The 57671-nt window shown below is 64.4% G+C and carries 48 protein-coding genes (1 of these 48 running past the window's edge); 31 read left to right on the top strand and 17 right to left on the bottom strand.

Going from position 1 to position 57671, the window contains the following annotated elements; all coding sequences use genetic code 11:
* Positions 1-164: 164 nt before the first annotated feature.
* On the bottom strand, positions 165-1697 hold the full coding sequence (locus AC0L18_RS24870; protein ID WP_023801437.1) for a YifB family Mg chelatase-like AAA ATPase: 1533 nt from the start codon (positions 1695-1697) through the stop codon (positions 165-167).
* Positions 1698-1878: 181 nt separating this feature from the next.
* Positions 1879-2820 (bottom strand): glutathione synthase, encoded by a 942-nt coding sequence (gene gshB, locus AC0L18_RS24875; protein WP_473494594.1) that lies wholly within the window; start codon positions 2818-2820, stop codon positions 1879-1881.
* 268 nt (positions 2821-3088) lie between these two features.
* On the opposite strand from gshB, the gene AC0L18_RS24880 reads away from it, so the two are divergent.
* The 12 genes from AC0L18_RS24880 to AC0L18_RS24935 all read left to right on the top strand — a co-directional run bounded on the left by AC0L18_RS24880 (position 3089) and on the right by AC0L18_RS24935 (position 13947).
* Positions 3089-3853, top strand: coding sequence for an SDR family NAD(P)-dependent oxidoreductase (locus AC0L18_RS24880; protein ID WP_473494595.1), 765 nt, complete (start codon positions 3089-3091; stop codon positions 3851-3853).
* A complete protein-coding gene (locus AC0L18_RS24885; RefSeq protein WP_473494596.1) occupies positions 3850-4803 on the top strand; it encodes a 2-dehydro-3-deoxygalactonokinase in 954 nt (317 codons plus the stop codon). Before AC0L18_RS24880 ends, AC0L18_RS24885 begins: the two co-directional genes overlap by 4 nt.
* Positions 4800-5441 carry a 2-dehydro-3-deoxy-6-phosphogalactonate aldolase gene (locus tag AC0L18_RS24890; protein WP_473494597.1) on the top strand — a complete coding sequence of 214 codons (642 nt, stop codon included), beginning with the start codon at positions 4800-4802 and terminating at the stop codon, positions 5439-5441. Before AC0L18_RS24885 ends, AC0L18_RS24890 begins: the two co-directional genes overlap by 4 nt.
* Complete coding sequence (locus tag AC0L18_RS24895) at positions 5438-6319, top strand: SMP-30/gluconolactonase/LRE family protein (RefSeq protein WP_473494598.1); 882 nt, start codon at positions 5438-5440, stop codon at positions 6317-6319. The genes AC0L18_RS24890 and AC0L18_RS24895 overlap by 4 nt, the downstream gene beginning before the upstream one ends.
* Positions 6320-6414: 95 nt before the next feature.
* Entirely contained in the window at positions 6415-7485 is a 1071-nt protein-coding gene (locus AC0L18_RS24900) for a D-alanine--D-alanine ligase family protein (RefSeq protein ID WP_473494600.1), read from the top strand.
* 107 nt (positions 7486-7592) lie between these two features.
* Entirely contained in the window at positions 7593-8261 is a 669-nt protein-coding gene (locus tag AC0L18_RS24905; RefSeq protein WP_473494601.1) for a helix-turn-helix domain-containing protein, read from the top strand.
* Between the two features lie 29 nt (positions 8262-8290).
* Positions 8291-9361 (top strand): extracellular solute-binding protein, encoded by a 1071-nt coding sequence (locus tag AC0L18_RS24910; protein WP_473494602.1) that lies wholly within the window; start codon positions 8291-8293, stop codon positions 9359-9361.
* Between the two features lie 10 nt (positions 9362-9371).
* The gene (locus AC0L18_RS24915) at positions 9372-10262 is read left to right on the top strand and encodes an ABC transporter permease (protein WP_473494604.1); all 891 of its coding nucleotides are present in this window, start codon (positions 9372-9374) and stop codon (positions 10260-10262) included.
* On the top strand, positions 10262-11047 hold the full coding sequence (locus tag AC0L18_RS24920; protein WP_027154694.1) for an ABC transporter permease: 786 nt from the start codon (positions 10262-10264) through the stop codon (positions 11045-11047). The genes AC0L18_RS24915 and AC0L18_RS24920 overlap by 1 nt, the downstream gene beginning before the upstream one ends.
* Position 11048: 1 nt before the next feature.
* Positions 11049-12158, top strand: coding sequence for an ABC transporter ATP-binding protein (locus tag AC0L18_RS24925; RefSeq protein ID WP_473494605.1), 1110 nt, complete (start codon positions 11049-11051; stop codon positions 12156-12158).
* Between the two features lie 24 nt (positions 12159-12182).
* Positions 12183-13568, top strand: a complete 1386-nt coding sequence (locus AC0L18_RS24930; RefSeq protein ID WP_473494606.1) for an NAD(P)/FAD-dependent oxidoreductase — start codon at positions 12183-12185, stop codon at positions 13566-13568.
* Positions 13569-13593: 25 nt separating this feature from the next.
* Positions 13594-13947 carry a cupin domain-containing protein gene (locus AC0L18_RS24935; protein WP_473494607.1) on the top strand — a complete coding sequence of 118 codons (354 nt, stop codon included), beginning with the start codon at positions 13594-13596 and terminating at the stop codon, positions 13945-13947.
* 63 nt (positions 13948-14010) lie between these two features.
* On the opposite strand, the gene AC0L18_RS24940 is transcribed toward AC0L18_RS24935, so the two are convergent.
* From AC0L18_RS24940 to dnaK, 6 genes are all read right to left on the bottom strand, one after another.
* Complete coding sequence (locus AC0L18_RS24940) at positions 14011-14298, bottom strand: DUF1330 domain-containing protein (RefSeq protein ID WP_091591899.1); 288 nt, start codon at positions 14296-14298, stop codon at positions 14011-14013.
* Between the two features lie 17 nt (positions 14299-14315).
* Positions 14316-14999 carry an orotidine-5'-phosphate decarboxylase gene (gene pyrF / locus AC0L18_RS24945; protein WP_091592414.1) on the bottom strand — a complete coding sequence of 228 codons (684 nt, stop codon included), beginning with the start codon at positions 14997-14999 and terminating at the stop codon, positions 14316-14318.
* A gap of 20 nt (positions 15000-15019) precedes the next feature.
* Entirely contained in the window at positions 15020-15616 is a 597-nt protein-coding gene (locus AC0L18_RS24950; protein WP_287328641.1) for an NADPH-dependent FMN reductase, read from the bottom strand.
* 267 nt (positions 15617-15883) lie between these two features.
* Positions 15884-16489: a phospholipid N-methyltransferase PmtA gene (gene pmtA / locus AC0L18_RS24955; RefSeq protein WP_027154687.1), complete on the bottom strand. Its 606-nt coding sequence runs from the start codon at positions 16487-16489 to the stop codon at positions 15884-15886.
* A 142-nt stretch (positions 16490-16631) separates the two neighbouring features.
* Positions 16632-17762, bottom strand: a complete 1131-nt coding sequence (gene dnaJ, locus AC0L18_RS24960) for a molecular chaperone DnaJ (protein ID WP_287175751.1) — start codon at positions 17760-17762, stop codon at positions 16632-16634.
* A 311-nt stretch (positions 17763-18073) separates the two neighbouring features.
* On the bottom strand, positions 18074-19990 hold the full coding sequence (gene dnaK / locus AC0L18_RS24965; protein WP_091591896.1) for a molecular chaperone DnaK: 1917 nt from the start codon (positions 19988-19990) through the stop codon (positions 18074-18076).
* A 559-nt stretch (positions 19991-20549) separates the two neighbouring features.
* Here dnaK and AC0L18_RS24970 point away from each other — a divergent pair.
* From AC0L18_RS24970 to AC0L18_RS24985, 4 genes are all read left to right on the top strand, one after another.
* A complete protein-coding gene (locus tag AC0L18_RS24970; protein ID WP_473494609.1) occupies positions 20550-24077 on the top strand; it encodes a hypothetical protein in 3528 nt (1175 codons plus the stop codon).
* A 167-nt stretch (positions 24078-24244) separates the two neighbouring features.
* Positions 24245-26203, top strand: coding sequence for an EB domain-containing protein (locus AC0L18_RS24975; RefSeq protein ID WP_473494610.1), 1959 nt, complete (start codon positions 24245-24247; stop codon positions 26201-26203).
* Positions 26204-26334: 131 nt separating this feature from the next.
* On the top strand, positions 26335-27012 hold the full coding sequence (rpe, locus tag AC0L18_RS24980) for a ribulose-phosphate 3-epimerase (RefSeq protein ID WP_473494611.1): 678 nt from the start codon (positions 26335-26337) through the stop codon (positions 27010-27012).
* Between the two features lie 232 nt (positions 27013-27244).
* Complete coding sequence (locus tag AC0L18_RS24985) at positions 27245-28624, top strand: malonyl-CoA decarboxylase (RefSeq protein ID WP_473494613.1); 1380 nt, start codon at positions 27245-27247, stop codon at positions 28622-28624.
* Between the two features lie 41 nt (positions 28625-28665).
* Here AC0L18_RS24985 and nagA read toward each other — a convergent pair whose 3' ends face one another.
* Genes nagA through AC0L18_RS25005 form a run of 4 tightly spaced genes read right to left on the bottom strand, consistent with a single transcriptional unit; the run spans position 28666 to position 32544 of the window.
* Positions 28666-29844 (bottom strand): N-acetylglucosamine-6-phosphate deacetylase, encoded by a 1179-nt coding sequence (nagA, locus tag AC0L18_RS24990; RefSeq protein ID WP_473494614.1) that lies wholly within the window; start codon positions 29842-29844, stop codon positions 28666-28668.
* The gene (locus AC0L18_RS24995) at positions 29841-30851 is read right to left on the bottom strand and encodes an SIS domain-containing protein (protein ID WP_473494650.1); all 1011 of its coding nucleotides are present in this window, start codon (positions 30849-30851) and stop codon (positions 29841-29843) included. The genes nagA and AC0L18_RS24995 overlap by 4 nt, the downstream gene beginning before the upstream one ends.
* A gap of 32 nt (positions 30852-30883) precedes the next feature.
* Positions 30884-31666 carry a GntR family transcriptional regulator gene (locus AC0L18_RS25000; protein ID WP_473494615.1) on the bottom strand — a complete coding sequence of 261 codons (783 nt, stop codon included), beginning with the start codon at positions 31664-31666 and terminating at the stop codon, positions 30884-30886.
* On the bottom strand, positions 31666-32544 hold the full coding sequence (locus tag AC0L18_RS25005) for a glucosamine kinase nucleotide-binding domain-containing protein (protein ID WP_473494616.1): 879 nt from the start codon (positions 32542-32544) through the stop codon (positions 31666-31668). The genes AC0L18_RS25000 and AC0L18_RS25005 overlap by 1 nt, the downstream gene beginning before the upstream one ends.
* Positions 32545-32744: 200 nt before the next feature.
* On the opposite strand from AC0L18_RS25005, the gene AC0L18_RS25010 reads away from it, so the two are divergent.
* The 6 genes from AC0L18_RS25010 (at position 32745) to AC0L18_RS25035 (ending at position 39104) form a co-directional block, all read left to right on the top strand.
* Positions 32745-33701 carry an N-acetylmuramic acid 6-phosphate etherase gene (locus AC0L18_RS25010; protein ID WP_473494617.1) on the top strand — a complete coding sequence of 319 codons (957 nt, stop codon included), beginning with the start codon at positions 32745-32747 and terminating at the stop codon, positions 33699-33701.
* 2 nt (positions 33702-33703) lie between these two features.
* On the top strand, positions 33704-34963 hold the full coding sequence (locus AC0L18_RS25015) for an ABC transporter substrate-binding protein (protein WP_473494618.1): 1260 nt from the start codon (positions 33704-33706) through the stop codon (positions 34961-34963).
* A 246-nt stretch (positions 34964-35209) separates the two neighbouring features.
* Positions 35210-36133, top strand: coding sequence for a carbohydrate ABC transporter permease (locus AC0L18_RS25020; protein WP_473481993.1), 924 nt, complete (start codon positions 35210-35212; stop codon positions 36131-36133).
* Between the two features lie 10 nt (positions 36134-36143).
* A complete protein-coding gene (locus AC0L18_RS25025; RefSeq protein WP_023801468.1) occupies positions 36144-36983 on the top strand; it encodes a carbohydrate ABC transporter permease in 840 nt (279 codons plus the stop codon).
* Positions 36980-38041, top strand: coding sequence for a Gfo/Idh/MocA family protein (locus AC0L18_RS25030; protein ID WP_473494619.1), 1062 nt, complete (start codon positions 36980-36982; stop codon positions 38039-38041). Before AC0L18_RS25025 ends, AC0L18_RS25030 begins: the two co-directional genes overlap by 4 nt.
* Positions 38042-38105: 64 nt before the next feature.
* Positions 38106-39104: an ABC transporter ATP-binding protein gene (locus AC0L18_RS25035; protein WP_473494620.1), complete on the top strand. Its 999-nt coding sequence runs from the start codon at positions 38106-38108 to the stop codon at positions 39102-39104.
* 165 nt (positions 39105-39269) lie between these two features.
* Here AC0L18_RS25035 and AC0L18_RS25040 read toward each other — a convergent pair whose 3' ends face one another.
* Together AC0L18_RS25040 and AC0L18_RS25045 are read right to left on the bottom strand one after the other, a co-directional pair.
* A complete protein-coding gene (locus AC0L18_RS25040; protein ID WP_473494621.1) occupies positions 39270-40115 on the bottom strand; it encodes a fumarylacetoacetate hydrolase family protein in 846 nt (281 codons plus the stop codon).
* Between the two features lie 62 nt (positions 40116-40177).
* Entirely contained in the window at positions 40178-40909 is a 732-nt protein-coding gene (locus tag AC0L18_RS25045) for an SDR family oxidoreductase (protein WP_473494622.1), read from the bottom strand.
* Positions 40910-41254: 345 nt separating this feature from the next.
* Between AC0L18_RS25045 and AC0L18_RS25050 the strand changes: the two genes are divergently transcribed.
* Positions 41255-42478, top strand: coding sequence for an IS4 family transposase (locus AC0L18_RS25050; RefSeq protein WP_473494623.1), 1224 nt, complete (start codon positions 41255-41257; stop codon positions 42476-42478).
* 76 nt (positions 42479-42554) lie between these two features.
* Here the strand turns inward: AC0L18_RS25050 and AC0L18_RS25055 are convergent, their stop codons facing one another.
* From AC0L18_RS25055 to AC0L18_RS25065, 3 genes are all read right to left on the bottom strand, one after another.
* Positions 42555-44927: an aldehyde dehydrogenase family protein gene (locus AC0L18_RS25055; RefSeq protein WP_473494624.1), complete on the bottom strand. Its 2373-nt coding sequence runs from the start codon at positions 44925-44927 to the stop codon at positions 42555-42557.
* A 16-nt stretch (positions 44928-44943) separates the two neighbouring features.
* Entirely contained in the window at positions 44944-45993 is a 1050-nt protein-coding gene (gene deoC, locus AC0L18_RS25060) for a deoxyribose-phosphate aldolase (protein WP_473494626.1), read from the bottom strand.
* 424 nt (positions 45994-46417) lie between these two features.
* A complete protein-coding gene (locus tag AC0L18_RS25065) occupies positions 46418-47245 on the bottom strand; it encodes a ferredoxin--NADP reductase (RefSeq protein ID WP_473494628.1) in 828 nt (275 codons plus the stop codon).
* A 233-nt stretch (positions 47246-47478) separates the two neighbouring features.
* Here AC0L18_RS25065 and AC0L18_RS25070 point away from each other — a divergent pair, with 233 nt between their 5' ends.
* From AC0L18_RS25070 to AC0L18_RS25105, 8 genes are all read left to right on the top strand, one after another.
* A complete protein-coding gene (locus tag AC0L18_RS25070; protein ID WP_473494629.1) occupies positions 47479-49563 on the top strand; it encodes a hydantoinase/oxoprolinase family protein in 2085 nt (694 codons plus the stop codon).
* Positions 49564-49735: 172 nt separating this feature from the next.
* Entirely contained in the window at positions 49736-51481 is a 1746-nt protein-coding gene (locus tag AC0L18_RS25075) for a hydantoinase B/oxoprolinase family protein (RefSeq protein ID WP_473494630.1), read from the top strand.
* A 116-nt stretch (positions 51482-51597) separates the two neighbouring features.
* On the top strand, positions 51598-52374 hold the full coding sequence (locus AC0L18_RS25080; RefSeq protein WP_473494631.1) for an ABC transporter substrate-binding protein: 777 nt from the start codon (positions 51598-51600) through the stop codon (positions 52372-52374).
* Between the two features lie 397 nt (positions 52375-52771).
* Complete coding sequence (locus AC0L18_RS25085) at positions 52772-53899, top strand: transporter substrate-binding protein (RefSeq protein ID WP_473494632.1); 1128 nt, start codon at positions 52772-52774, stop codon at positions 53897-53899.
* Positions 53896-54498, top strand: a complete 603-nt coding sequence (locus tag AC0L18_RS25090) for an ANTAR domain-containing response regulator (protein WP_473494633.1) — start codon at positions 53896-53898, stop codon at positions 54496-54498. Before AC0L18_RS25085 ends, AC0L18_RS25090 begins: the two co-directional genes overlap by 4 nt.
* On the top strand, positions 54476-55384 hold the full coding sequence (locus AC0L18_RS25095; RefSeq protein ID WP_473475878.1) for an ABC transporter permease: 909 nt from the start codon (positions 54476-54478) through the stop codon (positions 55382-55384). The genes AC0L18_RS25090 and AC0L18_RS25095 overlap by 23 nt, the downstream gene beginning before the upstream one ends.
* Complete coding sequence (locus tag AC0L18_RS25100; RefSeq protein WP_091596221.1) at positions 55381-56301, top strand: ABC transporter permease; 921 nt, start codon at positions 55381-55383, stop codon at positions 56299-56301. Before AC0L18_RS25095 ends, AC0L18_RS25100 begins: the two co-directional genes overlap by 4 nt.
* A gap of 92 nt (positions 56302-56393) precedes the next feature.
* Positions 56394-57671, top strand: partial view of an ABC transporter substrate-binding protein gene (locus AC0L18_RS25105; protein WP_473494652.1) — the 5' portion only. The gene runs 318 nt beyond the window's last position; only the first 1278 of its 1596 coding nucleotides appear in the window; its start codon is at positions 56394-56396; its stop codon lies beyond the right edge, outside the window.

Raw genomic sequence — 57671 nt, forward strand, 5'->3', positions numbered from 1 at the left:
CCCGCGATCAACTCTTCACCACCGAGAAGCTCAATCGTCTCGGCCCAGCCGTCATCTACAAGCGATTCGTGAGTCATTGCAGCGTAGAATCACAGCCGATTCCCCACTGCAACACCTATCTTAGCGCATATGCCCTCAAGGGACCCTCAAGGGGGAGGGGAACGTCACGCCGCCTGCGCCATTCGCTCCGAGCTCATGCGGTACGAAATCGCCTCGGCCAGATGGATGCGGCCGACAGTCTCGCTGGCCTCGAGATCGGCCAATGTCCGCGCCACCTTCAGCACCCGGTGATAGGCCCGCGCCGAAAAGCCGAGCTTTTCACTGGCATCCCTGAGCAGCGACAGGCCTGATGCATCCGGCATCGCGATCTCCTCGATGACAGAGGGGGAGCAGTGCGCGTTGGTGGTGACGGAGGTCGCGCCGAGCCGCTCGAAACGTTCGCGCTGGGTTGTCCGCGCGCGGGCCACGCGCAGCGCCACATCGGCACTTTTCTCCGCCCGGTCCGGCCGGATCAGATCGCTGGCCGAGACCGCCGGCACCTCGATCCGGAGATCGATGCGGTCGAGCAGCGGGCCTGATATGCGCGCCTGGTAGTCGGTGCGGCAGCGGTCGCCGCGCAGGCAGCGATAGCCCGGCTCGCCGGCCATGCCGCAGCGGCACGGGTTCATCGCCGCGACCAGCTGGATGCGCGCCGGATAGGTGACGCGATGATTGGCGCGGGCGATCATGCAGTCGCCGGTCTCCAGCGGCTGGCGCAGCGCGTCGAGCGCCTGCGGCGAGAATTCGGGGAACTCGTCGAGGAACAGCACGCCGTGGTGGGCTAGCGAGGCCTCGCCCGGCCGCACGCGCAGGCCGCCGCCGACCAGCGCCGCCATTGAGGCCGAATGGTGCGGCGCGCGGAACGGCCGCCGGTCGGTCAGCTTGCCTTCACCAAGCTCGCCGGCCACCGAGGCGATCATCGACACTTCGAGCAATTCCCTCGGCGCCAGCGGCGGCAGGATCGACGGCAGCCGCTGCGCCAGCATCGATTTTCCCGATCCTGGCGGACCGATCATCAACATGTTATGGCCGCCGGCCGCCGCCACTTCGAGTGCCCGCTTGGCGGTCTCCTGGCCCTTGATGTCGGCAAGATCCGGCAGGTCGCGCGCCGAGGCATGGATGCCGGCCTCCGGCCGCGACAGCACTTGCGTGCCGCGAAAATGATTGGCGATGGCGATCAGGCTGCGCGGCGCCAGAATGTCGAAATCCTTGCCGGCCCACGCCGCTTCCGGGCCGCAGGCGAAAGGGCAGATCAGGCCCTTGCCTTCGGCATTGGCGCCGATCGCCGCCGGCAGCGCGCCGGCCACCGCGGCGATGGTGCCGTCGAGCGACAGTTCGCCAAGCACGACATAGCCGGCCAGCATGTCGCCTGGAATGGCGCCAAGCGCCGCCATCAGGCCAAGCGCGATCGGCAAATCGTAATGGCTGCCTTCCTTGGGCAGATCGGCGGGCGCCAGATTGACGGTGACCTTCTTCGACGGCATCGACAGGCCCGATGCGTGCAGCGCCGCCTGCACCCGCTCCCGGCTTTCGGCCACCGCCTTGTCGCCGAGGCCGACGATGTGCATGTTGACCTTGCCCGGCGCGATCATCACCTGCACGTCGACCGGCACGGCCTCGATGCCCTGGAAAGCGACCGTGCGGACCCGCGCAACCATTTTTCTGCCCCCGGACATGGGCTCGCCCAAGCCCATGCGATCATGCCGCGAACGGCGTCATCCGAGACAACCACAGATTTTGCGCAAAGGCAAGAACATTACGGGAACAATCGAACGTTGTGCCTTGATGGCGTCGCATCGGCTACGGGCCGGAACACCGCCGTCCCGGCATGCAGGGACGTTACTTGCGCTTGTCCTCAACCGCATCCCAGAACAGGCTGGCGATGTCGGCGCCGCCGAAGCGTTTTACCTCGCGCACGCCGGTCGGCGACGTCACGTTGATCTCGGTCATGTAGTCGCCGATCACGTCGATGCCGACGAGGATAAAACCGCGCTCCTTCAGCGACGGGCCGATGCGGGCACAGATCTCGCGTTCGCGCTCCGTTAGTTCCGTTTTTTCGGCGCGGCCGCCGACATGCATGTTGGAGCGGGAATCATGCTCGGCCGGCACCCGGTTGATGGCGCCGACCGGCTCGCCGTCGATCAGGATGATGCGCTTGTCGCCGGCTCGCACCTCCTTCAGATAACGCTGGACGATATAGGGCTCGCGGAACATCTGGCCGAACATTTCGAGCAGCGAGGCGAGGTTGCGATCGGCCTCGTGCAGGTGGAAGATGCCGGCGCCGCCATTGCCGTAGAGCGGCTTGACGATGATGTCGCCGAACTCCCTGCGGAAGGCGGCAACCTCCTGGCTGTCCTTGGTGATCAGCGTTTCCGGCATCAGGTCGGGAAACTCGGTGACGAAGATCTTTTCCGGGCTGTTGCGCACCCAGGCCGGGTCATTGACCACAAGCGTCCTGGGATGGATGCACTCGAGCATATGCGTCGTGGTGATGTAGTTCATGTCGAACGGCGGGTCCTGCCTGAGCAGGACGACGTCCATCTTCGACAGGTCGGTCCGCACTTTCTCGCCGAGCGAATAGTGATTGCCCTTCTCGTCGCGGACCTGCATTTCCTCGACGCCGGCAAACACCTTGCCGTCGCGCAGCGACAGCCGGTCGGGCGTATAATGGAACAGCTGGTGGCCGCGTCGCTGCGCTTCCAGCGACAGCGCAAACGACGTGTCGCCGGCAATCGAGACGGTGGAGATGTGGTCCATCTGGACAGCGATTTTCAGAGGCATGGCGGATCTCCGGCGGATCGGATGGGCTGCTTGCCTGTACAGCTTCGCCCGTCATCTGCCAATCGCGACATTTGAGGATTGCCTTCGACGGCGCCTTGCGCGCCAAGGCAATCGGATCGCATTTCCCTGCCGGACATAGCCGGCCCGCGGCATAGCGGGGGCGTGATCGTCTTTTTGTCTGACATAAGCCTCGGGATTCGGTTTTTCGCACTTGCTCCCCCGACCGGGCTGGCTAGGATGCGCGCCGACTGAGCATGGGAGAAAAAAGATGCCATCGGCGCGCTTTGCCGACCTTGAGGGCGCTTCGGTGCTGATTACCGGCGGCGGCTCCGGAATTGGCGCGGCGCTGACCGAGGGTTTTGCCCGCCAGGGGGCAAAGGTCGCCTTCATCGACATCGCCGACGGCCCGAGCCTGGCGCTGGCCGATCGCATCGAAAAGGATCTCGGCCGCCGCCCCCTCTATCTCAAGACCGACATACGCGACGTCGAGGCGCTGCGGGCTTCGGCCGCCAGGGCGGCAGAGGCGCATGGCGACGTCACCGTGCTGGTCAACAATGCAGCACTTGACGATCGCCACGCGGTGGAAGACGTCACCGTGGAGTTCTGGGACAACAACCAGGCGGTCAACCTGCGTCCGCATTTCTTCTCCGCACAGGCGGTGGCGCCGGGCATGAAGCGCGCCGGCGGCGGCTCGATCATCAACTTCACGTCGACGTCGTTCCTGATCAACCACCCCGACATGCCGGCCTATACCGCCGCCAAGGCGGGGATCGTCGGCCTGACCAAGGGGCTTGCCGGCAAGCTCGGCGCCGACGGCATTCGCGTCAATGCGATCGCACCCGGCTGGGTGATCACCGAGCGGCAGAAACAGCTCTGGGTCACCGAACAGGCGCTCGCCGCCCACGTGGCCAAGCAATGCATCAAGCAGGTGATGCAGCCGGAAGACGTCGTCGGCACGGTGCTGTTCCTGGCGTCGGACGCTTCGCGCATGCTGACCGCACAGATGCTGATCGTCGACGGGGGCTTCCTGTGAATTCAGCGAGCAACGTGCCTTCTGTGGCCGCCGTCGACTGGGGCACCACCCGTCTCAGGGTCTGGCTGGTCGATGAGGCCGGAAATGTCCTCGCCGAGCGTCGCGGCGACGACGGGCTGATCACCGCGCAGGCGGCCGGGTTTTCGACCATCCTCGAAGGACATCTGGCGGCGATGGGCGCGCCGAAAACGATGCCCGTGATCATCTGCGGCATGGCCGGCTCGCGCCAGGGCTGGCTGGAGGCGCCCTATGTCAGCGTGCCGGCGCCGATCGGCGCCATCCTTGCCGGTGCTGCGCGCGTTCCCGGGCAGCGCCGCGACATCCGCATCGTGCCGGGCCTTGCCCAGCGCCAGGCCGACGCGCCTGACGTCATGCGCGGCGAGGAAACGCAGCTTGCCGGCGCCGGTTTGCCGGCAACAAGCCGCCATCTCGTCTGCATGCCCGGCACCCACTCCAAATGGGTGCTGGTCGAGGACGGCGCCGTTGCCGGTTTTGGCACCTGGCCGACCGGCGAGCTGTTTTCGGTGCTGGCGGCGCATTCGATCCTGCGCCATTCGCTGGGCGAGCAGCCCAAGCCGGTTGCACCAGGCAATCCGTTTTTCCAGCGCTGGTGCGAGATCGCGCTGGCCGAGGGCGGCGATGTCACATCGAGGCTGTTCTCGATCCGCGCTGCGGGCCTATTGCAGGACCTGAAACCCGACGATGCCGCTGCGTGCCTGTCCGGCCTGCTGATCGGCGGCGAGATCGCCTCGGCCAGCCGCCGCTATCGAAAAGGCGCGGCGTCGATCGTGCTGGTCGCATCCGGCGCGCTCGGCACCCTCTACACTGAGGCGCTCGGTCTTGCCGGGCTTGCGGTGAGAGCCGTCGATGCCGACGAGGCGGTGCGTGCCGGCCTCATCGAGGCGGCGCGCAAAAATGGCATGATTGCTGGAAGCGGAGTTGCCGCATGACCGAGACCGCATCGTTTCCGAAGCTCGAGCGCGGGCTTGTCGCCATCCTGCGCGGCCTCAAGCCGGACGAGGCGGTGGCCGTCGGCCGGGCGATCTTCGAGGCCGGCATCGAAGCGATCGAAGTGCCGCTCAATTCGCCGGATCCGTTTGTCTCCATCGCGAGAATTGTTGAGGCGCTGCCGGCGACGGCATTGGTCGGCGCGGGGACTGTGTTGACCGCAGCCGATGTCGACGGACTGAACAAGGCCGGCGGGCGGCTGCTGGTCAGCCCCAACATCGATGCCGAGGTCATGGGTCGCGCCATGAATTACGGCATGGTGACGATGCCGGGCGTATTCACGCCGACCGAAGCCTTCCAGGCCATCGGGCTCGGCGCTTCGGCGCTGAAATTCTTCCCAGCCAGCGTGCTCGGCGCGGCCGGGATCGCGGCGATGCGCGCCGTTTTGCCGGCTGAGACGCTGGTCGGCGCGGTCGGCGGCGTGTCGGAGAAGGACTTTGCCGACTACAAGGCGGCCGGTGTCAGCGTCTTCGGCCTTGGCTCCAGCCTGTTCAAGCCTGGTATGAGCGTCGACGAGGTGGCAACGCGGGCGCAGGCCGCAGTCGCGGCCTGGGACGCAGCGTTTGGAGCAGCGTCATGAGCGAAGCCATCGTTTCGGTTTTTTCCGACCATGTCTGTCAACTCGGCGAAGGCCCGAGCTATGACCCCGCCACCGAAACACTCTACTGGTTCGACATCGTCAACGGCCAGCTTCTGGAAAAGCCCCTGTCCGGCGGTGCCGTCAAAATCCACGAGCTTGGCCAAATGGCCAGCGCGATCGCCGTCGTCGACGACAAAAGACAGTTGATCGCCACCGAAACCGGCCTGCATGTCCGCGACGTGGCGACCGGCAAAATGACGCTGCATACGGTCATCGAGGCCGACAATCCGGCGACGCGCTCGAACGATTCGCGCGTCCATCCCTGCGGCGCCTTTTGGGTCGGCACGATGGGCAAGGGCGAGGCAAAGGCCGCTGGTTCGATCTACTGGTTCTTCAGGGGTGAATTGCGCCGGCTCTATTCAGACATCACGGTGTCGAACTCGATCTGTTTTTCCGAAGATGGAACCGTTGCCCATTACACCGATACCAGCACCGGCCTGTTGATGCGCGTCGGCTGCGATCCGGCGACCGGCCTGCCGGCTGGCGAGCCAAAAATCTTCGTCGATCACCGCAAGGCCAAGGGCTATATCGACGGTTCGGTGCTCGATCGCGACGGTGTCCTGTGGAACGCCTGCTGGGGCGGCAGCGTCGTCGAAGGCTACGGGCCTGACGGCAAGCTCATCCGTTCGGTCGCGATGCCGGTGACGCAGCCGTCCTGCCCGGCCTTTGTCGGCAGGAATGCCGACCGGCTGGCGGTCACCTCCGCCTGGTCGGGCAAGGATAAGAAACAGCGCCTGCTGGACCCGCAAGCCGGCATGACGTTTCTGCTCGACATTCCGGTCAACGGCCGCTTCGAGCCGCGCGTGCTGATTGGCTAGGCTGACGTCGATTTCGCGAAAGCCTGATACATTTGCCATGCGATGGTAGGCAGTCGCGCTGCCAGGCCCGTTCATCGCCAGGAATCGTTGATGCCATGACAAGCCGCAGGCCGAAGCTGATCCTAGTCTACGAGCCGGAAAACGCCTGCTTCCAGCGGCTGGTTGCCGATGGCCACGTGCCGGCGCACGCAGCCGAAATCGCCTCCTATCTGGCGCAATCGACCGACATCGCCCCCGAGTTCGACGCGCTGGCCGCAGCCTGCCAGACGCGCGGCCTGTCCTTCGCGCCGGTGACGCTCGACGATGCCGCAAACGTGCTAGCCGGTGAGGATCCGAAGACGACGCTGGTGTGGACGCTGACCGACGGTATCGCCTATTTCCGCGGCGGTGCGGCGCCGGCGCTGGCAAGGCTGAACGGCCTGAAGCTGCTCGGCGCCGATGATGCGCTGTTTGCACTCTGCCAGGACAAATTCCGCTCCGGCGCCGTGCTCAGCGCACTCGGCCTGCCGGTGCCGCAATCCGGTTTGGCCCGCGACGGACGCTGGCTGGTCGAGCCACCGGCCTCGCCAGCCGGCTGGTTCGTCAAGCCGAGCCGGCTTGGCGCCAAGATTGGCATCTGGCCGGATTCGCGCAGCAGAGATCTCGGCCACGCGCTTGAGCTTAGCCGGCGCGTCTTCGCTGCCTATCGCGATGATGTCGTCGTGCAGCCCTACGTCACCGGGCGCAATGCGCGCGCCAGTTTTCTCGGTCTGAAGCCGGACACCGGCGTCGAAGCGCTCGGCATCGTCTTTGTCGAGTCGGGAAGTGATTTCCAGACAATGGAAGACAGCCTGGCGCTCTACGGCGACACCGGCGAGGCTGCCAGGGCGGCGGGAACATATGCCGAGCCGGTGCTGCTGCCGGTTGCCGCCAGCCAGCCGCGAGCCGATGCAAGGATCCGACGGATCGCGCAAAGCCTGATCGCCGGGCTTGGCCTGCGGGATGTGTTTTCCGTCGATTTCCGGATCGGAGCCGACGATAGCATCCACCTCATCGAGTTCGAGGTCTGCCCGGGCCTGCCCTGCTTCGATTTCCGCGCCTATTGCCGCACGCAATGGGGGATGGGCCTCGCCGATGCGATGGCCGCGACCGCCACGAGCCGTTTTTTCGCCTCGCCCATGAAATGAGCAGCGCCCGCGTACGCAGCCGCGCCGACGGGCCAGGACCGTGCCTCGACAAACGGCTTGCGCTTCGACACTCCACTTAATAAGGTGTTAAGTGAAGGAGGCACTCGGTGAAAGTCGACCCTGCGACATTCCCGGAGGTAGCCGCGCTGGCGGCGACGGAAGCCGGCAAGGCCAAGCATGTCGGCGGCCGGATCAAGGCCATTCGCACGGCCCGACGCATTTCGCTTCGCCAGCTGGCTGACATGGTCGGCACGACGGCGAGCTTCATCAGCCAGCTCGAGCGAAATCTGAGCGGCGCCAGTGCCAGCACCCTGATGCGGATCGCGGCAGCCTTGGATCTCGGCATCAACGACCTGTTCGAGCAGACTGAAGGCGGGTTCCACAAGGTGCTTACCAGAGCCGACCGCCCCCTGCTGCCGATCAGCCACGGTTGCCGAAAGACGTTGCTGTCGCGGCGGCCGATCCATGAATTCGAAGTTTATTCGGGGGAGTTCGACGTCGGCGGCTCGACCGGCGACGAAGCTTACACGCATGGCGGCAAGCACGAGATGTTCGTCGTCCTGAAGGGAACAGTCGAGCTGACGCTGGCAGACGAGCGCTTCGTCATGAACGAAGGCGACAGCATCGAATACGCCACCTCGACGCCGCATCGTACAGAGAATGTCGGCAAGAAGCCGGCGCAGGTGCTCTGGATCATCGCGCCCCCGACCAGTGGCGCGGCGGAACTCAATCGATACACGCCCGGACAAGGCTCGCAGCCGGACGGACCGAACTAATGCGGGCGCACATAAATGGGAGATAAAACATGAAGACCAAGATCGGACAGGTGGCCGCGCTCGGGCTGCTGATGATCACCACATCAGCGCTTGCGCAGAGCAAGCCGGTGGCGGGCGAGGTAGCAGAGGGCTCGCTGAAGGGCAAGACGCTCACCTTCGTCTCGTATGGGGGCATTTATCAGGATGGTCAGATCGCTGCGCTGAAAGAGTTCGTCGACAAATCAGGCGTGACGCTGCTCAGCGACGGGCCAACCGAGATCTCGAAATTGCAGGCGCAGGTCGAGTCCGGCAATGTCACCTGGGACGTTGTCGATACCGGCGATTTCCCGCCCTACGTCTATTGCGGCAAGCTGTTCCAGAAGCTGGACTTCTCAAAGATCGATACGTCCAACATTCCGGAGGGCCAGATCAGCGAATGCAGCGTGCCGGCCATGAACTATGGCGTGGTGCTGATGTACAACACCGAAAAGTACAAGGATAACCCGCCCAAGAACTGGAAGGATTTCTTCGACATCGAGAAATTCCCGGGCTCGCGCGCCCTGGACGGCAGCGGCGATCTGTCCGGCGGCATGATTGAGCAGGCACTGCTCGCCGCCGGCGGGTCGGTCGAAAACATGACCGTTGCCGATATCGACAAGGCTATCGAGAAGGTGAAATCGCTCGGCCCGGACACGATCTTCTGGAAGACCGGCGCCGATTCCCAGCAGCTCGCCGAATCCGGCGAAGCCGACATGATCGCGATGTGGACCGGACGTGCCATGACCGCGGTGAAGAACGGCGCGAAGTACACGCCGGCGTGGCAGGACTGGCTGGTGGTGATGGATCAGATGACCATTCCGATGGGCGTCAAGGACCCCGACGCCGCGCATGCGCTGATCAACGCCTACCTCGGCAAGAGCGCGCAGGAGACGCTTGCAAAAACCACCTCGTATACCCCGATCCACAAGGACGCGAAGCCCGAAGTGGACGAGATCACCGCGGCGTTCATGACCAACACGCCGGACAAGCTGAAGCTTGGCTATCAGCAGAACATCAAGTTCTGGGTGGAGAACTTCGAGGTGGCGAACGAAAAGTGGAACGGGTTGATGGCCGGCAATTAGGTCCGCCGCCGTGGCAACGAGAGCAATCGACAGCCGGGACACTGTTCCGGCTGTCGCGGCAGACGGCCGGCGGCGCTGGTTTCGTGGACAGGCTTTCTGGCTCGTCGCGCCGTCGCTGCTGCTGCTCGTCATCTGCCTGGGCCTGCCGCTCGCCATCGTCACCTTGCGCAGCTTTTCCGAGCCGCAATGGGGATGGCAGAACTATGCGTGGTTCTTCGGCACACCGGTCAATCTGACGGTGCTTCAGCGGACCTTCGCGATCTCCGCCTGGGCTACGCTGGTATGTCTCATCGCCGGCTATCCCTATGCCTATGTGATGACCGCGGTCGGACCCAGGATGCGGCTCGTCCTCATCCTGTGCGTGCTGGTGCCGTTCTGGGTGAGCGGCGTGGTGCGCACTCTGGCATGGGTCATCCTGCTGCAGGATTCCGGCGTGATCAACTCCGTCATCAGGGCAGTCGGCCTCAGCCCGGTCAAGCTGATCCGCACGCAGACAGGCGTGGTGATCGGCATGGCGCAGGTGCTGTTGCCGTTCATGATCCTGCCGCTCTATTCGGTGATGAAGACGATCGACCTGCGGCTCATGCAGGCGGCACGGAGCCTCGGCGCGAGCCCGGCGCGCGCCTTTGCCCAGGTCTATCTGCCGCTCTCGCTTCCGGGCGTCTACGCGGGCGCCATCATCGTCTTCATTCTTGCACTCGGCTTCTACATCACCCCGGCGCTGCTCGGTGGTCCGCGATCGACCATGCTCTCGACCCTGATCCAGAACCAGGTGCTCAGCCTGCTCAACTGGGGCCGCGGCGGTGCGATGGGTGTGGTGCTGTTGATCGCGACCTTCGTCCTGCTCGCGCTCGCAGCGCCGCTGTCGCGTCAACCGTACAAGACGGGCTCGAGGCGCTGATGAAACAGCCCGGTCGAATCCTGCTCGGTCTGTACTGCCTGCTGGTAGCGGTCTGGCTGGTCGCACCGACAATCGTTGTCGTGCCGATGTCGTTCAACGACAAGAAGTCGCTGGCCTTTCCGCCATCCGGCTTTTCCTGGCAGTGGTACCAGAACTTTTTCACCAACCCCGAATGGTCGGCGAGCCTGGTCGGCTCGCTCAAGGTCGCCGTCGTCACGGCGCTGTTCGCCACCGTCATCGGCACGCTGGCGGCATTCGGCCTCGACCGCATGAAAAGTCGCGTCAGCGGCGTGCTGCGCGCGCTGCTGATCACGCCAATGGTCGTGCCGGGGGTGGTGCTCGCCGTCGGAATCTACGCGGTCTATCTCGATACGCGGTTGGTCGGCACCATGACCGGCTTCGTGCTGGCCCACACGATGCTCGCCGTTCCTTTCGTCATCATCGCCGTCTCCGCCAGCCTGGAAGTCTTCGACAAACGGCTTGAGACTGCTGCGGCCAGCCTCGGCGCGACCCGGCTGACGGCGTTCAGGACGGTGACCTTGCCGCTGATCGCGCCGGGCATCCTGTCGGGACTGCTGTTTGCGTTCGTGACCTCATTCGACGAGATCATCGTCGCGCTGTTCATCACCAGCCCGTATCTGAAGACACTGCCGGTCCAGATATTCTCGAGCATCACCCGGGACGCCGACCCCACCGTTGCGGCAGTGGGCACGCTGCTCTTCATCGTGACGTCGCTAGTGATCGGGGCGGGGCTGCTGATCGGTTCGAGACAGGGAAAACGTTGACATGGACTCACCATCGACCCGCGGCGCAGCCATAGATCTCAAATCCGTCAGCAAACACTATGGCAGCTTCATCGCCCTCGACAAGGTCTCGCTGCGCATCGAGCCGGGGGAGTTCATGACGCTGCTCGGACCCAGCGGTTCGGGCAAGACGACCACACTCAACGTCATCGCCGGCTTCACCGAAGTCAGCTCGGGTTCACTTGACGTCGGCGGCAAAAGCGTCATCGGCGTACCGGCGCACAAACGCAATATCGGCGTCGTCTTCCAGCACTACGCGCTGTTCCCGCATATGACGGTGAGCAGGAACGTCGCATATCCGCTGACCCTGCGCGGCATCGCCAATCCCGATCGCGCGGCCCGGGTGCGCAAGGCGCTGGACATGGTGAGGATGGCCGATTTCGGCCACCGCTTCCCCAGCGAGCTCTCCGGCGGACAGCAGCAGCGCGTCGCGCTGGCGCGTGCCATCGTATTCGACCCGCCGCTGCTCTTGATGGACGAGCCGCTCGGCGCACTCGACAAGAAGCTGCGTGAATGGCTGCAGCTCGAGATCAAACGGATCCACAGGGAATTGGGCACCACCTTCGTCTACGTCACACACGATCAGGAGGAGGCCCTGGTCCTCTCGGACCGCATCGCCGTGTTCAACCAGGGACGCATCGAGCAGATCGGCACCGGTCGCCAACTCTACGACGAGCCCGAGACGTTGTTCGTCGGAAAGTTCGTCGGCGACTCGACGATACTGCGTGGTGCAGCCTCCACCTCCGGCAACGAGACCGCCATCGACGTAGCCGGACGGAACGTGGCCGCCGCCAAACGCCTTGCCGACGGCGCCAAGCCGGTGATGCTGCTGCGGCCGGAGAAGCTGAGCCTCGCCAGGCGGGGAAAGGGCGGACAAGATCGAAACACCCTGCCCGGGCGCATCGGCGAGGCCATCTATCTCGGATCTGGCTCTAAATACGAGGTCGTGCTGGCCGACACCTCGAAGGCGATCGTGCGCTCGACGCTGGAGGCCGAGACCTTCGCCATCGGCGACGAGGTCGACCTCGTATTCGCGGGCAGCGACGTGAAGCTGCTGGCCGACGACGAAAACGCCGATTTCACGCTGACCTAAAATCCTGTCTGGGAAATCGCGACAATGGACGTGAAGAAGAACGGCGACGTTTCATTCTGGTATGCCGACATCGGCGGGGTGCCCGGCTATCGGCCGCCGCTGCAGGGCGATATCGTGGCCGACGTCTGCATCGTCGGGGCCGGCTACACCGGCCTTTGGACCGCCTATTATCTGAAGCAGGCAGCCCCGCATCTCAATATTGTCGTCATCGAGAAGGAGTTCGCCGGCTTCGGTGCTTCGGGGCGCAATGGCGGCTGGCTGTCCGGCGGGTTCTCTTGGTCGCGCGAAAAATATGAGGAGGCAACCTCGCGCGCTGCAGTCATCGCCATGCAGGCGGCAATGACGGGCACGGTGAACGAGATCATATCGGTTGCGGAAGCTGAAGGCATCGACGCCGACATTCGTCGCACCGACGAACTGCTGGTCGCAACCAACGAGGCGCAGGAGCAGCGCGCCAAGGCGATGTATGCCCATGCCAGATCCTGGGCGCTGACCGACGAGCGCGTCGGGTATATCGATGCAGCCGAGATGCGTCGGCGCATAGCGGTACACAACGCCCGCGGCGCCTTCGTCATCAAGAAGGTTGCGCGGATTCAGCCCGCAAAGCTGGTGCAGGGGCTCGCCAGGGCAGTGGAGCGGCTCGGCGTCCCGATCTACGAACAGACGACCGTGCTGTCGATCGAGAAGGGCACGGTCGCAACCAACCGGGGCGTGGTGCGAGCCGAAAAGATCGTGCGGGCGACCGAGGGTTTTACCGCGGGAATCGCCGGCCACGAAAGACTGTGGTTGGCGCTCAACAGCGCCATCGTGGTCACCGAGCCGCTTTCCGACAAGCTGTGGGGCGAAATCGGCTGGGATGGCTACGAGGTGCTCGGCGACGCCGCGCACACTTACTGCTACGCCCAGCGCACCCGGGAAGGACGCATTGCCATGGGCGGGCGCGGGGTGCCCTATCGGTTAGGCTCGAAGACCGACGTTCGAGGCGTCACCCAGCAGGCGACGATCGACAAGCTGCATAAAATCCTGACGACGCTTCTGCCGCAGACCAAGGGGCTCAAGCTCGACCACGCGTGGTGTGGAACGCTGGGCGTGCCGCGCGACTGGTGCACGACGGTGGGCTTTGACAGGCACACCGGAATAGCCTGGGCCGGCGGTTATGTCGGCCTCGGCGTTTCCACCTCGAACCTCTCAGGGCGCACTCTGCGCGATCTGCTGCTGGGCAACGACACCGAGTTGACGCGGCTTCCCTGGGTCAATCGAACCGTGCGCAAGTGGGAGCCAGAGCCGCTGCGCTGGCTTGGCGTCCATTCGATGTATCAGCTCTATCGAATTGCCGACGAGCGGGAAGCAAAGGGGCTGCCGCGCACGTCGCGGCTGGCCGCCCTGGCCGATCGCATCACCGGGCACTGACCCGCATCACTTCGAGGATTTAGCAATGATGGACTTCAAGACCTTCGCCCACCTGGCGCATATCGACCTCGGTGAGCCCCAGCCGAAACCCACCTCGCTGGAAGGCGATCAGCTGGAAGCAGCCAACACGCTTTGGACGTCGGAGGATGGCAAGATCGAAGTCGGTGTCTGGGAATGTTCGCAAGGCCGGTTCACCGCGCGCCGCGAGACGAATTCCGAGATCTGCCACATCGTGTCCGGCCGCGTGACGCTGCACGGTCCTGGTGGCGCAGCCAAAGATGTCGGACCCGGCGAATTGCTCGTCCTGCCGCTTGGCTGGGAGGGCGAATGGACCATCCATGAGAAAACGCGCAAGCTTTACATCCTGCATTCGATCTGAACGCCGCGGGCACGTTCGCGACGGTTCCAAATGACTATGCACGCCACGGCGGTGGCCGCTGAACTAAACCCCTTCGACCAGCACGATCTCGCCGTCGGCCACCTTCTGCCGGATCGCGACGGCGCGCTGGTATTCGGGCGAGTGATAGCAATCGTGCGCCGCAGCCAATGACGGAAACTCGATGATCACGTTGCGGTCGCGGCCCGGCCCTTCTGCTTTTTCATGCGCACCGCCTCGTGCCAGGAAAACGGCGCCGAAACGATCGAAAGCCGGTTTGGCGGCAGTGACATAGTCCTTGTAGCCTTCCGCATCGCGCACATCGACGCGGGCGATCCAGTATCCCTTCGGCATGCTTGTTCTCCGAATTGTTAGGCCGAGCGCATTTCGTCAAGAATTGCTTCCGCGACCGCTCGCCTGTCGGCGGCGCTGACGATCGGCCGGCCGACGACGAGATGGCTGGAGCCGTTGCGGATCGCCTGCGCCGGCGTGACGACGCGTTTCTGGTCGCCATGGTCGCTGCCCTTGGGCCGTATCCCCGGCGTGACGACGGCCATGTTGGGGCCGACGATCCGGCGCACTGCCTCCGCTTCCTCGGCCGAGCAGACGATGCCGCCCATGCCGGCATGCAGCGCCTGCTCGGAGCGCCTCAGCACCAGCGTATGCGGGTCATGCTCATAACCGGCGTCGATCACGTCCTGCTCGTCCATCGAGGTCAGCACGGTGACGCCAAGCAGGCAGAGATCGCTGCCCCTGGCGGCCGCGACCGCTGCCTTCATCGTCTTCGGATAGGCGTGCAGCGTCAGCATGGTCATGCCCATCCTGGCAATGGCCTCGACGCCCTTGGCTACCGTGTTGTCGATGTCGAGCAGCTTCATGTCGAGGAAGATCCTGGTGCCGCCGCTGGCGAGCTCGCGGGCGAAGTCGAGGCCGCCGGCGAAGGCGAGCTGATAGCCGATCTTGTAGAAGGAGACGACCCCGTCGAGCTCGCGCACCACCGTCTCGGCGTCCTTCAGCGTCGGCACGTCGAGGCCGACGATCAGCCTGTCTTGCATGGTGCTGGCGCGCTCCTGGATCACGCCTCGATCCGCGTCGACAGCAGGCGCGAGGTTTCGATCAGCGTGCGGCATAGGTGCTCCATCGATCTGTGCAGTCGCTCGTCCCTGAAATTCCCGTCCTCGTCGAAGGCGTTGCCGCCCTCCGGGACAGAGCACTCCGGCGTCACCACCTCCATCTGGCAGCGCACCAGCACGGCGCGCAGATGGTTGATGCAGCGTACCCCGGCGAAATGTCCTTTGGAAGACGAACAAAGGCCGGCGGGCTTGCCGGTGAACGGCCGGAACGACCGCCCGTCATCCGTGCGCACCCGGCTCACCCAATCGATGGTATTCTTGAGCAGCGGCGGGATCGAGCCGTTATATTCGGGCGTCGCGATCAGCAGCCCGTCATGGGCCGCGATTTGCCGGGCAAGCTTGATGGCGTTCTCGGGAATGCCTTTCTCCTTTTCCAGGTCCTCGTCGAGGATCGGCAGCGGATAGTCGGCAAGCGAGATGCGGGTCACCTCGGCGCCCTGCAGGGCGAGTTCCTTCTGCGCCACATCGGCGGTCCTGCCGCTGTAGGCGCCAGAGCGAATCGAACCGGCGAAGACGAGAATTTTCGCGATCACTGCCATCGGGCCCCCTTGTTCCCGGACAGGTACAGCCAGGGATCTGTCAAATCAACGCCAACTTCGTCATCCCTGGGCGAAGCTCCGTCGCGGAGACCCTGGGATCCATTCCGCGACCTTGGCCGCGGAGTGCCGCGGAGCAGACTTCTGTACCGTTGCGGTGCTCAGATGTCCCGGCATGGATTCTCGGGTCTGGGCTGCGTCGCTACGCTCCCTTGGATGACGAAGTGACGCGCGTTTCCACTAATCGCCGAACGGCTTTGCGCGGAGAAGCTAATGCGCCCCACGCCGGTAGATCCAAAGCTGCGTTGGCGGGATGTTGCGGATGACGAAATGGAAATGCTCGACCGTGTAGTCGCCGCGGCCGGGCGGGATCGGCGACAGCGGGCCGTAGGTCAGCTGCACGACCGGGCGGCCTGTCGGGATGCGGTCGAGAAGGCTTTCGACGTAGGCGACGCGCTGTTCGACCGGGAAATTGAGCAATGGCACGCCGGAGATGACCGAATCGAAGGTCAGGCCGCTCTTGTCGCCGAGTGTCGCATCGAGATTGAAGGCATCGCCCTCGATGACGTTGACGCCGGGATAGAGCTGGCGCAGATGGCGCACGAAATCGGGGGAGTATTCGACTGCGTAGAGATTTTCAGGCTTTACGCCGTGGGCGAGGATGGCTCGGGTGATGACACCGGTGCCGGGCCCGACTTCGAGCACCGGCAGGCCCGACATCGGGTTGACGACGGAGGCCATCTTGCGGGCCGTGATGGAACTGGTCGGCACGATCGAACCGACCGCCTTCGGCTTGTCGATCCAGCCCTTGAAGAACTTCAGTTCGTCGTCGAACTTCTCTGCCAGCGTCTTTCGCAGTCCGGGACCATGTGCCATGCAAGTTCTCCTGAACGGTCCCCCGAGTGGCTACTTAGCAGCTACGGGCTTCAAGGCAAGGCGGACGCCGGTATAAGGTGTTGATGACGCTAGGGGAGCTTCCGCTCGGCTGTATTCTACATCCGAATGGCGAGAGTCGCCATCAGCGCTCGCTGAAGGTCTCGAAAAAGTCCTTCATGCGGGCGAAAAAGCCGCTCGACTGCGGCGAATTATCCTTCGAGGAAAGCTGCTCGAACTCCTCCAGCAGCTCGCGCTGGCGGCGGGATAGGTTCTGCGGCGTCTCGACCGCGGTCTGGATGTAGAGATCGCCGACATTGTGCTGGCGCAGCACCGGCATGCCCTTGCCCTTGAGGCGGAACTGACGGCCGTTCTGGGTGCCTTCCGGCACCTTGACCTTCGTCTGGGTGCCGTCCAGCGTCGTCACCTCGAAGGAACCGCCAAGGGCAGCCGTCGTCATTGAGATCGGCACCTTGCAGTAGAGATCGGCGCCGTCGCGCTGGAAGAATTCGTGCGGCTTGACCGCCAGGAAAATATATAGATCGCCCGACGGGCCGCCGCGCAGGCCGGCCTCGCCCTCATTGGCGAGGCGGATGCGGGTGCCGTCCTCAATGCCGGCCGGGATGTTGACCGACAGCGAGCGCTCCTCGGTGACGCGGCCCTGGCCGGCGCATTTCGCGCACGGCTCCTTGATGGTCTGGCCACGTCCCTGGCATTGCGGGCAGGTGCGCTCGATCGAGAAGAAGCCTTGCGTGGCGCGCACCTTGCCGTGGCCGTTGCACATCGAGCAGGTGACGGGCTGGGTGCCGGGCTTGGCGCCGCTGCCGGAGCATTCCATGCAGGAGATCGATGCCGGCACGTGGATCTGCGCCGTCTTGCCGGCAAACGCCTCCTCCAGCGTGATTTCCATATTGTAGCGCAGGTCTGCACCGCGCTCGCGTCCGCCTGACGAACGGCGCTGACGCCCGCCCATCATGTCGCCGAAAATATCCTCGAAGATGTCGGCGAAACCGCCGGCGCCGAAGCCGTGTGCGCCGCCGTTCATGCCGCCCTGTTCGAAGGCGGCGTGGCCGAAACGGTCGTAGGCCGCCCGCTTCTGCGGATCCTTCAACGTCTCGTAGGCTTCGTTGATTTCCTTGAACTTGTGCTCGCAGGCATGATCGCCGGGATTGCGATCGGGGTGGAACTGCATGGCCAGCTTGCGGAAAGCGCTCTTGAGCTCCTTCTCGTCGGCCCCCTTTTGCACGCCCAGCGTTTCGTAGAAATCAGGTTTCATCTTTTCCCGCAGTCCGGATATTCAACGTCTTGAAGCACTTTGCGTCGTTCGCCGGCACGCTGTTCCGATTTAGGTGCGATGGAGCCGGGATGCCAGTGTTGACACGGGCTTGCCCGCACTTTTTCGATCAGGCACGCACTTTTTCGGCCAGAGTGGCAAAAAAGCCCGGCTTTACGCCGGGCTTTACTACAGCGCCGCGCGTCCTGTTGGACACGCAAAGGACGCTATAGCACTTTGATTTTTGCGCATGATCCTTTCCGGAAATCGATTCCGATTTCGGGGTCATGCGCCTAAACCTGCCGGCAGGCCGCTTAGGCCGACTTCTTCTTGTCGTCGTCCTCGTTGATTTCCTCGAAGTCGGCGTCGACCACGTCGCTGTCCTTGGCGGCGTCCGCCTTGGCGTCAGCTTCCGCAGCTTCCTTCTGCGAAGCCTCATACATGGCCTGGCCGAGCTTCATCGAGGTTTCGGCGAGCGCCTGCGTCTTGGCTTCGATCTCGGCGGCGTCGTCGCCTTCGGCAGCGGTCTTCAGCGCCGCGATCGCATCGGCGATCGCCGTGCGGTCGGCCTCGGAAACCTTCTCGCCATATTCCTTCAGCGACTTTTCCGAGGAATGCACCAGCGCCTCGGCCTGGTTGCGGGCCTCGACCAACGCGCGCCGCTTCTTGTCGGCCTCGGCATTGGCTTCGGCGTCCTTCACCATCTTCTCGATGTCGGCGTCCGAAAGGCCGCCAGACGCCTGGATGCGGATCTGGTGCTCCTTGCCGGTGCCCTTGTCCTTGGCGGAGACGTTGACGATACCGTTGGCGTCGATGTCGAAAGTGACCTCGATCTGCGGCACGCCGCGCGGCGCCGGCGGAATGCCGACCAGGTCGAACTGGCCGAGCGCCTTGTTGTCGGCGGCCATTTCACGCTCGCCCTGGAAGACGCGGATGGTCACGGCCGATTGTGAATCCTCGGCAGTCGAGAACACCTGGCTCTTCTTGGTCGGGATCGTCGTGTTGCGCTCGATCAGCCGCGTGAACACACCACCCAGCGTCTCGATGCCGAGCGACAGCGGCGTCACGTCAAGCAACAGCACGTCCTTGACGTCGCCCTGCAGCACGCCGGCCTGGATGGCGGCGCCCAATGCGACGACCTCATCCGGATTGACGCCCTTGTGCGGCTCCTTGCCGAAGAACTGCTTCACGATCTCCTGGATCTTGGGCATGCGGGTCATGCCGCCGACCAGGACGACCTCGTCGATTTCGCCGGCCTTCAGGCCGGCATCCTTGAGCGCCGCCTTGCAGGGTTCGATCGTGCGCTGGACGAGATCCTCGACCAGGCTCTCGAACTTCGCCCGCGTCAGCTTCAGCGTCAGGTGCTTGGGGCCGGTGGCATCGGCGGTGATGAAGGGCAGGTTGATCTCGGTCTGCGTCGTCGACGACAGCTCTATCTTGGCCTTTTCGGCCGCTTCCTTGAGGCGCTGAAGCGCGAGCTTGTCGCTGCGCAGGTCGATGCCCTGTTCCTTCTTGAACTCGGCCGCCAGATATTCGACCAGACGCATGTCGAAATCCTCGCCGCCGAGGAAGGTGTCGCCATTGGTCGACTTCACCTCGAACACGCCGTCGCCGATTTCGAGCACCGAAATGTCGAACGTGCCGCCGCCAAGGTCATAGACGGCAATGGTCTTGCCTTCCTTCTTGTCGAGGCCGTAGGCAAGTGCGGCCGCGGTCGGCTCGTTGATGATGCGCAGCACTTCCAGGCCGGCGATCTTGCCGGCATCCTTGGTGGCCTGGCGCTGGGCGTCGTTGAAATAGGCCGGAACGGTGATCACCGCCTTCTCGACCTTCTCGCCGAGATAGGCTTCCGCCGTTTCCTTCATCTTCTGCAGGATCATTGCCGAGATCTGGCTGGGCGACTGCTTCTTGCCGCCGGCCTCGACCCAGGCGTCGCCATTGTCGCCCTTGACGATCTGGTAGGGGACAAGCTTCTTGTCCTTTTCCGTAACCGGATCGTCATAGCGGCGGCCGATCAGGCGCTTGACCGCGAAGATGGTGTTTTCAGGATTGGTGACCGCCTGGCGCTTGGCCGGCTGGCCGACGAGGCGCTCGCCGTCGCTGTTGATGGCGACGATGGATGGGGTCGTTCGCGCGCCTTCCGCATTCTCGATGACCTTCGATTCCTTGCCGTCCATGATGGCGACGCAGGAGTTGGTGGTCCCCAGATCGATACCGATTACTTTTGCCATTTTTCTAATCTCTCCGCTAAGCAGGCTCTCAGGACCCGTACAGGCGTTCCGACGAAAGCCCCTGTTCACAAGAAATTCCGCTTCGGCAACCGGCATTCCGGCGCCGAACGGCTTGGCGCGTATATAAGAACAGGCTGCGCGGCGCGCAAGCATTCTGCGCAAGGCATCCAACACATCCTTTTCTCGGCCCCGGCCAGGGTTCTCCGGCCCATGAACCTTTCCGCGTCGGTTCGCGACTGACACCCAGATGCGCTGCGTGGTGCGGCCCTGGAAAGGAAAGGCCATGACTGGAAATCCAGGCTCAGCGCGACCACCGCTTTCGGGGTGGGGTCGCTATGCCAGGCGTTCCGCTGGTTGCGTTGACCATGCGTAAGAGCCGGCATATCGTGATTACGAGGAAAGCAGACAAATTCGATCAGGGAAAACGTGCCGGAACGTCGCGCCTTGCCCTGATTTGCGCGGAAACACCGGATGTTTCTCCCGTCGCCCGCGGGGGGAATCCATGTCTTGCGACCACGGCGCGTTCGTACGCTCTCGTGCTGGCCGTTTGCGCCGTGCGATGCAGCCGGCCAGCGGCTTTCCGGCGTTGGCGCTCGCCACCATCCTGTGGCTTGGCGGTGCCGTCCAGGCGCAGGAAACGCAGATCATCTATCCAGGCTCGATGGCGGTGACCGGATTTTCCGGTACCGTCATTCGTGATCTTGAGGAGGGCCTGCCGCCCAGCGTCGACCCGGTCGACGAAACCTTTATCGACACGACGCGCGCAACCTTGCGCGTCTTTGACGTTTCAAGGCTGGGCGGGCGGGCCTCCGGTCAACTCGTCTTCACGCCGCCGCCCTTCGAAGTGACGGCCGGGCAGATCGGCCAGGTGTTCGGCATCACCTATGACGACGGCGTACGCGACGGTTCTCCCTCGGGCATTGCGAACCTCTATGCCGGCGCCACCTCGCTGCATGGCGTCCGCATCGTCACGTCAGACGAAGATGCGGACGGTCGTCCCGAGCGGCAGCGTCGCGGTGCTGCCGGCGCCACCTTCATGGACGGCCAGTTCGGCACCGAGAACGGTGGCGGACCGGGCACGATCTGGAAGATCGACGGCATCACCGGCCAGGTCAGCAAATTCGCCGACCTCGACACCAACAGCGGCCCTGGCATCGGCGACGTCACCTTCGACACTATCCGCCGCCAGTTCTTCGCCAGCGACCTCGACACCGGTCTCATCCACCGCATCGACGCCAACGGCACGCTGGTCGACAGGTTCGACCATGGCGTTGCCGGACGCCCGGCGCACGGGCTGGTCCCGCTTGCCGACGATGGCCTGGTGATGGACATCGAGGATGCTGCCTTCGACAGCGAGGACCCCGACAGCTGGGGTTATACGCAGGATGAGCGTCGAGTCTGGTCCGTCGCCTATCACGGCGGCCGCCTCTATTATTCCGTCGGTGAAAAGGCCGAGCTCTGGTCGGTGGGCGTTGCCCGCGACGGCAGCTTTGCTGGCGACCCGCGCTGGGAATTGACGGTCAAGGCCGACAACGCCGTCACCGACATCGCTTTCGACATCAGCGGCTTCATGTACCTGGCCCAGCGCGGCCCGGTGGAAAACCGCTACGACTACAGCCGGTTCGCCGATACCGGCACGGGCGAGGTCTTCCGCTACGGGCGCGAAAACCCGGACGATCCGGCGACGGAATCAATCTGGGTGGAAATGCCGCAGGACTATGCGGTCGGCTTCCCGCAAGACAATCGGCAGTCAGCTGGCGGCCTCGACCTGCAATATGGCTATGACGCCGACGGCAATCTCGACGCGAGCGTCTGCACCGAGACGCTGGTCAAGGCCGCAGACAAGTTGCGCGACAACCCCGCGCTTGCCGAACGGCTTGCCGGCGGCGGGCCGCTCGCCGTGCACGGTGTGCAGATCACGCCGACGGCGCTGGTCAAGCCGGCCAACGTGCCGCCTTTCGGCGCGTGGTTCGTCGACTTTGACGGCTATTTCGAAGACCCCGAGGTAGAAGGCCCTGAGGTAGAAGGCCCTGAGGTAGAAGGGCATGTCGGCGACGTCGAAGTCTGGCATCCCTGTGAAGGCCGTGCCGGCGCCTCGATCCCGATCTGCCGGCGTGGCGACCGGGACCGCGACTGCCGGCCGCCGGTGGAAAAGAAGGTCGATCTGATCCTGAAGAAGCGTGCCCGCGCCCCGGTCTGCACGGCAGATGGTGTCTGCACCTTCGTGATCGATATCATCAACAACGGCAACGTCCGCTACGACGGGCCGCTGACGGTTACCGATACCTATCCGGGTGGCGTGCCGGCATCGTCGAGCTTCGGCCCGATCCCGCCATGGACATGCGGACCGAACGGCCCCGGCCAGTTCCGTTGCGACAATGCCGGCATCGTGCTCTCGCCGGGCGCTTCCACGCCAATCTTCGTCAAGGCGGTGATGCCGGCCGGCTACCGGCCAAACACGGTCGAGAACTGCGCCGAGGTGAAAGCCATCCCCGGCGAGAACGACCTCACCAACAACAAGGCATGCGCCAGGCAACGCATCCGTCATTCCGACAGCGGCAAGCCGGCCATGCGCCTCACCAAACTGTGCAGCGGAGCGCTGGCCGGTGCTGCGGCCGTCACCTGCCGCATCACCGTCATCAGCACCGGCACCAGTGCCCCCACCGGTCCGGTTTGGGTCAACGATGCCGCCACGCTGGTGGCTGGCGGCGCGCCCGTCCAGATCCAGACCGTCACACCCGACGGCGCGGAATGGACGTGCGGACCGGTTCCGGCCAATGCGTTGTCGTGCCAGATTCCCGGCGCCGTCATGGCGCCCGGAACCAGCCGCCACTTCGATGTGGCGCTTGCGGCGAATGGCGTGTTCGAGAACTGCGCACGCGGTTCCTACGGTCCGGCGCCAGGAGACGACATCGTCCATCCGATCGGCAGGGCCTGCGCCAAGGGTGGCGGCGCCTCGAGCATCCGTGTCGAGAAGACCGGCGATGCCGAGTGCCGGATCGGCCAGCCCTGCTCGTTCGAGTTGACCATCGCGAATGATGGGAAAAACGCCTTCTCCGGTCCGGTTCGCATTGGTGATGCGATCGGTGTCGAAGGCCTCGGCCGGCTGGAAGGCGTGGCGATCACCTCGATCGACCCGCCCTTCGGTTGTGCGCCGGAACCGGCGACCTTGCCTGCGTCCTGCATCGCCAATCTGACGCTCGGCGCCGGGGAAAGCCACGTTCACCGTGTGACCGCGATCATTCCCGACGACGGCCGCCTGGCCGATCTGCAGGGCGCCGTCAGCGGCCAGAACTGCGTCGGCGTGCTGTCGCCCGACACGCCGGTGCGAGGTGCGGGCAAAATGCTCTCCGGCGACCTGACCAGCGTGCAGGGCGATCGCGGCAAGGCCTATGCCTGCCATCCCTTCACCATCAAGAATAATGAGGGGAAGAAGGCGTGCTCGCAGGGCCTCGTCATGAACGACGCCGGCCGCTGCGTCTGCCCGCAAGGCACCACTTTCCGCAACGGCCAGTGCTCGTCGGCTGGTGGCACGGTCATCATATCGAAACCGAAGGACCGCTGCGTGCTGCTCAAGAGCCAGATCCGTACCTCCGACGGGCGTTGTGTCTGCCCGCGCGGAACCGAGCTGGATAACCGCAGGTGCGTGTCGACCGACGAGCCGCCGGCACGCCTGTGCAAGCTGCTGCCTGGCCAGGTCCGCACCAAGAGCGGCAATTGCGTCTGTCCGAGACGGACGGAACTGAGGGGCAGGGCCTGCTTGCCGATCGTCAAGCAACCGACGGTTGAACTGTGCACCATCCGCGGCCAGGTTCACAACAAACGCGGCGCCTGTGTCTGCCCGCGCGGGACCGAGGTGATCAGAGGCGCATGCCGCCGGGCGCAGCTGGAGTGCGCGCCTGGTTCACGGCTGATCAACGGCCGGTGCCAGCCGATCATCAGGCGGCGCTGCCCGGTCGGGACAGTCGGACAGTATCCGGACTGCCACCCTATCCGCAGGGCGCCGACGCTGCAGATCAATCCGAACCTGCTGCTGAACCCGAACATCCTGCAGCAGCCGAGGCGCAGGCCGCGGGCTCTCCAGTAGGGGACCCGGCGCGCAACAGTCCGTCACCTTGGACCGCAACACCAAGACCTCGCCTGAGCAATCCGGCGGGGTTTTGGTGTTGGTCGGACGCGTTTCAGCCGCCGCGTGAACCTAATCGCTGCAGTCGGCGACAAACTCCGTGAAGCAACATTTCAGGGAGAGAGAAAATGTCTTCAGCCAAGCATGCTTTCCGCAACACGGCGGCGACCGCTGCCCTGATCGCAGCCGCGCTCGCTACCACACCGGCCTTCGCCAAGCAGGCGAACATCAAGTCAATGTCGTTCAACACCGAAAGCGCCAACACGACGATCCACGTCGGCTCGAGCGACAAGCAAAAGTGGGATACGCTTAAGAGCGGCAACGTCCAGTTCTGGGGCCACATGAAGCTCAACACGCGGTGGCCAGGTTATGTGCAGGATGTCGGCGTGGCGCTCGGCGTTTGTGGGCCAGGCCAGTGCGGCGCGTTTCCGCCGATCTGGAGCACGTCACCTGTCAGCCGCGACTACGATCATCAGGAAAATTTCTCCTTCGATCCCTCCATATTACCGCTGTCGTCGGACACCGGTATCGCCGTCGTGCCTTACGGCGACCAGATCATCGCCAGGTGCAACCAGCACCTCCAGCCCGATGGGCCGACAAAATCCTACTCGTTCACGCACAGTTTTCATGCGAGCTTCTCGGCACTCACCGACACGGCGCTCGACATGGACAATGCGGTCAGCGAGGCCCAGGGCGGCAGCTGGCCCCATCCGCTGTACGACTCGCACTATGCCGAGCATGGCTCGTTCGACGTCCAGATTGTCTGCGACCCCGTCATCAAGCCGCCGGTTCAGGACGTTGCCAATGATTTCGGCGAATTCGACGTGGACAACGTCAAGCTGTTCCTGACCACCTACCAGTCGAACCAGACCGGCTCGACGCCCGGTACGGTCTGCCCGTCGTTGAAGGTCACGAGCCGGGCGCAGGCCAACCAGGCCGGGCCCGTGTCGATGCGCATCTGGCGCCAGAAGAACGACGGGCCGATCACCTCCGAGGTGCAGCAGGCGTGGGCGTCACACGACGCGACCAAGAATGGCTATTTCGCCACCTATGAGAAATGGGAGGATGTCGGCGCCACCGCCTATTTCCAGTACAAGACCGAGATCGTCGGCAACGGACCGTTCGAGCCATTCGACGGCTGGAAGGACATCACCGTCCATTGCACCGGCGCGGGTGGGGGCGGCTTCACCGACGCACCTCAGGACAACCCCGACAACCCGCCGGCGCAGTCGGACTGGCAGGGCGAGGTCACTGTCTCGGACAGCGCTGGCTTCAAAAAACTCTGCCCGCGCAAGGGCCAGGTGGCGTTCGACGTCGAGCGCGAGGCGCCGGGTGCGTTTCACTACCGCATCAGCTGCTCGAACGGCGCATTCTTCACCGACACGACGGCCGCCTTCAATGATGGCGGTGTGTTCAAGGCGAGCGCCGCACACGAGTTCAGCATCGTCAGAACCCGCTCGATCCAGTGCACCCTGCAGGAGATCAAGCAGAACGGTTCGATCGCCACCGTCGACAACAGCAGCGAGGATTTTACCTGCATCAAGCGCAATTTTGATCCGAATGCCGATGGTCTGGCAGTCGATACGCGACCCAATCGTGGCAAACCGCAACTTCCGCCGGTCGTCATCGATGCCGGCCGCACATGCCTGCCGAGCCAAAGGCTGATCCGTGGCAAATGCGTCGACAGGCCGCTCGTGGCTGCCTGCCGCAGCACCGAAAAGCTTGTCAACGGCAAGTGCATCGGGGTCAGCATCCACTGCCTGCCCGGTTACCATCGGGTGGGGCTGAAATGCGTGCGCAATGCGGTGATCGCCGACAGGTGCAAGCGCAACGAACAGCGCGTCGACGGGAGATGTGTGCGCAAGCCCTCCATCATTATCGACTGCAAGCGCGGCTATCATCTGGTCGGCAAGGCATGCGTTAAGAACCCGCTGATCATCACCGCCTGCCGGGCAACCGAAAAACTAGTGCGTGGACACTGCGTGCCCAGGCAACCTGTGAAGAAGCCCAATCTGCAAAAAGTGAAGCAAGGCAGCGGCAAGGTCTTGCTGCCACCACTGGCCAGGCCGCTGCATCCGGTGAACTGAAATCGCGACGCTTGAACAGGGAGAGAGGTGGCCAACGCTGCCTCTCTCCTTTTGCGCAGGCACCGGATTCCTGTCGACAAGCAGCGCTGAGACGATTACGGCGAAGGCGGACTTAAGAACGGGAAGCGAACATGGCTCACAAGACCCTGATCGCGCCATCTGTGCTGGCGTCGGATTTTTCGAAGCTGGGCGACGAGGTCGAGGCGGTGGTGGCGGCCGGCGCCGACTGGATCCATCTCGACGTCATGGACGGGCATTTCGTGCCCAACATCAGCTTCGGCCCGCCGGTGATCAAGGCGATCCGCAACCGCACCAAAACCTTCTTCGACTGCCATCTGATGATCGCGCCGGCCGATCCCTATCTGCAGGCGTTTGCCGAAGCTGGCTGCGACGGCATGACGGTGCATGCAGAGGCCGGGCCGCATCTCGACCGTTCGCTGCAGACGATCAGGGACCTCGGCAAGCAGGCCGGCGTGTCGCTCAACCCGGCGACGCCGGAAACGGCGATCGAATATGTGCTCGACCGGCTCGATCTGATCCTGATCATGACCGTCAATCCGGGTTTTGGCGGCCAGGCTTTCATCCCGGAGGTCGTTGACAAGGTGAAGCGGGTGAAGGCGCTGATCGGCAATCGGCCGATCCGGATCGAGATCGACGGCGGCATCTCGCCGCAAACAGCACCTTTGGTCACCGCGGCCGGCGCCAGCGTGCTGGTCACCGGTGCGGCTATCTTCAAGGGCGGCAGCGTCGAAGCCTATCGGGCGAACATCGAGGCGATCAGGACAGCGGCCGACCAGGTGGCCGGCTGACGCAGCCGCTGCCGGCGCGCCATCACCGGCACGCGCTGTTCTCCCCAGCCGGTCAGGAATTCGTTGGCCGACGCCGGTGCGCTTGTGCTCGTGACATGCGATCCCCAGCCAAAATGGCCTTGTCCATTTTTGGCGATCTTATTGGCATATCCAAAACTACCATCCATATTCTCTGTCTCACCCTCATGTCTCTCCGGACCCTCCCGCAGGCTCCTCTTCGACGGTCGGATCGATGAATCGCAGCCCCTTCTTCGCTGACCTGCTGAACACCATCGCCGACCGCGGCCGGATGATGCTGAACCTCGTGCGCGGTGACGAGCCGGTTTCGGCCGACAGCCTGGCACGTCTGTGCGTCCGTCTGCTTTCCAGCCAGGGCGAGGCATCGGGCGTCGCCTATGCAAGAGAAATACTCGATCGCTGGCGCACCCTCGGCGCCGACGGCAGGCTGGCTTTCCTGCATGTGCTGCGCGATCGTTTCGGCACCGATCACGCCAGACTTGCCGCTGCGGTGGATGCTTATCGCGCCACGCCGGACGATCGCTCGGCACTTGCCCTGCACGACGCCGCCGAGCCGGCCAGGCAGGAGCTCCTGCGCCGTCTGAACCTGGCGCCCGGCGGCATCGAGACGCTGGTGCGCATGCGCGAGGATCTGCTCGCCCGGCTGCCCACATCGCCCGATCTCGCCATCGTCGATGCCGACTTCACCCACCTGCTGTCGTCGTGGTTCAACCGCGGCTTCCTGGTGCTGCGGCGGATCGACTGGTCGACGCCGGCCAACATCCTGGAAAAAATCATCCGCTACGAGGCGGTGCATGCCATCCACACCTGGGACGATCTGCGCCGCCGGATCGAGCCGGCCGACCGGCTCTGCTATGCGTTCTTTCATCCGCAGCTCGGCGACGAGCCGCTGATCTTCGTCGAGGTCGCGCTGACCCGGGCGATGCCGACGACGATCGCCGAGCTGCTCGCCGACGAGCGGCCGCCGGTGCCACCACGGCAGGCCACGACGGCGGTGTTCTATTCCATCTCCAACTGCCAGGAGGGCTTGCGCGGCATCTCCTTCGGCAATTTTCTGATCAAGCAGGTGGTCGAGGATCTACGCCGCGACCTTCCCGGCCTGACCGATTTCGTCACGCTGTCGCCAGTGCCGGGCTTTGCCCGCTGGCTGGCCGAGCAGGCCGAAACCATCCCCTCCGCCGCCGAAGTGCTGGACCTCGTCGCCGTCGAGGGTTGGCATGCGGACGCTGCCGCTCGCGACCGCGTCGGCCCGGCGCTGCTTCCTCTTGCGGCACAGTATTTCCTCGAATCCCGCACCGCCTCCGGCAAGGTGATCGACCCGGTCGCCCGATTCCATCTCGGCAATGGCGCGCGGCTGGAGCGCATCGACCTTTTCGGCGATCTGTCGCCCCGCGCCTTGCGTCAGGCGTATGGCCTGATGGTAAATTATCGCTACAAGCTCGACGACATCGAGAAGAACCACGAGCTGTTCGCCGCCAGGAACGATGTGGCGGCCGCGCCGGCCGTGCGCCGCCTGCTGCCGAAACCGGCGAGACCGGCCGCGTCGCGGCTTCCGGCGCCAGCCCAGGTGATTGGGGACAAGAGGGACACTTGAACAACCACCCGCTTCAGGCTGCGGGCCGAACGGCTGATACCTTAGGCGCCCTTTGCTACGCCGACCTCGAAAACCCTCTTGCCTTCTATCCAGACGCCCTTGACGTCCAATTCGTCCGACAGCGCAACGATGTCGGCGGCGGTGCCGTTCGCGAACCGCCCGAGCCGGTGTGATTGGCCGATCGCCTGCGCCGGATAGAGCGAAGCCATGCGCAGCGCCTCCGACAGGTCCAGTCGGACGACGCGGTGGACGAAGCGGACGGCGGCGATCATGTCGAGATCGGCGCCGGCCAGCGTCCCGTCGGCAAGCCGCAGGCTGCCGTCCCTGCGGTAGACGGCGCGGCCGTTCAGCGTGAACGAGGTCATGTCGGTGCCGATCGTCGCCATCGCGTCGGTGACCAGGAAAATCCTTGCCGGGCCCTGCTTGGCGCGCAACGCGATGGCCATGGTGGCGGGATCGACATGGATGCCGTCGGCGATGATCCCGGCAAACAATGTGCCGGTACCGATGGCGGCACCCGCCAGACCCGGCTCGCGGTTGCCGATCTGGCTCATGGCGTTGAACAGATGGGTGACCATTGTTGCACCGGCATCGGCGAACGCGCGCGCCTTGGCATAGAAGGTGTCGGAATGGCCGAGGCTGACGACGATGCCGGCCTCGACCAGCGCCGAAACGCGAACGGTGTCGACCGATTCCGGCGCGATCGTGGTCAGCAGCACCGGCAGGTTTTTCCGGGTCGCAATCAGCATCGCCTGGTCGGCATCCAGCATCGGCCGGATCAGTGCCGGGTCATGCGCACCCTTGCGGGCGATCGACAGATGCGGGCCTTCGAGATGCAGGCCCAAAAAGCCAGGCACCTTTTGCCGTGCGGCCTCGGCCCCGGCGGCAACCGCCGACGCGGTGATCTCAGGCGTGTCGGTGATCAGCGTCGGCAGCAGCGCCGTCGTGCCGAACGGCGCGTGCGCCCGGCAGATGGTTTCGATCGAAGCAACATCGGGATGGTCGTTGAGCATGATGCCGCCGCCGCCATTGACCTGCAGGTCGACAAAGCCCGGTGCAAGCATGCCGCCGCCGGTTTCGATACGCTCGACGCCGGACGGAACGGCTCCGGCGGCGACGATGGCCTCGACGAGACCGTCTCGCACGACAAGGGCAGCGTCGTCGTGCCAGTCGTCGCCGTCAAAAATCCGGGCGCCAGTCAGGGCAAAACGGTCGCTCATATGGTTTCCGTCACCTTGCGAAGATTGGGCGGCGTGTCCGGATCGAGACCGCGATGGCGGGCAAAGGCCTCGACGAAGCCATAGAAGGACACGATCAGCGCCAGCGGGTCGGTCAACGGATGGCCGGTGGCGACATGCGGCAGGTGCTGAGCGCTTGTCGCCTTGTCCGAAGTCACGAAGACAGCCGCGCCCTTGCCCGCCAGGCTGTCGGCGGCCGCTGCGACCGACGGCTCGGAAGCATCGCGGGCGGCGAGCGCCAGCACTGGAAAATCAGGCCCGACCAGCGCCAGCGGGCCATGCATGACTTCGGCTGCACTATAGGCCTCGGCGTGCATGGCGCAGGTTTCCTTGAATTTCAGCGCCGCCTCATTGGCGATCGCCGCGGACGGACCACGACCGAGGATGAACAGAGACTTCTGCGTCTCAAGGGCGCTGGCCAGCGCCATCCAGTCGCAGGCGATCGCCTTGCGGAAATATTCTGGCAAACGGGCGAGCGCCGCCAGCAACTTGTCGTCCCCGGTGCTATGCGCCATCAAGGCGAGGCCGGCGACGGCTGAATTGACGAAGGTCTTCGTCGCCGCGACGCTGCGCTCCGGGCCGGCCAAGATGTCGATGGCATAATCGCAGGCCCGCGCCAGCGGCGAATCGGCGGTGTTGGTGATGGCGACGGTCAGCGAACCGCCGGCTCTCGCGGCTTGCGCCATGGCGACGATATCCGGGCTCTTGCCCGACTGCGAGATCGCCAGGCAGGCCGAGCCGGCCAGCTTGAGCCTGGCGCCATAGATCGAAGCGATCGACGGGCCGACCGACGCGACGGCAAGGCCGGCGGTCAGTTCCACCGCATACTTCATGAAGGTGGCGGCATGGTCGGAGGAGCCGCGCGCCACGGTGACGACGAAGTTTGGGTCGCGCTCGCGAATGCCGCGCCCGGCCTCGGTCAGTACCGCCGCCGAACCGTCGAGCAGGCGCGCGGTAGCCTCCGGGATCTCCTCGATCTCGCGCCGCATATGGGTAATCCCCATTTGGGTGTTTACTGTGCTCATGGCCGGCCCTCTTCGCCCGGCCCGCTCAGCCGGAGCTCGGCGACGAAATCATAGGCGTCGCCCCTGTAGATGGAGCGGGTGAATTCGATCACCTTGCCGCTCGCCAGATAGGAAATACGCTCGATGTGCAGGCCGGCAATGCCAGGCGGCACTTCGAGCAGGCGCGCGTCGTCGTCGCCGAGATTGGCGGCGGAGATGCGCTGCACCGCCCGCACCGGCCGATGGCCGGTCGTTTCAAGCGCCGCGTAGAGCGACGAACCGATCGCCGCCGGGTCGGGCAGCACGCTGGCAGACAGTGCCGCGCGCTCGATCGCCAGCGGCGTTTCGTTGGCGATGCGCAGCCGCGCCACCCGCGCCACCAGTTCGTTCGACGACAGGCCGAGCACCATCATCTCGTCCGGCGAGGGCGCATAGAGGCCGCGGTCGAGCCAGGCCGAACGCACCGCCATGCCGCGCCGCGCCATATCCTCGGTGAAGGACGTCAGCCGCGACAGCGACTGCTCGACGCGCTCCATCCGCGGCGCGACGAAGGTGCCGGAGCCGTGACGCTGGACGAGGATGCCGCCCTTGACCAGATCCTGCACCGCCTTGCGCACGGTGACCCGGGAAATGTCGGCCTTGCTGGCGATGTCGCGCTCGGACGGCAGCGCGTCGCCCGGCCCGATCAGGCCGCGATTGACCGCGTCCTCGATGCTCTTCCTGAGCTGCAGATAGAGCGGCGCGCCGCTTTGCGCCGACTGTTTCAGCGTGGCGAACATCTGATCGGCGGCCTCGCTCATCACGTTGCCTCCGTCGCACCCGAGAAAACGCGCACCGCCATCTGCACGGCGCCGCCCAGCGCATCGTCGAGCGGCGGCTTCAGCAGCGCCCGGTAGCGCGCCGACAGGCGTCGTGCATAGAGCGGCGCCAGCCCGCCAAGCAGGCAGAGCGGATCGTCGTCGCCGAGATCGAGCACGCCAAGTGCTGCCTCGACGTCGGCGATTGCCTTGTCGAGGATCCAGTTGGCGACGGCGTCGCCCTTTTCGGCATGCTCGAAGACCTTGGGCGCGAAGCCGCCGAAATCGCCGGGTTTTGCGTTGGTGGTGAACTCGACCAAATCCTCGGGATTGTCGCGGAAGACGGCGAGCATGGCCTGCGTCAGCGGCGATCCGTGGCGGATGCCGTCATAGGCGAGCAGCGTCTGCTCGAGCAGGTCGCGGCCGATGCGGGCGCCGCTGCCCTGGTCGCCAACCTGGAATCCCCAGCCGCCGATGGCGCGCGACTTGCCGTTTTTGCGCGCCATATAGGCGGTGCCGGTGCCGAGGATGGCCATGGCGCCGTCACCGGAGCCGACCGCGCCTTCCAGGGCGATCTCGGCGTCGGTCTCGACACGGTTTTGGCTGAACGGCAGGATCGCTTCGAGCTGCTGCCTGTAGGTGCCGACATTGGCGCCGGCGAGGCCGAGGATGGCCGGGGTCTGCGGGATCAGTTCGGGGTCCTGCCCGGCGGCGACAAAGGCCTGCCTTGCCGCCTCGACGATGTTGGCCCTGGCGCCGGTGAGATCGGTGCGGATGTTGGCGGCACCGCTCTTGGCGCGGCCGACGACAGTCCCGTCCACCGTTGCAAGAGCCGCCCTGCAGCTGGTGCCGCCGCCATCGATGCCAAGCACGAATTTCACACGATTTCTCCTCCCGGCGGATAATACCAATAAAATACCAATAGCCAAGGATTAATTTTCGTTTCAAAAAGATTAAGGTGTATTTTATTGAAAAGCCTAGGCATTTTGACGAAAGGCCAGTTCCGAGGCAGGGAAATCGCTAATGCGTGTGGACAAGTGGTATTTTTTTGGTATTGTTTTGCGGATTGGAGGGAAAGCGGATGGCCGAAACGCGCACCGAAGCGCTTCACCAGAATGCCGAGGGGCTGGACATCCAGGCTCCGGACGCCATCCTTTCCTGTTTGGCCAACGCGCAGATCGAGGCCGCCAAGGCGGTGCGCGGCGCCGTTCCCGCCATCGCCAAAGCCGCCGAGATCATCGCCAGCCGGCTGAACAGCGGCGGCAAGCTCGCTTACGCGGCGGCCGGCAGCTCGGGCCTGATGGCGCTGGCCGATGCGCTGGAACTGCCGGGCACCTTCGGCATTCAGCGCGACCGTATCGCCATCCTGATCGCCGGCGGCGACGATGCCTTCAAGACACTGGCCGGCGGGCCGGAGGACGACACCGACGAAGCCTCGGCAGCGGTTGCCGCTGCCGGCATCGGCGAGGGCGACTGCCTGATCGCGGTCTCGGCCAGCGGCTCGACACCCTATGCGGTCAGAGCGATCGAGGACGCCAGGCGCCGCGGTGCGGCGACCATCGCCATCGCCAACAACAAGCATGCGCCGCTGCTTCGGCTGGCCGACATCGCCATATTGCTCGAAACGCCGCCGGAGCTGATCGCCGGCTCGACGCGCATGGGCGCCGGCACCGCGCAGAAGATCGCGCTCAACATGCTGTCGACGCTGGCCGCCATCCATCTTGGCCATGTCCATGACGGCTACATGGTCAACCTCACGGCAGACAACAGCAAGCTGCGCGACCGCGCCGCCCGCATCGTCGCCGCGATCAGCGGACGCGACAGGGACGATGCGGCGCGTCTGCTCGAAAACAGCGGCGGCGTCGTCAAGACCGCCATTCTGCTCGCCGCCGGCGCGGCAAATGCCGACGCGGCGCGGAAGTTACTGGAAGGCACCGGCCAAAAACTGCGCCCGGCGCTTTCCGCGATCGAGGGGAGCATGGGGCGGAAAGCCTCTGTTCTCAAAACCGAACCTGAAAAAGGTCAACAGGGAGACTGAGCATGACAACCAAACTACTGACGGCAATTCTTCTCGGCACCAGCGTTCTCGGCTCAGCCGGGATGGCCTATGCCCAGGACGTAACGCTCAACATCGAGAGCTGGCGCGGCGACGACCTTGCCATCTGGAAGGACAAGCTGATCCCGGCTTTTGAGGCCAAGAACCCGGGCATCAAGGTGGTGTTCGCGCCGTCGGCGCCGACCGAATATGACGCCGCGATGGGCGCCAAGCTCGCCGCCGGCTCGGCCGGCGACCTGATCACCTGCCGCCCGTTCGACAAGTCGCTGGAGCTGTTCAAGAAGGGTAATCTCGCCGATATCTCGACGCTGCCCGGCATGGAGAATTTTTCCGACGTCGCCAAGGCCGCCTGGCAGACCGACGACGGCAAGTCGAGCTTCTGCGTGCCGATGGCTTCCGTCATCCATGGCTTCATCTATAACAAGGACGCCTTCGACCAGCTCGGCATCAAGGTGCCGACGACCAATCAGGAATTCTACGCCGCGCTCGACAAGATCAAGGCCGATGGCACCTACATCCCGATGGCGATGGGCACCAAGGACCTCTGGGAAGCCGCGACCATGGGCTACCAGAACATCGGCCCGAACTACTGGAAGGGCGAGGAAGGCCGTCTGGCGCTGATCAAGGGCGAGCAAAAACTGACCGATCCGCAGTGGGTCGACCCCTTCAAGGAACTGGCCAAATGGAAGCCCTATCTCGGCGACGGTTTTGAGGCGCAGACCTATCCGGACAGCCAGAACCTGTTCACCCTCGGCCGCGCCGCCATCTACCCGGCCGGCTCGTGGGAGATTGGCCTGTTCAACACCCAGGCGCAGTTCAAGATGGGGGCGTTCCCGCCGCCAGTGCCGAAGGCCGGCGACACCTGCTACATCTCCGACCACACCGACATCGGCATGGGCCTCAATGCGGCGTCGAAGAATGCCGATGCGGCGAAAACCTTCCTGACATGGGTCGCCTCGCCGGATTTCGCCACCATCTACGCCAACGCGCTGCCGGGCTTCTTCAGCCTGAACAACACCCCGGTGAAGATGGAAGACCCGATTGCGCAGGAATTCGTCTCCTGGCGCGACAAGTGCAAGTCGACCATCCGCTCGACCTATCAGATCCTGTCGCGCGGCACGCCGAATCTCGAGAACGAGACGTGGGTTGAATCGGCCAACGTCATCAACGGCACCGTCACGCCGGAAGCTGCCGCCAAGAAGCTGCAGGACGGCCTCGACAGCTGGTATAAGCCGGCGAAGTAAGAGCGCAGATAGAGCAAGGCCGTCGCAAATGGACGGCTCTGCTTTTTTCGATAGCATCGACTGCAACCGACGGCGCCGCCCCTCATCCGCCTGCCGGCACCTTCTCCCCGTATAGTGACGGGGAGAAGGGAGAAGCTCCGGCGCTGACGCCCCCCTCTCCCCGTCCTTCACGGGGAGAGGGTAAGGGTGAGGGGCAGCGCTGCCGTCGAAAGCATCGCAAGAACCTGATCGGCGGGGACCGAACGCATGGCCGCAGCACCGAAACGACCGTTCCGCTGGCATATCGTCGTCTTCCTGGCGCCGGCGGTGCTGGTCTATACGGCGATCATGATCCTGCCGCTGGCCGGCACGCTGCAGCTTTCGCTGTTCCGCAACATCGACCAGGCCCAGGTCTTCGTCGGGCTGGAAAACTTCCGCAGGCTGTTCGGCGATCCCAACTGGTCGGTCAATTTCTGGAACGCGCTGCGCAACAACGTCTGGTTCTTCATCATCCACATGATCGTGCAGAATCCGATCGGGGTGCTTCTGGCCGCACTGCTGTCCAGCCCGCGGCTGAGATTCTCCGCCTTCTACCGCACCGCGATCTTCGTGCCGACGATCCTGTCCTTCGTCATCGTCGGCTTCGCCTGGAAGCTGATCCTGTCGCCGCTGTGGGGCGTGGCGCCGAACCTGATGGATCTCGTCGGCCTCAAAAGCCTGTTCACGCCGTGGCTCGGCAAAGAAGAATATGCGCTGACCACGCTCAGCCTGATCTCGGTGTGGCAGTTCGTCGGCATCCCGATGATGCTGATCTATGCCGCGCTGCTGTCGATCCCAGAGGAGGTGATCGAAGCCGCCGAATGCGACGGCATCACCGGCATGTCGCAGTTCTGGAAGATCAAGCTGCCGCTGATCCTGCCGTCGATCGGCATCATCTCGATCCTCACCTTCGTCGGCAATTTCAACGCCTTCGACCTGATCTACACCGCGCAAGGCGCGCTGGCCGGGCCGAACTACTCGACCGATATCCTCGGCACCTTCCTCTACCGCGCATTCTTCGGTTTCCAGCTGCAGGTCGGCGATCCCAACATGGGCGCGGCGATCGCCACGATGATGTTCCTGATCATCCTTGGCGGCGTCTGCGTCTACCTGTTCCTCGTCCAGACGCGCCTGCGTCGCTATCAGTTTTAGGGGGTCAGACATGAGCACGGCGACCCACTCCCTGCCCCGCACCATCGGCGCCCACGCGGTGCTGTTGACCTACACGGTGATCGCGCTGTTTCCGGTGATCATCGTCATCATGAATTCGTTTAAATCCCGCGCCGGCATCTTCGGTGCGCCGCTGACGCCGCCGACCCCGAAAACCTTCGACCTGATCGGCTACACCACCGTCATCGGCCAGGGCGATTTCATCCATTATTTCCAGAACAGCCTTGTCGTCACCGTCGCCTCGCTGTTCTTCGTGCTGCTGTTCGGCGCGATGGCCGCCTTCGCGCTGTCGGAATACCGTTTCCGCGGCAATTCGCTGATGGGGCTTTACCTCGCCCTCGGCATCATGATCCCGATCCGCCTCGGCACCGTCGCCATCCTGCAATTGATGGTGGCGAGCGGGCTGGTCAACACGCTGACGGCGCTGATCCTGGTCTATACGGCGCAAGGCCTGCCGCTCGCCGTCTTCATCCTGTCGGAATTCATGAAGCAGGTCTCCGACGATCTGAAGAATGCCGGACGCATCGACGGCCTGTCCGAATACACCATCTTCTTCCGGCTGGTGCTGCCGTTGGTGCGGCCGTCGATGGCGACTGTCGCCGTCTTCACCATGATCCCGATCTGGAACGATCTGTGGTTTCCGCTGATCCTGGCGCCGTCGGAGGAAACCAAGACGGTGACGCTCGGCGCCCAGCTGTTCCTCGGCCAGTTCGTCACCAACTGGAACGCGATCCTGGCCGCACTGTCGCTGGCGATCATGCCGGTGCTGATCCTCTACGTCATCTTCTCGCGGCAGCTGATCCGCGGCATTACTTCGGGAGCCGTCAAGTGAGCTCGGAAAAACCTCTTCGCGTCGTCGTCGCCGGGCTCGGCAACATGGGCCGCAGCCATGCGCTGGCCTATCATACCAACCCCGGCTTCCAGATCGCGGCGCTGGTCAACCGCTCGGACATCCCGCTGCCGGCCGGGCTTTCCGGCTACGGCATCAGGCGCTCCTTCGAAGAGGCGCTGCGCGACGAGAGGCCCGAAATCGCCTGCATCGCCACCTATTCCGACAGCCATGCCGACTATGCGGTGAAGGCGTTCGAGGCCGGCTGCCATGTCTTTGTCGAAAAGCCGCTGGCGACGACGGTGGCCGATGCCAAACGCGTCGTTGCGGCAGCCAAGGCCAACGGCAGAAAACTGGTGATCGGCTACATCCTGCGCCATCACCCGTCCTGGATCAGGCTGATCGCCGAGGCGCGCAAGCTCGGCGGTCCTTACGTGTTCCGCATGAACCTCAACCAGCAATCCTCCGGCCATAGCTGGCAGACGCACAAGCAATTGATGCAGACGACGTCGCCGATCGTCGATTGCGGCGTGCATTATCTCGACGTGATGCTGCAGATCACCGACGCCAGGCCGGTCGAGGTGCGCGGCATGGGGCTGCGGCTGAGCGACGAGATTGCGCCAAAAATGTACAATTACGGCCATCTGCAGGTGCTGTTCGACGACGGTTCGGTCGGCTGGTACGAGGCCGGCTGGGGGCCGATGATCTCGGAAACCGCCTTTTTTGTGAAGGACGTGATCTCGCCGAACGGCTGCGTGTCGATCGTCATGAAGGAGGGCGTCAGATCCGACGACATCGACACCCACACCAAAACCTCGACCATCCGCCTGCACAGCGCGGCGACCGGCGCGGACGGCAAGTTCGCCAAAGCGGATGAGATGCTGTCGATGGAGGGCGAACCCGGCCATCAGGATCTCTGCGACCGCGAGCAGGCTTTTCTGCTCAAGGCGATCCGCGAGGATATTGATCTGACCCGCCACATGGACGATGCGGTGAAGTCGCTCGCGGTGTGCCTTGCCGCCGACGAGAGCGTCCGCAGCGGGAAGGCGGTGCGATTGTGACAGGGGAATTTTCGTCAGGGATTGCGCTCTACGGCGCGCCCACATTCCAATCCGGAGGAACGCCGTGGGCTCGTTGAACATCGAGAATGTGAAGAAGGCGTTTGGGCCGGTCGAGGTGCTGAAGGGCATCAACCTCGAAGTGACCGACGGCGAATTCGTCGTCTTCGTCGGCCCCTCCGGCTGCGGAAAGTCGACGCTGCTCAGGGTCATCGCCGGGCTGGAGGATTCGACCTCGGGGCGTGTGGTCATCGACGGCGCGGACGTCTCCGCAACCCCGCCGGCCAAGCGCGGCATCGCCATGGTGTTCCAGACCTATGCGCTCTACCCGCATTTGACGGTAAAGAACAATATGGGCCTTGGCCTCAAGCAGGCGGGCACGCCAGCGGCCGAGATCGACCGCCGCATCGGCATCGCATCGTCGATGCTGTCGCTGGAGCCCTATCTGGCCAGGCGGCCGGCCGAGCTGTCCGGCGGCCAGCGCCAGCGCGTCGCCATCGGCCGCGCCGTGGTGCGTGAGCCCAAGCTTTTCCTGTTCGACGAGCCTTTGTCCAACCTCGATGCCGCACTGCGCGTCAACACCAGGCTGGAGATCGCGCAGCTGCATCGCCGGCTGAAGGCGACGATGATCTATGTCACCCACGACCAGGTCGAGGCGATGACGCTGGCCGACAAGATCGTCGTGCTCAACGCGGGCAAGATCGAGCAGATCGGCGGACCGATGGAGCTTTACAATGCGCCGGCGAATGAGTTCGTCGCCGGCTTCATCGGCTCGCCGAAGATGAATTTCGTCGACGGTTCCAGGCTTGGCGAGACGGCCAAGACCATCGGCGTCCGTCCCGAGCATCTGACCGTCGATGCGAAATCCGGCGCCTGGAAAGGCACGGTCGTCCATGCCGAGCATCTCGGCGCCGACACCAACCTCTATCTCGACTGCGAAAAGGCCGGACTGATCACCGTGCGCATTTTTGGCGTCTACAACGCCGAACCGGGCGCCACGCTTTATGCAACGCCGGATCCGGCGAAGACCTACCGGTTTGGAGCGGATGGCAAGGTGCTGAAGTAGCGCCCCTTTTTCCTTCTCCCCCTGTGGGAGAAGGTGGATCGGCGCGCAGCGCCGAGCCGGATGAGGGGTGTTGGACGGAGTGCGGTCGGTGCCAATCTGGAGCACCCCTCATCCGACCGAGCTTCGCTCGGCCACCTTCTCCCACAAGGGGAGAAGGAACAGCGCCTACAAATCCGCCTTGAACGTCTGCTTCTGCATGCCCAGCCCTTCGATGCCGAGCTCGACGACGTCGCCGGGTTTTAGGAACACCGGCGGCTTCATGCCCAGCCCAACGCCGGGCGGCGTGCCGGTCGAGATGATGTCGCCAGGATGCAGCGACATGAACTGGCTGAGATAGGAGACGAGGTAGGCGACGCCATAGACCATGGTTTTGGTCGAGCCGTTCTGCATCGTCTTGCCGTTGACCTTCAGCCACATCGGGATGTTCTGGGGATCCTGGACCTCGTCCTTGGTCACCAGCCATGGGCCGATCGGCCCGAACGTGTCGCAGGACTTGCCTTTGGTCCACTGGCCCTGGCGCTCGGCCTGGAAGGCGCGCTCGGACACGTCGTGCGCGACGCAATAGCCGGCCACATAATCCAGCGCCTCGGCCTCGGTGACGTATTTGGCGGTTTTGCCGATGACCACGCCAAGCTCGACTTCCCAGTCGGTCTTGACCGAGCCGCGCGGGATCAGCACGTCGTCATCAGGCCCGACGATGGCCGAGCTTGCTTTCATGAAGATGATCGGCTCCGGCGGCACGGTGGCGCCGGTCTCGGCGGCGTGGTCGGAATAGTTGAGGCCGATGCAGATGAATTTGCCGGTGCCGGCAACGCAGGCGCCGATGCGGGTTTTGCCGGAAACCGCCGGCAGCGATTTCGGATCGAGCTTCGACAGCGTTTCGAGCGATGCCGGGTCGAGCGCCTTGCCGGCAATGTCGGTGACATGGCCGGAGAGATCGCGGATCGTCCCATCCGCATCGAGCAGGCCGGGGCGTTCGCTCCCCGCTTCGCCATAGCGCAGCAGTTTCATTCTTTTTCTCCTAAATTGCGGCGCAGAGGCCGTTTGCAAACTCAGAGTTTTCAAATGGCCTCTTAGATCGACCAGCCACCGTCGATATTATAAGCCTGCCCCGACGTATAGGTGGCTCCAGCCAGATAGACGGCGAGATCGGCGATTTCCTCTGCTGTGCCGAGGCGGCCCATCGGCTGGCGGGCGATGAAGGCGGCGCGTGCCGCCTCGTAGTCGCCCTGCGCATGCATGCGGTCCTCCAGCGACGGGCTTTCGACGGTGCCCGGGCAAATGGCGTTGCAGCGTATGCCCTTGCCGACATAGTCGGCGGCGACCGATTTGGTCAGGCCGATGACGGCCGCCTTGGTCAGCCCATAGACGAAGCGGTTGGGCACGCCCTTGGTCGAGCCGGCCAGCGACGCCATGTTGATGATCGAGCCGTCGCCGCGCTCCAGCATGCCGGGCAGCACGGCGCGGATGGTGCGGATCATCGAGCGAACGTTGAGATCATAGGCAAAGTCGAGGTCGGCGTCCTTCATTTCGAGGATCGAGCCGGAGTGGACGAAGCCGGCGCAGTTGAACAGCACGTCGACAGCGCCGATCTCGGCGAAGGCCGAGGTCACAGCCTCGTCGTTCAGCACGTCGAGCTTGCGGGTCTTGATATCAGCCGTTTTGCCGAGGTCGGCGAGCAGCACCTCGTTGATGTCGGTGGCGTGGACGACAGCGCCCGCCTTGGCGAAAGCCAGCGCGCTCGCCCGGCCGATGCCTTGTGCCGCCGCCGTGACGACAACGATCTTGCCTGCCAGATCCGCCATGCCTTTTTTCTCCCTCTGTGGCCGCCCGGGTGCTATTCGCCTAGGGGCGGCAAATGTTTTTTCTCGGTAAAGAACATCTTTTGGCCCGTCAAGCCCGGCGCCGAGGCAGCGTCTTTCTCCCCGTCACTATACCTATCGCATTCACACATCTCGGTTGCGCTTTTCGGCGAAGCTCGATTCTATTTCGGCCGGAAAGACGAAGGAGGTTTGAATGACCGGCATCGAGTACGGGCTAGGGCGATTTGGCGATCGCCGCCTGGAAAAAGGGGGGCCTGCTTGCATGCCGCGCTGGTTGCGCGGCCTGGATCGTGTATCCGCCGGCTTGGCGGCAGTCGGGCGGGCGAGATGCAGTTCACGCAATTTCTGCGCAACCGCTCGGTGAGCGCTGCGGAGATGTCGCGGCATGCCGGCGAACAGACCGGGCGGCGCGCGGTTGGTCGCCATGTCGTTGCCGTGCAAGACAGCTCGGAATTGGCGCTGGGTTCTCGGCGGGCGCGGGCAGGCTACGGTCCGGTCGGCAATGGCAATACAGCAGGTCTGATGCTGCACCCTATGCTGGCGGTAGAGGCCGGCACGGGAGCGCTGCTGGGCCTGGTCTCTATGCGGGTCTGGAACCGCGACGCAGAAGAACTGGCGCCGCGGCGCCAGCGGGCGACGAGCAAAAAGGAATCGCAGCGCTGGATCGATGCAACCAAGCAGGCCGGCGCGGTTCTGGAAGGGGCGGCCAGCATCACCATCCTGTCGGATCGCGAGAGCGACTTTTATGAACTGTTCGCCGAACGTCCGCACAATGTCGACCTGATCGTGCGGGCCTGCCAGAACCGGCGCATCGAGGCCGCGCAAGAAGAGCCAGGCTTGCTGTTCGCCTTCATCGACGCCCAGCCTGAGCAAAGCCGCTTTGCCGTGACCATCCCCGCCGCGCCCGGACGATGCGCACGGGATGCCGAGCTGGCGGTGCGTTACGCGCCGGTGACGGTGCGGCGCCCACTCAACGGAGCCGATCCGGCGTTGCCCGAGACGGTCGGTTTGACACTGGTCGATGTTCGCGAGGTGTCGAAGCCGAAAGACGGCAGCGAACCGGTGCATTGGCGCTTGCTGACCACCCACAGTGTCGCCACCGTGGCCCAGGCACGCCGTGTCGTCGACCTCTACCGCTCGCGCTGGGTCATCGAGGAGTTCTTCCGCACCCTCAAGACGGCAGGCTTCGACATCGAGGCGGCCGACATCGGCGACCCGCCTGCCATGATCAACTTCGCCGCCGCGGCCACGATCGCCGCCGTCACCATCAAGCAACTCGTGCAGGCCCGCGACGGCAACACCGATCAGAGGCTCAGCGATGCTTTCGATCCCGACGACCGTCCCATTCTCGAAGCGGTCTCTGCCAAGCTTGAAGGCAAGACCGAGCGACAACGCAATCCCCATCCCAAAGGATCTCTGGCCTTCGCAGCCTGGGTCATCGCTCGCCTCGGCGGCTGGACCGGCTACTACGGCAAGCCAGGCCCCAAGGTGATGCGCATCGGCCTCGCAGAGTTCCACGCCATCAAGTACGGAGCCACGCTCGATGTGTGAATCCGATAGGTCACTATACGGGGAGAAATGCCCGGCAGGCAGGTGAGGGGCGGCGCCGACGTCGACAATTGCTTGCTCAGTCGCCGTAGGGCACCCAGACGTTCTTGACCTCGACGGCACGGCGCAGCAAGGCATCGCCGGCGGCCTCGGCCGACGCCCAGTCGAGGCTGCGGCCGTTGCCGGTCCAGACGCGCTTGAGATTGCCGACGGAGTCGGCTTCGGCCCTGGCGCAGGTCTCGGCATCGGCGAACAGCCACAGCCCGTCGACATCGTCATGCCTGGCCAGCACGCCGGCGAGCTCGGCGGTGCGGCCGGTGACGATGTTGATGGCGCCGGCCGGAACGTCGGAATATTCGATGACCTGGTAAAGATCGGTGGCAAGCAGCGGATATTTTTCCGAAGGCACCGCGACCACGGTGTTGCCCATTGCCAGCGCCGGCGCCACCAGCGAGATCAGGCCGAGCAGCGGCGCATTGTCGGACGCCACGATGCCGACGACGCCGACCGGCTCGTGCAGCGCCAGCGTGACGGCGCGGGCCGGCGGCTGGTGGACGCGGCCCTCGAACTTGTCGGCCAGGCCGGCATAGAGGAACAGCCGCTCGATCGACAGCTCGACCTCGTCGCGCGCCGCCTTGGCGGTGGCGCCGGTAAGCTCCGTTAAACGAGCCGCGAATTCATCGGCACGGCCGGACAGGTTCTCGGCCAGATAGTACAGCACCTGGCTGCGGTTATAGGCAGTCGCCTCCGGCCAGGCCTTGCAGGCACGAGCAGCCGCGACGGCATCGCGAACATCCTTGCGGCTGCCGAGCCCGACCTCGCCGGCAAGCTTGCCCTTGGTAGTGGCTATTGCAAGCGAATAATTGCCGTCCGGCCGCACCTGCTTGCCGCCGATGAACAGCTTTGCCGTGCGGTCGATGGCGTCGCCTTCCGCCCGCTCGATCGGCTGCGCCGTTGCCGCTGCCGGCTTGACGACCGGGCCGAGCGGCAGCTTTGCAAAGAGATATTCGAGCATGCCCTCGCGCCCGCCTTCGCGGCCAAAACCGCTTTCGCGATAACCGCCGAAGCCGCAGGCGGCGTCGAACATGTTGGTGCCGTTGACCCAGACGACGCCGGCCTTCAATTGCGGCGCGACGTGCAGCGCAAGGTTGACGTTCTCGCTCCACACCGAAGCGGCCAGGCCGTAGCGCGTGTTGTTGGCGAGCTCGATCGCTTCCTCGGTGTTGCGGAAGGTCATACTCGCCAGCACCGGTCCGAATACTTCTTCTTGGGCCAGGATATTGGCCGGAGAAACACCGGTGGCGAGTGTCGGCAGGTGATAATAACCGGAAGACGGCAGCGCCACGTCGGGCTGCCAGCAGACGGCGCCCTGCTTGGCGCCTTCGGCGACCAGCCCCTTGACGCGATCGAGCTGGGTTAGGTCGACCAGCGGGCCGATATCGGTGTTCTTGTCGAGCGGGCTGCCGACGCGCAGCCGGCTCATCCGTGTCTTGACCTTGGCGATGAAGGCCTCGGTGACGCCTTCCTGCACCAAAAGCCGCGAGCCGGCACAGCAGACCTGGCCCTGGTTGAACCAGATGCCGTCGACCAGTCCCTCGACGGCGCTGTCGAGGTCGGCGTCCTCGAAGACGACGAAGGCCGACTTGCCGCCAAGCTCCAGCGATATTTTTTTGCCCGACCCGGCAGTGGCCTTGCGGATGATCTTGCCGACCTCGGACGAGCCGGTGAAGGCGATTTTTTGGACGCCGGGATGGTTGACGATTGCCGCGCCCGCTTCGGGTCCGCCCTGGACGATGTTGACGACGCCCTTCGGCACGCCGGCGCGCTGACAAATCTCGGTGAACAGGATGGCGGTGAGCGGCGTGAACTCGGCCGGCTTGAGCACCACCGTGCAGCCGGCGGCGAGCGCCGGCGCGATTTTCCAGGCCAGCATCAGTAGCGGGAAATTCCAGGGGATGATCTGGCCGACGACGCCGACGCCCTTCTGATCCGGAAAATCCCTGTCCAGCGCCTGCGCCCAGCCGGCATGGTGGATGAAATGGCGGATGGCCAGCGGCACGTCGATGTCGCGGCTTTCGCGGATCGGCTTGCCGTTGTCGATCGATTCCAGCACCGCAAACAGCCGCTGGTGGCGCTGCATGGCGCGGCCGATGGCGTAGAGCACCTTTGCACGGCTGTAGCCGGAGCTGGCGCTCCATTTCGGCAGCGCCTTGGCCGCGGCCGAAACTGCCGCATCGATATCGGCAGCTCCGGCATCCGACACCCTGGCCAGCAATTTCCCCGAAGACGGGTCGCTGGTATCAAAAGTCTTGCCGCCGCCGGCCGCCTTCCAGTCGCCGCCGATGAACAGCGCTTTGGAAAAATCACGCGCGGCAAGCCAGGCATCGGCCTCATTGCGGGCCTCCGGCGCCGGGCCGTAGTCCATGGCATGATAGCGTTCGAGAATGTTCATGGCGCGCTCCCGATAGTCACGCCATCGCGTGGCGATGATTGGCCGAATAGTGACCGGTCAGATGGTGTTCGAGCTGGCGCTCGATGTCGGTCAAAAGGCTCGATGCACCGAAGCGGAACAGGTCCGGCTCCAGCCACCGCCGGCCCAGCTCTTCCTTCATCAGCACCAGCCAGTCGAGCGACGCCTTTGCCGTCGAAATGCCGCCGGCCGGCTTGAAGCCGATGAGATAGCCGGTCTCCTCGAAATAGGCGCGGATGGCGCGCACCATGGCAAGGCCGACCGGCAGCGTTGCGTTGACGCTTTCCTTGCCGGTCGAGGTCTTTATGAAATCGGCGCCCGCCATCATCGCCACCATCGACGCCAGCATGACGTTGCGCAGCGTGGCGAGGTCGCCGGTGCCGAGAATCACCTTCAGATGCGCCTCGCCGCAGGCGGCGCGCATCGCAACGATCTCGTTGTAGAGTTCCTGCCATTTCGCGGCAAAGACCAGGCCGCGCGGAATGACGACGTCGATCTCGTCGGCGCCATCGCTGACCGACGCTTCGATCTCCTGCAGCCGCGTCGACAGCGGCGTGAGGCCGTGCGGGAAGGCGGTGGATACGGCGGCGACATGGATGCCGCTGCCGCGCAGCGCATCGACGGCGGTGGCGACGAAGGGATGATAGACGCAGACCGCCGCCGGGCGGATCTTCTCGCCCGTAATGCCGAGGCCTTCGACGATGTCGCGGCGGAACGGATTGACCGCCTTGGCGCACAGCCGGCGCACGCGCTCTTCGGTATCGTTCGAGTTCAGCGTGGTCAGGTCCATGCAGGCGACGGCGCGCAGCAGCCAGGCGGCCTGGTTGTCGGCCTTGATCGAGCGCCGCTTGGTCAGGCTGGCGACACGCCGCTCCAGCGCCGAGCGGTTGACGCTGCGCATCGATTCCATGAAGCCGAGATCGAGCGTCATGCCGGGATTGCGGGCAATTCCGTGCGCTTGCGGCGCCGGCGCGTTGGCGGCAGCGCGCGCCGGCAGCGGCGTGATTTTGGAAGGTCCGCGCTCTGCTTCGCGGCTGGTGCTGCTCATCTCCTGCCCCTTTGTTCGACGACTTGCGGTCGAAGATAGACCGTGAAGCAGCGCTTCACGAGTCCTTCAGGCGGTCATAACGGAAAAATCCCAACAGCGCGGCGGCTCAGGATAAAATGCTGATCTGCAGCGATCCTTGGCGCCCCCCTCTGTCCTGCCGGACATCTCCCCCACGAGGGGGGAGATTGGCAGCTTGGCCGCTACGCTCAATCCTGCAACTTAGACAATTGGCGAAAGCCGGGATCACAGCCGATCTCTCCCCAAGTGGGGGAGATGTCCGGCAGGACAGAGGGGGGCGCTGTCCCGCCGGCGTCAAACGTTTTGCACCGTCGTGGCGCTCTAATGTCACGGAATGGATCCCAGGGTCTGCGCCGCGTCGCTTCGCTCCTTGCTTCGCCCTGGGATGACGAAGTGTGTCGAGACCCTACCCGACAAACGCCCGCTCGACGACGAAGCTTGCCGGATGATGCAGCGAGCCTTCCTCGAAGCCGAGGCTTTCGGCCAGCTCCTTGACATCCCTGAGCATGTGCATCGAGCCGCAGATCATGATGCGGTCGGTTTCGGGGTCGAGTTTGTCGATGCCGAGATCGGTAAAAAATTTTCCCGAGCCGATCAGCGCGGTGATGCGGCCCATGCGCTCGGAGGCTTCGCGCGTCGTCGAATTGTAGAGCGTGACGCGGCCGCCGGTCAGTTCGCCGATCAGCGGGTCGTTCTCCAGCTCTGCAACCAGCTCCTGGCCGTAGGTCAGTTCGGCATTGTCGCGGCAGGTGTGGGTCAGCACGACCTGCTCGAATTTCTCAAAAGTATCGGGGTCGCGCAGCAGGCTGGCGAAGGGCGCGATGCCGGTGCCGGTCGAGATCATGAACAGGCGCTTGGCCGGGGTCAACGCGTCGACCACCAGCGTGCCGGTCGATTTTTGCCGCATGATGACGGTGTCGCCGATCTCGATCTTTTGCAGCTCAGACGTCAGCGGGCCGTCCGGCACCTTGATCGAAAAAAATTCCAGCTCGTCGTCCCAGGCAGGGCTGGCGATCGAATAGGCGCGGAACACCGGCTTCTCGGCATTGGGCAGGCCGATCATGACGAACTCGCCGGAGCGGAAGCGCAGCGACTGCGGCCGGGTGATGCGGAACGAAAACAGCCGGTCGGTATAGTGCTTCACCGAGACGACAGTCTCGGCATAGACATTGGCCGGAATTGGGAACTGCAGCGGCCGGGCGCCGGCGGTGTTGAGCGCGGATGTGGTGTTCATCAAACCTAACCTTCTGGCCTAACCTTCTGGCCAACCCGAGGACGCTGACGCCAAACTTTCTCCTGCGCGCCCGAACCGATCAGGTTCCGGCGTGCCGTTTGCACACTGCCAAGCGGTAAGCTCTTGTGTCCGGAATTTATTAGTATACAAATGATATTTGCGTCAAGACGCCAGCGGGAAACAGCTTTCCAAACTGAGACATATCTGTAGTCCTGACATTTCGGGTTTCGACAATGGAAGAGTATTTTTCGGCGCAGGCGCTGGATTCCTCGGGCAGCGTCGTCGCCGGCATCGATGTCGGCGGAACCTTTACCGACCTGCTTCTGATCGACGGCCGTCACGGTGGCAAGGTGCATATCGCCAAGACCCCGACCACTGTCGACAACCAGGCTTTTGGGGTCGTTTCGGCGCTCGACGCCACCGGTTTTCCCATCCGCGGCATCGACCTCATCGTGCACGGCACGACCACCACCACCAACGCGGTGCTCGAGCGCCGGCTCGCCAAAACGGGCATGATCACCACGCGCGGTTTTCGCGACGTCATCGAGCTTGGCCGGCGGACGCGTCCGCAGGCCTATGGCATGACCGGCAGCTTCGTCCCGATCATTCCGCGCAACCTGCGGCTTGAAGTGTCGGAGCGCGTCGAAGCCTCGGGCGCGGTGCGCATTCCTCTCGACGAAGCCGAGATGCGCGCGGCGGTTTCACAATTGCTCGCGGCCGGCTGCGAATCCCTCGTCATCCACTTTTTGCATTCCTACGCCAATCCGGCGCATGAGCGGCGCGCCGCCGAGATCGCCGCCGCGCTTTGGCCGAACAGCTACATCACGACGGGCCATGCACTGCTGTCGGAAGCGCGTGAATTCGAGCGCGGCGTCACCGCTTCGGTCAACGCCTCGGTGCAGCCGATCCTCGAGCGCTATGTCGAGCGGCTGCGCAAGGAATTGGGGTCGAAAGGCTATGCCCGCGACTTCCTGATCATGAACGGCAATGGCGGCATGATCTCGGCCCGCTTTGTCACCCGTGAATCGGCCAAGACCGTGATGTCCGGCCCAGCCTCCGGCGTCATCGCCGCCGCCTATACCGGAAAACGCGCCGGCTTCGAAAACCTGGTCACCTACGACATGGGCGGCACCTCGACCGACGTGGCGCTGATCCGCAATGCCGAACCGGCGGTGTCGAACGAGATCGAGATCGAATATGCGATGCCGATCCATGTGCCGATGGTGGCGGTGCACACCGTCGGCGCCGGCGGCGGCTCGATCGCCCGCGTCGATGCGGCCGGCCTGATCCAGATCGGCCCGGAAAGCGCCGGCGCCAATCCCGGCCCGATCTGCTACGGCCGCGGCGGCGTTGAACCGACCATCACCGATGCCAATCTGGTGCTCGGCCGGCTGGCGCCAAAAAAGCTGCTCGCCGTCGAGAACCCGGTCACATCAGAAAACGTCACCGGCATTTTCGAGGACAGGATCGGCCGCCCCACCGGCCTGTCCGGCGTCGAGGCGGCTGGTGCGGTGCTGCGGCTCGGCAACATAAAAATGGCCGGTGCCATCCGCATGGTCTCGGTGTCGCGCGGCCACGACCCGCGCGATTTCGCGCTGTTCGCCTTCGGCGGCGCCGGGCCGCTGCATGCGACCGCACTGGCGCGCGAACTCGGCCTGCCCAAAGTCTTGGTGCCGGCGCGGCCGGGCATCACCAATGCGCTCGGCTGCGTCGTCGCCGATCTCAGGCACGATTTCGTCAACACCGTCAACCAGCCGGTGGCCGGTCTTGATGAAACCCAGCTTCACGCGGTATTGGAACGGCATCGAAACGAAGGCGAGGAGCTGATCGGCAAGGAAGCGGTGAAACCGGAGACGATCCGCGTCACCCATTCCGCCGACATGCAGTTCGTCGGCCAGACCCACATCATCAACCTGCCGCTGCCGTCGTCTTCGGTGACGCGCGCCGTCCTGCAGCAGCTGTTCGAAAAGGCCTATTTCGCCCGCTTCAAGGTCGAGCTGCCGGAAATCCGCGCCAATCTGGTCAACCTCAACACTTCGGTCACCGGCGTGCGGCCGGCGATCGACCTGTCGCGGCTGATCGACCCGGCTGGCCGCGCCAGAACGCTCGATGAGGCGCGCCGCGAAATCCGGCCGGTCTGGTATGGCGGGCGCTGGCACGACACGCCGGTCTACGTCAGGGAAAAGCTGCCGCTCGACGCGGTCATCGCAGGGCCGGCGATCCTCGAACAGATGGACGCCACCACCGTGCTAGAGCCCGGCGACCGGGCGCGCTCGGACGCCGACGGCAACATCATCATAGAGGTGGGGCAGATATGATAAGGCTTTCATCGAAGAGGACCCCCACCCCTAACCCCTCCCCACAAGGGGGAGGAGGATTTGGTCGAGCCACCAGTTCCTGGCATCGACACGCAGCGATTTGCTGCTTTCAGCGCCAACAAGAATCCCCCTCCCCCTTGTGGGGAGGGGTTAGGGGTGGGGGTCCGCGCGGATGATCACTCTCGACGCCATTACGCTTTCGGTCATCCAGGCGGCGCTGCAGCAGGTCTGCGACGAGATGGACCTGACGTTTTCGCGCGCCGCCTTCTCGCCGGTCATTGCCGAGGCCAACGACCGCTCCGACGGCATCTATTCGGCGCTCGACGGATCGCTGATCGCACAAGGCAGCCAGGGCCTGCCGGTGTTCGTCGGCGTCATGCAGTATTCGACCAGGACGGTGATCGAGATGATCGCCGATGGACGCTGCCTGCCGCCCGAGCCTGGCGACATCTACATCGTCAACGACCCCTATCTCGGCGGCACCCATCTGATGGATGTGCGCTTCGCCATGCCGGTCTACCGCGACGGAAAAATCTTCTGCTGGCTGTCGAACACCGGCCACTGGCCAGATATCGGCGGCTCGGTGCCGGGTGGCTTTTCCGCCTCGGCAACGGCGGTCGAGCAGGAAGGCCTGCGGCTGCCGCCGGTGAAACTGTTCAAGCAGGGTGTGCTCGATCGCGAGATCTACGCCATCATCTGCTCGAACATCAGGGTTGCCGACCAGCGCATCGGCGATATCCGCGCGCAAGCGGCGGCACTGCTGATCGGCCAGGACCGGCTCAACGGAATCCTGGATCGTTACGGGGACGAAACGGTCGTCGAGGCGATCGCCGAACTGCGCCGCCGGGCCGCCGAACAGATGCGCGCCAACATTTCGGCCATTCCCGATGGCATCTATCGCTCCCAAGCCTTTGTCGATTCCGACGGAGTGGTCAACGAACCGCTGACCATTGCGCTGGCGGTCGAGAAACAAGGCGACACGCTCAGCTTCGATTTTTCGGGCTCGTCAAAACCCTGCGCCGGGCCGATGAACAGCGTGCTGGCGACGACCTTGTCGTCGGTCTATCTCGCCATGCGCCACATTTTCCCCGACGTGCCGATCAGCGCCGGCGCCTTCGAGCCGCTGATCGTCAAGCGGCCGGAAGGGACTTTTCTCGACGCCAAATATCCGCGCCCGGTGTCGGGCTGTGCCGCCGAGGTGTCGCAGCGCATCGCCGAGGCGGTATTCGCGGCGATGGTGCAGGCGCTGCCCGACAAGGTGACGGCGGCTCCGGCCGGCTCCAGCGGCAATTTCGCGCTTGGCGGCAACGACCCGGCCCGCGGCCGCGACTATGTCATGTACCAGATTTCTGGCGGCGGCTATGGCGGCAATGCCGGTCACGACGGCCTGAGCAATGGCTGCTCGACCATCGGCATTTCCAAATCGCCGCCGGTCGAAATCATGGAACAGGCTTTTCCGGTGCTCTACCGCCATTATGCCCTGCGCGAAGGCTCGGGCGGCGCCGGCAAGCATCGCGGCGGTTTTGGGCTCGCCTATGAGGTCGAGATCCTGCGCGGCGACGCCCGCGCCTCCTTCGTCATGGACCACGGCCGTTTCGGCCCGCAGGGCGCGCTCGGCGGCAAGGACGGCGCGGTCAACACGGTGACCGTTTTTCGCGACGGCAGAGAACATGTGCCGCCGCACCTCTCCAAGGAGCAGGACATCGCGCTAAAAACCGGCGACCGCGTGCGCGTCGGCACGCCGGGCGGCGGCGGCTATGGCGATCCCCTGCAGCGCGACCCGCAACTGGTGCTGCGGGATGTCGCCCTGGGCTATTATACGCCCGAACAGGCCAGCGAGAAATTTGGCGTCGCCCTTTCCGCGGACGGGTCGGCGATCGACCTGGCCGCCACCGGGCGGAGACGAGCCGCCGGCTGACCGTCGAAGCCTGCAATCGGCCCTGCCGCGCCGTGATCGCCGTAGGGCATGTCGTTTCCGTCTCCGCCGCGCCCACAAAACCCCGTAGACTTCTCCCATCAACGGAGATCTGGATCATGCGCCTTATCGGTCGTTTCTTGGCTGCCGCTTCCGTCGCCCTGGCGCTCGCCACCGGTGCTGCCTCTGCCCAGGACAAGAAACTCAGGCTCGGCACCGAGGGCGCCTATCCGCCTTTCAACTATGCCAATGCCGATGGCACGCTGGGCGGTTTCGACATCGATCTCGGCAAGGCGCTGTGCGCCGAGATGAAGACCGAATGCGAGTTCGTCGTGCAGGATTTCGACGGCTCGATCCCCGCCCTGCAGGCCGGCAAGTTCGACGCCATCATCAACATCACCATCACGCCGGAACGCGCCGAGAAGGTCGACTTCACCAAAAAATACTACCAGACGCCGCCGGCCATCGCGGTGCCGAAGGATTCGACCGTCACCGGCACCTCGCCCGAAGACCTGAAAGGCAAGGCGCTGGGCGTGCAGAGCGCGACGATCCACCAGAATTTCGCCGAGCAGAAATACGCAGGCTCGACCATAAGACCGTATCCGACCGGCGACGACGCCCGCACCGACATGGTCAACGGCCGCCTCGACGCGGTGATGGACGGCTCGATCCTGCTGACCGAATGGCTGAAAAAACCCGAGGGCGCTTGCTGCAAGCTGCTCGGCACCCTGGCCCCCGACCCGGCCATCCACGGCCCAGGCGTCGGCATCGCGCTGCAGAAGGGCAACAAGGAGCTGGCCGAAAAACTCGACGCGGCGATCGACGCGCTGCGCGCCAACGGCAAATACAAGGAAATCAACGACAAGTACTTTGCCTTTGACGTCTACGGCGAGTAGCGAGTCCCGGGCAATCGCCTCAGGTTTGCGCTGCCCCTCATCCGCCTGCCGGCACCTTCTCCCCGTATAGTGACGGGGAGAAGGGGATTTCCTGCACCGCTGCCGATTGGCGAAATCCTCGGTTACGGCGTCCTTCTCCCCGTCACTATACGGGGAGAAGTGCCCGACAGGGCGATGAGGGGCAGCGCCAACATCGACAATTGGTGAAGCCCGAACGGCGCTCCCCCTTCTAGAGCAGCATCGTCGGGCCGGCCCTCACTTTCCCGCTTGACTGACCCGCCGTACCGAATACGCTATTGGAGAAAATACCGGCTCCGACCGCCGGGCGGCAAAAATGCCTCGTATGCCTCGCCTTCCGCGGCGGCGGCTGCGGGGCATTGTTATTTTGGGGATTTGCTTGGGACGGCGTATCGAAATCGGCATCCTTTACTCGCGGTCTGGCAACTACCGCCTGCTGTCCGAATCCTGCCGTTCCGGTGCGATGACGGCCATCGCCGATGTCAATGCCGATCCCGCCATCGCGATCGAATTCGTTCCGGTCGAACGCGACCCGCAAGGCAACATCGATGGCTACGCGACGGGATGCGCCGACATTCTCGCCAACAGCGGCGCGCGCCACATCATTGGCTGCATCACGTCATGGAGCCGCAAGGAGGTCATCCCGATCCTCGAGCGCGCGGGCGGCACGCTCTGGTATGCCTGTCCCTATGAGGGCTTCGAAGCGAACGAGCATGTCGTCTACATGCATGCTTGCCCGAACCAGCATCTCGTTCCGCTGCTGGCCCATGTCGTGCCGCGCTTCGGCGCCAACGGTTTTCTGCTCGGCTCGAACTACATCTGGGGCTGGGAGACCAACCGTGTCGCCCGCGACCTGATCGCCGACGCCGGCGGCAAGGTTTTTGGCGAACGCTATCTGCCGCTCGGCGAGGCCGATGTCTCCAGGCTGATCGCCGAGATCCAGGCGACCCGGCCGGATTTCATCCTGAACAACCTGATCGGCTCGTCGTCCTACGCCTTCATCGCGGCCTATGCCGAGCTCGCCGAACACGACCCGCATTTCAGGCCGGAGCGCTGCCCGATCCTGTCCTGCAATCTCACCGAATGCGAGTTGCCGGCGCTCAACGGGGCGGGCAATGGCCACCTTTCCGTCGGGCCATACTTTCACGATATCTCGGCAGCGGATCGCCAGGGCGATTCGGCGCCCTCCATCATGCCTGCCTCGTCCTTCGAGGCGGCCGCCTATGCCTCGGTGCGGACGCTTGCCGAAATCCTCGCCCGCAATCCCGGCACACAATGGCCGGACCTTTCCCAGGCCTTTGCCGGAACCTCGTTTCGAACCCCGCTCGGCGACATCTCCATCGATCCGCAAACCCAGCACGCCACCTTGCCGGTGCAGATCGGGCGTATCGAGGGCACCGCGTTCAAGACCGTCACGCTCACCAAGAGTGTCGCGCCCGATCCCTATCTGTCCCGCTATGACCGCACCGAGACATTCGGCCGCCCACGCCTGAGGGTGGTGTCGTGAGCAAGGTGCCGCGCATCCCGAATCTCGGCGGCGCCAGGGCCTTTGTCCTGCATCGTCCGCATCCGACGGTGCTAGCTATCACGCGGCAATTGTCGGCCATCGGCCTCGAGACGGTCGGCTGCTGGCCGGAACTGCCGGCCGAGGCGCTGGCGGCGGACTTCGTTTTCTTCGATGCCGATCTCGGCTTCGACGAACAATTCCCGTGGGCGCCGGGCGAGGCGCCGATGCCGCTGGTGGCGCTGATCGGCTCCGAAGCGCCGGGCCGCATCGAGTGGGCGCTGTCGCACAAGGCCGACGCCCAGTTGCTGAAGCCGGTCGGCAATGCCGGCGTCTACAGCGCCCTGTTGATCGCGCGGCAGAGTTTCGAAGCGCGCAAGCTTTTGGCAAGTGAGATATCGTCGCTTCGCCAGCGCGTCGCGGAGCGCCAGACCATCGTGCGCGCGGTGGAGGCCTTGTCGAAAGGTGCCGAGGACGGCCGCGCCTATGCGCAGCTGCGGTCGCTGGCGATGAGCTGGCAGATCAGCGTCGAGGAGGCCGCGCGCCGGATCGTGGCGATGACGGAAGAAGAAGGCGGCGATGACCAGTCCCATCGCGCCTGACCTTCCGGCAACCGGGCGGATGCCGGCCAGGCCGCGCGCCGGCGTCTGGCGGCGCCTGGTCAAGCGTCCCCTGGCATTGATCGGCCTGGTGATCGTTGCCGTCGTCGTGGCCGGCGCCGTCCTGGCGCCGTGGCTGACGGGCTACGATCCGAACGAGCAGATGTTCGACGGGCTGACGCTTGAAGGTGCGCCCTTGCCGCCGAATGCCAGCTTCTGGCTGGGCACGGATCTGCTCGGCCGCGATCTGCTGACCCGCATCCTTTTCGGCGCACGCACCTCGCTGATCATCGGCATCGTCGCCAACGGCGTGGCGCTTTTGATCGGCACGCTGGTTGGCGTCACCGCGGGCTATTTCCGCGGCTGGATCGGTGGCGCGCTGATGCGCTTCACCGATCTGATGATGGCCTTTCCGGCGCTGCTGCTCGCCATCTGCCTGGCGGCGGTGCTCCAGCCGAGCCTGTGGATCGTTGCCATGGTGATCGCTCTGGTGAACTGGGTGCAGACCGCGCGGGTCATCTACACCGAGACAAGCTCGCTCGCCGAGCGCGAGTTCATCGACGCCGAGCGTACGATCGGGGCCAGCGCGCCACGCATCCTGTTTCGCCATATCCTGCCGCATCTGCTGCCGACGATCATCGTCTGGGGCACGCTCGGCATCTCGACCACGGTGCTGCTCGAAGCAACGCTCAGCTATCTCGGCATCGGCGTGCAGCCGCCGACCGCATCCTGGGGCAACATCATTTTCGAGAACCAGACATATTTTCAGGCAGCGCCCTGGCTGGTCTTCTTTCCGGGTGCGGCGATCCTGGCGCTGGCGCTGGCCTTCAACCTCATCGGCGATGCGCTGCGCGACATCCTCGATCCGACGCAAAGGGGCCGGGCATGATCGCCTATCTCGGCCGCCGCGTCATCCAGTCCGTGCTCATCCTGCTCGGCGTCTCATTGATCACCTTTGCACTGCTCTACCTGCTGCCCGCCGACCCCGTCCGCCAGATCGCCGGCCGCAGTGCCACGCCCGAAACGGTCGAGAACATCCGCCGGCAGCTCGGCCTCGATCAGCCCTTCTTCATCCAGTACTGGCACTATCTGATCAGCCTGCTCAGCGGCGATCTCGGCCGCTCCTACATCCAGCGTTCCGAGGTCACGGAGCTCATCGTCTCGCGGCTGCCGGCAAGCCTGCTGCTGATGGTCGGCGCCATCCTTTGCGAGCTGGCGATCGGCCTGACGATGGGTCTGCTTGCCGCCGTCAGGCGCGGCACCGCCACCGACCAGACGCTGATGGTCGCGTCCTTTGTCGGCGTCTCGGCGCCGCAGTTCGTCGTCGGCCTGCTGCTCCTTTACGTATTCGCCGTGCAGCTCGGCTGGTTTCCGATCGGCGGCTACGGCACCTGGCGCCATCTGGTGCTGCCGTCCCTGACCATGGGAATACTCGGCGCCGGCTGGTACGCCCGCATGATGCGCTCGTCGATGATCGACGTGCTGCGCCAGGATTACATGCGGACCGCCCGCGCCAAGGGCCTTGCGCGCGGCGCCATCATCTTCCGCCATGCACTGCCCAACGCCATCCTGCCGGTCATCGCCATGATCGGCATCGACATCGGCATCTTCATGGGCGGCATCGTGGTGGTCGAAAGCGTGTTCGGCTGGCCCGGCATCGGCCAGCTTGCCTGGCAGGCCATCCAGCGCGTCGACATTCCGATCATCATGGGCGTCACCCTGGTTTCGGCCTTCGCCATCGTGCTTGGCAATCTCCTGGCCGACACCGTCGCACCGTTCATCGACCCGCGCATCAAGCTCAGATGAAAACCAAAAAAAGACCGGTAACAACCAGAGAAAGGGAACATGAGATGAAGAAATTCTTGACCTCCACCGTTGCGGTATCGGCGCTCGCGCTGATGCTCGGCATGACAAGCGCCCGCGCCGAACACGCCGTCGATCCGAACGCCAAGCCGGGCGGCGCGATCACCATCACCTACAAGGACGACGTCGCCACGCTCGATCCGGCCATCGGCTATGACTGGCAGAACTGGTCGATGATCAAGACCCTGTTCGACGGGCTGATGGACTACGAGCCGGGCACCACCAATCTGCGGCCCGACCTCGCCGAGAGCTACGAGATTGCGCCCGACGGCAAGACCTTCACCTTCAAGCTGCGCCAAGGGGTGAAGTTCCACAATGGCCGCGAGATGACTGCCGACGACGTGAAGTATTCGCTCGATCGCGTCAGCAATCCGAAGACGCAGAGCCCGGGCGCCGGCTTCTTCGGCTCGATCAAGGGCCATGACGATGTCGCTGCCGGCAAGGCGGAAAGCCTGGCGGGCGTCACCGTCGTCGACCCCTACACCATCAAGTTCGAACTGACCCGGCCCGACGCCACCTTCCTGCATGTCATGGCCATCAACTTCTCGCATGTCGTGCCGAAGGAGGAGGTCGAGAAATACGGCGCGGATTTTGGCAAGCATCCGGTCGGCACCGGGGCTTTCAAGTTCGCCGAATGGACGCTCGGCCAGCGCGTCGTCTTCGAGCGCAACCCGGATTACTGGCACAAGGGCCTGCCGCATCTCGACAAGGTCACCTTCGAGATCGGCCAGGAGCCGATCGTGGCGCTGCTGCGGCTGCAGAAGGGCGAGATCGACGTGCTCGGCGACGTTATTCCGCCGGCCAAGTTCCAGGAGGTGATGGCCGATCCCGAGCAGAAGGACCGTGTCGTCGAGGGCGGCCAGTTGCACACCGGCTACATCACCATGAACACCACCATGGCGCCCTTCGACAATGTGAAGGTGCGGCAAGCGGTTAACATGGCGATCAACAAGGACCGTATCGTCCAGCTGATCAACAACCGCGCGGTGCCGGCCAACCAGCCGCTGCCGCCGTCGATGCCCGGCTACGACAAGGAATTCAAGGGCTATCCCTATGACGTGGCCAAGGCCAAGGCTTTGCTTGCCGAGGCCGGTCATCCCGATGGTTTCGACACCCAGCTGTTCGCCATGAACACCGATCCCAACCCGCGCATCGCCCAGGCGATCCAGCAGGACCTGGCGGCCGTCGGCATCAAGGCCAGCATCCAGTCGCTGGCGCAGGCCAATGTCATCGCGGCCGGCGGCGACAAGGCCGGCGCGCCGATGATCTGGTCCGGCGGCATGGCCTGGATCGCCGATTTCCCCGATCCGTCG

The sequence above is a fragment of the Mesorhizobium sp. WSM4819 genome (genome assembly GCF_055811215.1).

Coding starts and splice junctions, on each gene's coding strand:
- AC0L18_RS24870 (WP_023801437.1), bottom strand. CDS start 1,697: ATGGTTGCGCGGGTCCGCACGGTCGCTTTCCAGGGCATCGAGGCCGTG.
- gshB (WP_473494594.1), bottom strand. CDS start 2,820: ATGCCTCTGAAAATCGCTGTCCAGATGGACCACATCTCCACCGTCTCG.
- AC0L18_RS24880 (WP_473494595.1), top strand. CDS start 3,089: ATGCCATCGGCGCGCTTTGCCGACCTTGAGGGCGCTTCGGTGCTGATT.
- AC0L18_RS24890 (WP_473494597.1), top strand. CDS start 4,800: ATGACCGAGACCGCATCGTTTCCGAAGCTCGAGCGCGGGCTTGTCGCC.
- AC0L18_RS24895 (WP_473494598.1), top strand. CDS start 5,438: ATGAGCGAAGCCATCGTTTCGGTTTTTTCCGACCATGTCTGTCAACTC.
- AC0L18_RS24900 (WP_473494600.1), top strand. CDS start 6,415: ATGACAAGCCGCAGGCCGAAGCTGATCCTAGTCTACGAGCCGGAAAAC.
- AC0L18_RS24910 (WP_473494602.1), top strand. CDS start 8,291: ATGAAGACCAAGATCGGACAGGTGGCCGCGCTCGGGCTGCTGATGATC.
- AC0L18_RS24920 (WP_027154694.1), top strand. CDS start 10,262: ATGAAACAGCCCGGTCGAATCCTGCTCGGTCTGTACTGCCTGCTGGTA.
- AC0L18_RS24925 (WP_473494605.1), top strand. CDS start 11,049: ATGGACTCACCATCGACCCGCGGCGCAGCCATAGATCTCAAATCCGTC.
- AC0L18_RS24930 (WP_473494606.1), top strand. CDS start 12,183: ATGGACGTGAAGAAGAACGGCGACGTTTCATTCTGGTATGCCGACATC.
- AC0L18_RS24935 (WP_473494607.1), top strand. CDS start 13,594: ATGATGGACTTCAAGACCTTCGCCCACCTGGCGCATATCGACCTCGGT.
- AC0L18_RS24940 (WP_091591899.1), bottom strand. CDS start 14,298: ATGCCGAAGGGATACTGGATCGCCCGCGTCGATGTGCGCGATGCGGAA.
- pyrF (WP_091592414.1), bottom strand. CDS start 14,999: ATGCAAGACAGGCTGATCGTCGGCCTCGACGTGCCGACGCTGAAGGAC.
- AC0L18_RS24950 (WP_287328641.1), bottom strand. CDS start 15,616: ATGGCAGTGATCGCGAAAATTCTCGTCTTCGCCGGTTCGATTCGCTCT.
- pmtA (WP_027154687.1), bottom strand. CDS start 16,489: ATGGCACATGGTCCCGGACTGCGAAAGACGCTGGCAGAGAAGTTCGAC.
- dnaJ (WP_287175751.1), bottom strand. CDS start 17,762: ATGAAACCTGATTTCTACGAAACGCTGGGCGTGCAAAAGGGGGCCGAC.
- dnaK (WP_091591896.1), bottom strand. CDS start 19,990: ATGGCAAAAGTAATCGGTATCGATCTGGGGACCACCAACTCCTGCGTC.
- AC0L18_RS24970 (WP_473494609.1), top strand. CDS start 20,550: ATGCAGCCGGCCAGCGGCTTTCCGGCGTTGGCGCTCGCCACCATCCTG.
- AC0L18_RS24975 (WP_473494610.1), top strand. CDS start 24,245: ATGTCTTCAGCCAAGCATGCTTTCCGCAACACGGCGGCGACCGCTGCC.
- rpe (WP_473494611.1), top strand. CDS start 26,335: ATGGCTCACAAGACCCTGATCGCGCCATCTGTGCTGGCGTCGGATTTT.
- AC0L18_RS24985 (WP_473494613.1), top strand. CDS start 27,245: ATGAATCGCAGCCCCTTCTTCGCTGACCTGCTGAACACCATCGCCGAC.
- nagA (WP_473494614.1), bottom strand. CDS start 29,844: ATGAGCGACCGTTTTGCCCTGACTGGCGCCCGGATTTTTGACGGCGAC.
- AC0L18_RS24995 (WP_473494650.1), bottom strand. CDS start 30,851: ATGCGGCGCGAGATCGAGGAGATCCCGGAGGCTACCGCGCGCCTGCTC.
- AC0L18_RS25000 (WP_473494615.1), bottom strand. CDS start 31,666: ATGAGCGAGGCCGCCGATCAGATGTTCGCCACGCTGAAACAGTCGGCG.
- AC0L18_RS25010 (WP_473494617.1), top strand. CDS start 32,745: ATGGCCGAAACGCGCACCGAAGCGCTTCACCAGAATGCCGAGGGGCTG.
- AC0L18_RS25015 (WP_473494618.1), top strand. CDS start 33,704: ATGACAACCAAACTACTGACGGCAATTCTTCTCGGCACCAGCGTTCTC.
- AC0L18_RS25020 (WP_473481993.1), top strand. CDS start 35,210: ATGGCCGCAGCACCGAAACGACCGTTCCGCTGGCATATCGTCGTCTTC.
- AC0L18_RS25025 (WP_023801468.1), top strand. CDS start 36,144: ATGAGCACGGCGACCCACTCCCTGCCCCGCACCATCGGCGCCCACGCG.
- AC0L18_RS25040 (WP_473494621.1), bottom strand. CDS start 40,115: ATGAAACTGCTGCGCTATGGCGAAGCGGGGAGCGAACGCCCCGGCCTG.
- AC0L18_RS25045 (WP_473494622.1), bottom strand. CDS start 40,909: ATGGCGGATCTGGCAGGCAAGATCGTTGTCGTCACGGCGGCGGCACAA.
- AC0L18_RS25050 (WP_473494623.1), top strand. CDS start 41,255: ATGCAGTTCACGCAATTTCTGCGCAACCGCTCGGTGAGCGCTGCGGAG.
- AC0L18_RS25055 (WP_473494624.1), bottom strand. CDS start 44,927: ATGAACATTCTCGAACGCTATCATGCCATGGACTACGGCCCGGCGCCG.
- deoC (WP_473494626.1), bottom strand. CDS start 45,993: ATGAGCAGCACCAGCCGCGAAGCAGAGCGCGGACCTTCCAAAATCACG.
- AC0L18_RS25065 (WP_473494628.1), bottom strand. CDS start 47,245: ATGAACACCACATCCGCGCTCAACACCGCCGGCGCCCGGCCGCTGCAG.
- AC0L18_RS25070 (WP_473494629.1), top strand. CDS start 47,479: ATGGAAGAGTATTTTTCGGCGCAGGCGCTGGATTCCTCGGGCAGCGTC.
- AC0L18_RS25075 (WP_473494630.1), top strand. CDS start 49,736: ATGATCACTCTCGACGCCATTACGCTTTCGGTCATCCAGGCGGCGCTG.
- AC0L18_RS25080 (WP_473494631.1), top strand. CDS start 51,598: ATGCGCCTTATCGGTCGTTTCTTGGCTGCCGCTTCCGTCGCCCTGGCG.
- AC0L18_RS25095 (WP_473475878.1), top strand. CDS start 54,476: ATGACCAGTCCCATCGCGCCTGACCTTCCGGCAACCGGGCGGATGCCG.
- AC0L18_RS25100 (WP_091596221.1), top strand. CDS start 55,381: ATGATCGCCTATCTCGGCCGCCGCGTCATCCAGTCCGTGCTCATCCTG.